This window comes from Frigidibacter sp. RF13, from assembly GCF_026626305.1.
Classification (GTDB): Bacteria; Pseudomonadota; Alphaproteobacteria; order Rhodobacterales; family Rhodobacteraceae; genus TMP-24.
This window is the reverse complement of record NZ_JAPNUE010000007.1, coordinates 111419-168387: the sequence shown is the minus strand read 5'-3', so window position 1 is coordinate 168387 and position 56969 is coordinate 111419. Positions and strand designations below refer to the sequence as shown.

The following is a 56969-nucleotide window of genomic DNA, read 5'->3' as shown; positions in this document are numbered from 1 at the left end:
TGCGGCGCCGCCCGCCCGACGGGGCGCGACAAGGCGCCGATCGCCCCGGTGGCGCTTATTGGCACCGGCAGTGACACAGGATAGGCTTCGGCAGCGCTGGTTTGGCAGGTAGGGCGGATGCGGATTGTCGCACTGATTTTTTTCGTCGCGGTTTCCCTTGGCGGCATTGCGACCCGGCCCGCGCTGGCCGAAGCGGCGCGGGTCTCGGATGTCGGTGCCGCTGCGAGTGCGCTTGAAGAGGCGATGCTCATGCCCGAGCTTCTCGACGTGATGGCGCGCGAGGGCGCGGCCTATGGGGGTGATCTGGACCGGCGGTTCCTGCAGGGCGGTGGCGGGTCGTCCTGGCAAGCGGAGGTCGAGCGGATCTATGCGCCGGAGCGTCTCGGCCCGCTCTTCCATGCGGCTTTCGCGGCGGAACTTGACCAAATTGGCGTCGATACAGCGCCCATCCTTGCCTTCCTTGGCTCCGATCTCGGACAGAAGATCATGCGGCTTGAAGTATCGGCCCGCGATGCGCTTAACGATGATGGCGTCGAGGAGAGTGCGCGCGCCATGGCCGGGCGGCTCGAGGTTGAGGGGGACGGCCGGTACAAGACGCTGCGCCGGTTCGTCGACGCCAACCATCTGGTCGACATGAATGTCTCGAGCGCGCTCAATGCCAATGTCGCTTTCCTGAAGGCGCTGTCGGCATCGGCAGGCGCGAAGACGGCGCTGCCCGATGACGAGATCCTCGCCCAGGTCTGGGCGCAGGAGGGAGAGGTACGCGGCGAGACCGACAGCTGGCTGATGGCCTTCGGCACGCTGGCCTACGGCCCGCTGTCGGATGCGGAACTCGAGCTCTATCTGGCATTCTCCGAAACCGCCGAAGGTGTGGCGCTGAACCGGGCGCTCTTTGCAGCCTACGATCGGCTGTTTGTCACCCTCTCGGGCGAACTGGGAGGCGCGGTCGGCCGCTGGATGGTCGGGACCAACCTGTGACAGCGTCTCGATATGCCGCGGAAACCGGTCCGGTCCGGCGCCGGAAACTGTTCTATGTTCCGGGCTACGACCCTTTTCCGCCGCGCCGCTATCGGGAGCTCTACCGCAGCGAGTCAGCGCTGCAGGCGGAACTCTCTGGCCATGATATCGCGCTCACTCCGAAGGCGGGCGGTGGTTATGGCTGGCTGATCGAGGCCGAGGTCGAGGGCCGCGACGTATCGGCCGAAGTCGAGGTTCTGGTCTGGTCTGATCTTGTGAAAGCCTCGATGGGGCAGGGGATCGTCGAGACCTACCGCCAGTTGGCGCGAACCTCCTGGCTTTATCTCCGCTCCGGCGCGCTGAGGCGCCTGATGCGGTTGCGGAAAGGGCCGATGATCGCGGCGCTTTATCCGATCGCGGCGCTGATCTTGCAGCTTCTGATGGCCATCGGCGTCGGTCTTGTGGCGGCGCGCTTTCTGCCGGTCGGCGGGCTTCCGGGCGACCTTCTCGGACTGATCCTTGTGGCGGGCAGCGTCTGGGGCGGGCTCTGGCTCTTCCGCCGCTATGACCGGCGCATCTTCGCCTGGTATCTGATGCATGACTATGCCTTCACCACGGTCGAGGACGGCGCCTATCCAGTGGCGCTCGAGGCGCGGATCGCCGAATTCCGCGCCCGGATTGCCGCCGATCTGGCAGGGGAATGGGACGAGCTTCTGGTGGTCGGCCATTCTTCGGGCGCGCATCTGGCCATCTCGATCCTCGCCGATCTGATCCGGCGCGAGCCGATTCTTCCCGACGGCCCGGCGCTCTCGCTGCTGACGCTCGGGCAGGTGGTGCCGATGGTCAGTTTCCTGCCCGGCGCGGCGCGGCTGCGCGAGGATCTGGCCTATCTCTCCGAGCGGCCCGAACTGGCCTGGGTTGATGTGACCGCTCCGGGCGATGGCTGCGCCTTTGCGCTTTGCGATCCTGTGGCGGTGTCGGGCATGGCGGGTCCGGCGCAGCGCTGGCCGCTTGTCCTCTCGGCCGCCTTCAGCCGAACCCTGTCGCCCGCGCGCTGGCAAAGACTCAGGCGGCGCTATTTCCGGCTGCATTTCCAGTATCTCTGCGCCTTCGACAATCTCAACGGCGCGCCGGACGAGTATGATTATTTCGCGGTGACGGCGGGGCCGAAGACGCTCTGGCAGCGCTTCGGCAGGCGGGCGCCCTCGAAGAGCCGGATCGTGGAGCCGCAAAATCCCTATGGTGCCTTCCGGTGAGCGGGCTCAATCCCGCGCCGAAGCCTGAACCGCGCGCCGATCGCGTCTCGCTCTGGCGCTACCTGCGGCTTTTCCGGCAGGACATACTCTCGGCTCAGCCCGCGCGGCTCTACCGCGCCTGGATGGCGGAATTCCGCACGCCCTTCTTCCGCTCCTACCTCTGCAATCACCCCGACCTGATCGACCTGGTGCTGAAGGAGCGTCCCGCCGAATTCCCGAAATCCGACCGGATCCGCGAAGGGCTGGCGCCGCTTCTCGGCCGGTCGGTCTTCGTCACCAATGGCGCCGAATGGCAGGCGCAACGCCGCATCATCGACCCGGCCTTCGAAGGCGGGCGGCTGCGCGAGATATTTCCGGCGATGCTGGCCGCCGCCGAGGCGGCCTCTGCGCGGCTCGCCGCCCATGAGGGCCGGGTGGTCGAGGTCGAGGAGGCGATGAGCCATGCCGCTGCCGACATCATCTTCCGCACGCTCTTTTCGATCCCGATCGAGGATGAGACGGCGGCGGCGGTCTTTGCCGCCTTCCGCCGCTATCAGCGCGCGCAACCGCTCCTGAACCTCGGCGCCTTCCTGCCCCTGTCGCGCTGGCTGCCGCGCTTTCACCGGAAAAGCGCCCGCCGTGCCGCCCGGGAGATCCGGGCGTTGATCACCCGGCTGACGGAACAGCGGATGGCCGCGATCCGCGCGGGCACCGCACCGGACGACCTCGCCACCAAGATCATGACCACTCCCGATCCTGAATCCGGGCGCTGTTTCACCACAGAGGAGATGGTCGATCAGGTGGCGATCTTCTTCCTTGCCGGGCACGAGACCTCGGCCTCGGCGCTCGCCTGGGCGCTTTATCTGATCGCCGCCCATCCCGAGGTGCAGGAACGCGCGGCGGAGGAAGCGGCGCGCCTGCCGGACCCGTCGGCATTATCGGATGTGGCGGGCCTTACCACCTTGCGCGACATCTTCCGCGAAACGCTCAGGCTCTATCCGCCGGTGCCGATGATGGTGCGGCAGAATAGCTGCCAGGTCGATCTCAGGGGCCGGGCGGTCCGGGCCGGCGCGCAGATCGTGCTCTCGCCCTGGCATGTGCACAGGCACGAACGGCTTTGGCACGATCCTGACATATTCGATCCGGATCGATGGCGGCGGGAGGATGGCCGAACTTCGGCGCGGCAAGCCTATTTCCCCTTCTCGGCCGGCCCGCGCGTCTGCCCGGGCGCGGGCTTTGCCATGATCGAGGGGCCGCTTGTTCTGGCGGTTCTCCTGAAATCCTGGCGATTCGCGGTCCGAAAAGCAGATATTCCCGCCCCGGTTGCATTTCTGACCGTTCGATCCCGATCCGGCATCAGACTGTTTCTGAGCGGTCGGCAATAACCAGCCACCCCTCTGAGGGACCCGACGTCGTATTCGCATGACTTGGGTTGACCCAGATTTTGCCGCAGTTTAGCCACAGCGCTCGCTCCTGATCCTCTCACTGGTCTGCTTGTTCTTGCTGGGGTGCAACACATGAAGCTGTCCATAGCCTCTCGCCATCAGGGCGAGAGCAATATGTCTGCGCTGGGTTGGCTACGTATTGCCGTCCCGACCTGGTCGCTGCGCAGCACAGCCTTCCGCCATCAGAATGCGGATGGCGGGTTGTCGCGCGAAGAACTGCAATCGCTGTTCCGCAAGGATTTGCGGGCACCTGTCTTGATGCCGCGCAAGGGAAAAGCCGACTAGACCGGTCGACCAACCCCAAGCCGAGACGACGCCGCTACCCTAACGGCTGGCGCAGACAGACTCTACGCAAGCCCTCCCCAACTTCCTTGACCTGAAGCCCTCAGCCGCGCCGACGGGCGCCGCGCTCGCGCCGCTCCGCGCCCGACGGTTCGCCCGTGCCGTCAGAGGCGGACGAGAAGGCGCCGAGCTTCGATGCGATTTCGTCGAGCGTCGGGCGGGGGCCGCGCGGGTGGCTTTCCAACGCGGCGCGCATCGAACGCAGGTGATCCGGCATCGTGCCGCAGCAGCCGCCGATGATCGTGGCACCCGCATCGCGCGCCAGAACCGCATATTCGCCCATCAGTTCAGGCGTGCCGTCATAATGGATATGGCCGTCGTGATATTTCGGTATGCCCGCATTGCCCTTCGCGATGACCGGCAGTTCCGGGCCAGCCGCCATGAAACCCATCACCGTGCGCATGAGGTCGGAGGCGCCCACCCCGCAATTGGCGCCGAAGGCAAGGGGCGGGTTCGGCAGCTTCGCGACCAGCGACACCATCTGCGCCGAGGTCACGCCCATCATCGTGCGGCCTGCCGTATCAAAGCTCATCGTGCCGCACCAGGGCATGCCCGCCAGCGCGCAGGCCTCGGCCGCGGCGCGAAATTCCTCGGGGGCCGAGATCGTCTCGACCCAAAGAACATCGGCGCCGCCTTCCTTCAGGCCCTCGGCCTGTTCGTGGAATACCTCGACGGCGATCGCATGGGTCAGGCTGCCCATCGGCTCCATGATCTCGCCCGTCGGGCCCATCGAGCCCGCGACGACGACCGGGCGGCCTGCGGCATCGGCGATCTCGCGGCCAAGGCTTGCGCCGATGCGGTTCAGTTCGCGCACGCGGCCTTGCGCATTGTGCAGCTTCAACCGCGCGGCATTGCCGCCGAACGTGTTGGTCAGGAAGAGGTCCGACCCGGCCTCGACCGCATTGCGGTAAAGTGCGCGGATATTGTCCGGCCGGTCGGTGTTCCACAGTTCCGGCGGCTCGCCCGCCTCAAGCCCCATGTTGAAGAGGTTGGTGCCGGTCGCGCCATCGGCCAGAAGCCAGTCGCGGTCAGCAAGAAGGCGGGAAAGGGCATTGGTCATCGCAGGTCCTGACAGGCAAGAATGGCTTTGGGGTCAAGCTGCCCCGCCCTCATCCTCTGCCATGCCGGTCAGGAAACATCAAACCCAAGTTTTTCAACATGACCATGAGCGCGCCGCATGCCGCCGTCCTGCCGGACCTGCGGCAAAGGCGCCGGGTGGCGCACGGCGCAGGCGATCTCGACGACGGCGAGCGGCAGCGAGGCGGGGCGCGGCGTCGCGAGATAAAGCCGCGTGCGGTGCGGGGCAAAGCCCGCCTTGAACTGCCTGAGGCCCCCAGCGCCCGCGCGCCGAAGAACCCGGTCCGCCAGCCAGCCTGCGAGCCCGGGCAGACCGCCGCGCGGCAGCGAACAGGCGGCGAGCGACAGGCGCGGCAGGCCAAGGGCGGCCGCTTCCTCCAGCGCGGCGACGATCAAGGTCTGCATCGTGCCGTCGGGCGTGTCAGCGCGCTGGCGCATGAGGTCGAGCGCCCATTCTGCCTGCCCGGCGTGGAAGCTCGCGAAGGCGACCAGCCTGCCGTCCTTCCAGCCAAGATAGAGCCGCTGGCCCGACAGATAGGAAGGCGCGAAGCGGCCCATGGAAAAACCGCGTTCTCCGCCGTGGCGCAGGCTCCAGTCCCGGTTCACCTCCTCCATCGCGGCGAAAGGCAGTCCTGCGGGGTCGGCCGGCCGGTGGCGGGTGACGGTGACACCTGCCTCCGCCGCATGGCGGAGCTTGCGACGGAGGGTGGCGCGCGCGCTGCCAGCTGTCGTGAACGTACGGGGGCGGAGCCAATGGTCCTCCGCCACCGGTACTATCGCCCAGCCTTCGGCGCGCGCTGCCGCCGCCGTGCGCGGCCCGATCTTGTAAAGGCAGGGGGTCAGCCCCGCCGCGCGGGCCTCGGCCGCAAGCGCGGGCAGGAGGCGTTGGCAGGCTCCGGCCCCGCCTGACGGGTCGAGCAGCGCAACAAGCCTCTGTCCGGCACGCGCGGTCAGCCAGAAATCGCGATGACGCGAACCCTGCACGATCCGGTGCGCGCCCTGGCGGAAAAGGCCGTATTCGGCACTGGGGGCGAGTGCGAGCGCCTCGGGCAGGATTGCCGCGCCCGGGTTGGGGTAAAAGGACGGCACCGCCCCGCCTGAAGACGGGGACGGGACGGTGCCTTCGGCTGCGCCGGAACGCGGGCGGTCCTGCGCGGCTAGGGCCACGGTCGCGGCGGCGACAGCGGCGGGAAGGGCGAAATAGATGGCGCGAAAGCAGATGAGTGCCGTCGCCAGCAGATCGAGCGGCAGGCCGGGCAGAAGCGTTGCCAGCACTACCTCGAACGGCCCGACACCGCCCGGCGTGCCGAACATCAGCCCGACGCCGAGCGCCAGAAGGAAGGCTGGCAGGAAATGCGCAAGATCGGGCGCAAGGTCCGGCGGCAGGAACACATAAAGCGCGGCGGCCGCACCGAGACAATCGATGAGCGCAAGCGCCAGGATACGCGCCATCATGCGCAGGGGCAGCAGGTCGAAGAAGCGCCGCCTCAGCCGGAGATGGGGCACGAAGCCGATGCGCAGGGCGACAAGCAGGACCAGCGCCACGTTGGCCAGCGCGACCATATGCAGCACCGCCGCCTGCGGGGCATCCGCAGGCCACAGAAACGCGAAGGCAAGCGCCGTCAGCACCGACCAGGCGGCGAGGAAACTCGCGGTGACGGCCACGGTCAGCCGGATCGATGCGGCCAGCGAGAGGCTCGGGACCATATGAAACCGCATCAGGCTGCCGGTCAGAAGGCCGAAGCCCGCAGTCTGGCTGATGGCAATCGCCGCCATGCCAGAGCGGACGGCCTCCCGGTCCGCCACGCCGGTCGAGAGCCAGCGGTGCAACTGCGCGTCATACTGGCCGATGGCACGGTAGCTGGCATAGCTCGCGGCCGCGGCGATCAGCCATTGCGGCAGCGATATCTCCCAGACCGCGGCACTGACCGAGCGCCAGTCGATGGCCGTCAGATGGTCGCGGAAGGCCAGCACGATCAGCGCCGCGAGCGCCAGCAGCGGCACCTGCCGGATCAGCGCTCGGCGCAAGAGCGACGGCGCCCCTATCGACGCCTCGGCAAGACGGCCGACCGCAATCGCCTTCCGAAAATCCCGCATCCCGACACCCTGCCTTCCACCGATCCCGGCGACCAGCTAACGCCGGGCAGGGTTGTCGGCGGCTTAACGCGAGCAGGGGGCGGGGCGGGAAAACGCCGGGCTTTTTAGCAATTGAAACGAAAACGCGCGGGCCTGAGGACCGCGCGTTGTAGTCTGTCGGCAGTTCGTGCCGGATCAGATCTCGGTCATGATCTGGCGCTTGGCCTCGACGTAGAATTCCGCCAGCTTGGCGCGGATCGCGGCCTCGTCGGCCTTGGCACCCAAATCGCCGGCAAGCTTGCGCACGACATCCTCGTCGCCCGCCTCTTCCATATCGGCGATCACCACCGACTTGGCATAGGCGTCCGCATCGGCGCCGCTCTTGCCCAGAAGACCTGCCGCCCAGAGACCGACAAGCTTGTTGCGCCGTGCGGCCACCTTGAACCTCAGTTCCTCGTCATGGGCGAACTTGTTTTCGAAAGCGTTCTCGCGTTCGTCGAAAGTGGTCATCGGCCGGGCCTCTCTATCAGAAATCCCTTCTGATATGCACGTCCGGGCCACCGCCCGCAAGAGGGAGCTGGGGTGCGGCGAAGCACTGCCCGGTCGCGCCTGCGCGCCTTTGACAACATGGCCGCGGCCGGGCGGGGCAGAAGTCTGCCGCGCCTCGGGCGGATATCTGCCCGGAGTTTTGCGCGCCGTGGGCGGCAAAGTTTGCGCCCGGTCGCGCCCGCCCGCTAGCAAGTCGCATCTGCCGCGCGGCTGTGCCGGTTCGGATCGAGCAGGGCCGCGCGGATCAACCAAGGGAGGACCGAATGATCAATCTCAAAGCCAGGATCGGTGCGCTGATCGCGGCGGCGACCCTCGCCGCTCCGGTGACGGCGCAAGCCGATGAATTCATCAATATCCTGACCGGCGGCACGTCGGGCGTCTATTATCCGCTCGGGGTCGGCCTGTCGAAGATCTATGCCGACAATATCCCCGGCGCGCGCACGCAGGTGCAATCGACCAAGGCCTCGGTCGAGAACCTGAACCTTCTGCAGCAGGGCAAGGGCGAACTCGCTCTGGCGCTCGGCGATAGTGTGAAGATGGCCTGGGAAGGCAATGCCGACGCGGGCTTCAAGGAACCTCTGTCGAAGCTGCGCGGCATAGCGGCGGTCTATCCGAACTACATCCAGATCGTGGCGACGAAGGAATCGGGCATCACCTCGCTCGATGGCCTAAAGGGCAAGAGCCTCTCGGTCGGCGCGGCGAAGTCCGGCACCGAGCTGAACGCCCGCGCGATCTTCGGCGCGGCGGGGATTAGCTATGACGATCTCGGCAAGACCGAATATCTGCCCTTCGCGGAATCGGTCGAACTGATCAAGAACCGCCAGCTTGACGCGACCTTGCAGTCGGCGGGCCTTGGTGTCGCCTCGATCAAGGATCTCTCGACCTCGCTCGATATCCAGATGGTGTCGGTCCCGGCCGAAGTGGTGGAAAAGCTCGGCGCACCCTATATCGCCGCGACCATCCCGGCGGGCACCTATCAGGGGCAGGATGCGGACGTGCCGACCGTGGCCGTGGTCAACTTCCTTGTCACGCATGAGGACGTGTCGGAGGAAACCGCCTACCAGATGACCAAGCTTCTCTTCGACAACCTCGGGGAACTGGAAGCCGCCCACAAGGCCGCCGCCCAGATCAAGCTGGAAAACGCACTGAGCGGCATGCCGATCCCGCTGCATCCGGGGGCCGAGCGCTTCTACAAGGAAGCGGGCCTGATGTAATCTCACGGCCCCGGGCGGTGCGTCCGCCCGGGGCTCACGTCTTTCCGGGGAGGGGAAGACCGCGATGGCTGAGCCACATCACGACATGCCCAAGGATGCGCCCGATCTGGGGTTGCACGATCCCTTGGCCGAAAGCTTTCCGGCGACGGTCGAGGGGCGCGCGCTCTTCTGGATCGCGATCCTCTTCTCGATCTTCCAGATCGCAACGGCGGCGCATCTGCTGGACCTCTCCAGCCAGATCGTCCGGGCCGTGCACGTCGGGTTCCTGACGCTTCTGGGCTTTCCGTTGCTGGCGGCGCTCAGGCGCAAGGGCGCGCCATTCAAGGCCGTCGCCTGGACGCTGGCGCTCGCCGGGGTCGTTGTCGCGCTTTACCAATGGTGGGAATTCACGCCGCTGATCCTGCGCGCGGGCGATCCGCTGCCCCGCGACATCGGTCTTGGCATCGTGGCGCTGGTCACGGTCTTCGCCGCCGCCTGGCTTCTGATGGGGCCCGCTCTGCCGATCATCGCGGGAAGCTTCCTGGCCTATTGCCTTTGGGGGGAGTACCTGCCCGCACCCTTGAACCACCGGGGCTATGACTTCAGCCAGGTCATCGACCACATGGCCTATGGAACCGAAGGCATCTACGGCATCCCGACCTATGTCTCCTCGTCCTACATTTTCCTCTTCATCCTCTTTGGTTCGTTCCTCGAACGCGCCGGGATGATCCGTCTCTTTACCGATGTCTCGCTGGGCCTTGTCGGCCACAAACAGGGCGGCGCGGCCAAGGTCGCGGTCGTCTCCTCGGGCCTCATGGGCACGATCTCGGGCTCTGGCGTGGCGAATGTTGTCACCACCGGCCAGTTCACCATTCCGCTGATGAAAAGCTTCGGCTACCGCCCGGCCTTTGCGGGGGGCGTGGAATCCACCGCCTCGATGGGGGGCCAGCTCATGCCGCCGGTGATGGGGGCCGTCGCCTTCATCATGGCCGAGACCTTGGGCGTCGAATATGTCGAGGTGGTCAAGGCCGCCCTCATCCCCGCGATCCTCTATTTCGCCTCCGCCTTCTGGATGGTGCATCTGGAGGCCGGGCGCCACGGGCTGAGGGGGATGGCGAAGGCCGACCTGCCATCGCCCACGCGCGCGCTGAAGGAAAACTGGTATCTGATACTGCCGCTCGGCGTGCTGGTCTACCTCTTGTTTTCCGGCTTCACGCCGCTTTTCGCGGGCACCATCGGCCTTGCAATGACCGTCATGCTGATCCTCGGCGGTTCCATTGCCCTCGGCCTGCCGGACGGGGCGATCCGCATCCTCTTCTGGATCGGCCTCGGCGCCATCGCCGCCGCCTTCTTCGAGTTCGGCATCCTGCCGGTGGCCGCCGCCATCGCCGCGCTGATCGGATGGAACGCGCTGTCGAGGGGCGGACGCGAGACGCTGGCGCTCTGCCGCGACAGCCTTGCCGAAGGCGCGAAGACCGCGCTTCCGGTGGGCATCGCCTGCGCGCTCGTCGGCATCATCATCGGTACCATGACCCTGACCGGCGCGGCCAATACGTTCGGCCAGTTCATCGTCCATGTCGGCGAGGGGAGCCTCTTTCTGTCGCTGATCCTCACGATGATCACCTGTATCGTCCTCGGCATGGGTATCCCGACGATCCCGAACTATATCATCACCTCCTCAATCGCCGGGCCCGCCCTCCTGGCCTTGGGCGTGCCACTGATCGTTAGCCACATGTTCGTCTTCTACTTCGGCATCCTCGCCGACCTGACGCCGCCCGTGGCGCTTGCCTGTTTCGCTGCGGCACCGATAGCGAAGGAAAACGGTTTGAAGATCTCGATCGAGGCAATCAAGATCGCCGCCGCCGGTTTCGTCATCCCCTTCATGGCGGTCTATACGCCCGCGCTGATGCTGCAGGATGGCGGGCCGTTGGCCCTGTCCGTGGGCTACTGGCCCGCCGTCGCCTATATCGTGATCAAGACCGTCATTGCCATCGGCCTCTGGGGGGCAGCCGTCATCGGCTGGCTTGGGCGGCCGCTTGGCTGGCCCATGCGCGCGCTTGCCGCGCTTGCCGCCATTACGCTCATCGCGGCACTTCCACTGACGGATGAAACGGGCTTCGCCCTTGCCGCGATCTTCGCGGGTCTGGCCTGGCGCGCCACGTCCATGGCGCGGTCATGAGCACGGCCTGCCTCCTTGTCGGCACGGCGGTGCTGACCCTTGCCTCGCAAGACTTCGAGCTTCGCTGGCGCCATTCGGTCGAAAGGATCGAATGGCGCGAAAGCTGGGCCGTCGACGGCGGTAGGCTTCACTTGACAGAAGCCGCCGTGAAAGGCTCGGGCGCGGGGATGGAGCCGGGCGAGGGCGCGCGACTGATGAAAGGTTGGTGGGTCTGGCGCCCCGATCTGGCACCGGTGTCTGTGCTCACCCTCGCGGCGTCGGGCGCGACGGGGCAGGGTTGGCGCCTCTGCGATGCCGTCACCTGCCGGGAAATCGGCGCCGAACCCGGCGCACCCATCGCGCTCAGGCCCTGCGGCGGGGCCGATGTCGAGCCGTGACCTGCGCCCCTTGTTCCGCTACGCTGACCTACGGGACGAAACCGAGGGGAGGGCGGGCCGCCCGTGCGACGGACACGACAGGAGAGGCGGATGAGCGCGCGCCGCATGGCACTGCTGGTCGCGGCGGTCGCCGCCATCGCTGCCCTCTTCGCCTATCAGGCAGCCTACCGCCTCGCCGTCTCGGCGATTGACCGCGAGCTTGACCAGTCGCTGATCCTGACCCGCCGCGCCATCGAGACCGAGGTTGAGCGCTTCCGCGCGCTGCCGGATGTGGCGGGCGAGGATATCCGCGTCGGCCGCGCGCTCAGCGAGCCTCACGCGGCCGATGCGATCACCGAGGCCAACCGCTATCTGGCGACGATCAACAGGCGGGCGGGCGCGACCGAGCTTTACCTGCTCGATGCCCGAGGCACCGCCATTGCCGCCTCGAACTGGGCCACGGACGAAAGCTTCGTCGGCATCAATTATGCCTTTCGCCCCTATTTCGCCGACGCCATGGCGGACGGGCGCGGGCGGTTCTACGCAATCGGCGTGACCACCGGCAAGCCGGGCTATTTCCTCTCGACCCGTGTTGGCCCAGAGGAAAACCCTGGTGTGATGGTGGTGAAGGTCGACCTGCGCCCGCTTGAGGCGACCTGGAAAAGCGCGGGCGTCAGGACGGCCATCGCCGATCCCGACGGCATCATCTTTCTGTCCGGGGTCGAGGACTGGCTCTACCGGCCGCTGTCGCGCCTTTCCACGCGGACGCTCGACCGGGTCGCGACGCTTCGCACCTATGACGGGGTCGATCTCGCTGGCGTGGCGCCGCTTTTGACAGCCGCCACGACAGGCGAAGTTCTCGACCTGCCCGGCGTTGGCGGCGAGGCGCTGCGCGGCAGATCGACGACCATTGCCGCCGACGGATGGCAATTGATCTCCGCCGCGCCGATTGCGTCGGCGCGGGCCTCGGCCCTCGTCTGGTCGCTGGCGGCGGCGCTCGTTGCGACGGCGGCCACCGGGCTTGGCGTCGCCTTCCGCCAACGGCGCCAGCTCGTCCAGCTTCGGCTGCGTCAGGGGGCGCTTCTGGAAGCGCGCGTCGCCGAACGCACCCGTGAACTCGCACAGGAGATCGAGGCGCGGCGCAAGACCGAGGCCGATCTTCGGGCCGCGCAGGAAACGCTCGTTCACACGGAAAAGATGGCGGCGCTCGGGCGCATGTCGGCGGCAATCGTGCACGAGCTGAGCCAGCCGCTCGCCGCGATGGAGGCGACGCTCGCGGCGGCAGACCTGTCGGGCGACGGGACGAAGACCAAGACGCGTATCGGGACGGCGCGCAATCTGATCGCCCGGATGCAGCGCACCACGAAGCACTTGAAAAGCTTCAGCCGCAAAGAGCAGAACCTGCGCACCCTGACCGACCTAGACAAGGTCGCCGAGAATGCGCTTGAACTGGTGGCGCCGCGTGCGAAAGCGGTCGGGATTACACCCCTGTTCCAAAGGTCGGCCGAGGCGCCGCTCGCCATGGCCGGTCCGGTGCGGTTGGAACAGGTCTGCCTCAACCTTCTCCTCAACGCGCTCGATGCGGTCGAGGGCCAGCCCGCTGCCCGCATCACAGTCGAAACTGCGCGCGCGGGCGCCTCTGTCTCGCTCACCGTCTCTGACAACGGTCCGGGCATTGCGCCGGACATGCTCGCCCGCGTCACCGAACCCTTCTTCTCGACCAAGATCGGCGGCGAGGGGCTGGGACTTGGCCTGTCGATCAGTCAGGCAATCGTGACCGAGTTCGGCGGGCGTATCGACATCTCCTCCACTCCCGGAACCGGGACAAGGGTCACCGTGATACTTCCGGCCGCGCCCGCAATGCGCGAGGCGGCCGAATGACGGCGCTTGTGTTCGTTGTCGATGACGATGCCGATCACCGCGCCGCCGCGAGCGACCTGATAGAGGCGGCCGGTCACGAGGTGTGCGCCTTTCCCGACGCGGCGGCGGCGCTCGCCGCGCTCGATAGGTCCGATCCCGGAGTGATCGTCACCGACCTCAGGATGCCGGGGATGGACGGGATGGGGTTCATCGCCGCCCTTGCAGCGCGTGGCGGCGATCATCCGGTCGTCGTCATCACCGGCCATGGCGATGTGCCCCAGGCGGTTCAGGCGATCCGCGCCGGGGCCGAGGATTTTCTTGAGAAGCCTTACAGTGCCGATCACCTGCTTCTGGTCATCGCCCGCGCGCTGCGGGCGCGCGAAACGCGGGACGAACTTCGGCGCCTGAGATCCCGCCTGCCGGAGGAAGAGATCGTCGGCGACAGCCGGGCGATGGCGGGCCTGCGCGCGCAGGTGGCAGCGCTTGCGGGACTGGACGTCAATGTGCTGGTGACGGGCGAGACAGGGACCGGAAAGGAACTGGTCGCGCGCGCGCTCCATGCGGGCGGGCCGCGCGGCGCAAAGGGATTCGTGGCCCTGAATTGCGCCGCAGTGCCCGAGAGCCTGTTCGAGATCGAGATGTTCGGCGCAGCTGCCGGCGCCTTTCCGGGCGCAATGGTCGACAAGCCCGGCAAACTGGAACTGGCTGACGGTGGGACGCTCCTCCTCGACGAAATCGACAGCATGCCGCAGCCGATACAGGCCAAGATGCTGCGTGTCCTTGAAGATCGCACGATCACCCGGCTCGGGGAACACCGACCCCGGCCACTGGACATTCGCGTCGTTTCGACCTCCAAGGTCGAACTGAAAGCCATGGCCTTCGACGGTCGCTTCCGCGCCGATCTCTATTACCGCCTCGCCGGGGCAGAGATTGCGACGGCGCCCCTACGGGAAATGTCAGGCGACATCGCCCTTCTGTTTGCCCATTTCGCCTCCGAGGCAGCGCGGCGATATGGCCGGGCGCTCCCCGAGATTCCGATCAGCCTGCGCGCCCGTCTGGTTCGACAATCCTGGCCCGGAAATGCCCGGGAACTCCGCGCGGCTGCTGAACGGTTCGTCCTCGGCCTCGATCCGGGCGGGGAGGGGGCGCCCGCCACCAGCGAGGGATCGGGTGCGAGCTTGCCGGAAAGGATGGCGGCCTTCGAAGCGCGGGAAATCCACGCCGCACTGGTCAAATGCCGGGGCAATACCGAACGCGCGGCAACCCTTCTGGGGCTGCCGCGCCGGACGCTGAACGACAAGATCAAGCGGCTCGGCCTGACGACCTAAGGCGCCGGAGCGATCAGCTTAACCGTCGATGCGGATGCGTTCGTTCTTCGGATCGAACGGGCTGTCGACAGTCACTTCCGCATCCCACAGCTCGCGCAGCATGCGGACTTTGAGCTTCGTCCCGGGCTCAGACAGGTGGACCGGCACATAACCCATGCCGATCTGCTTGCCGAAGGCCACCGAATAGCCGCCCGAGGTCAGGCGGCCGACCTTCTTGCCGTCATGGATGAGGGCTTCCTTGCCCCACGGGTCGGCGTCGGCAGGGCCGTCGATCAGCACCGTCACGCACATGAAGCGCGTGCCCTTCTTTTCCATCTCGGCCTTGCCGCGGAACTCCTTCGACATGTCGACGAAGCGCGGCAGTCCGGCTTCGAGCGGCGTCGCGTCGCGGCCGAGTTCCGAGCCGAAGGCACGGTAGCTCTTTTCCTGCCGGAGCCAGTTCTGCGCCCGGGCGCCCACGCCCTTCAGCCCGTGCTTTGCGCCGACCGACCAGATCAGGTCCCACAGGTAGCGGCCGAACTCGATCGGGTAGTGCAGTTCCCAGCCCAGTTCCCCGGTATAGGCCACGCGCACCGCGCGGACCGGGCACATGCCGAGCTCGATGTCCCGGTAGGAAAGCCAGGGGAAGCGCTTGTTCGAAAGGACCGTATCGGGATCGGCGTCCTTCACGATGTCCTTCAAAAGCGCCCGCGCGTTCGGGCCAGCCAGCGCAAAGACGCCCCACTGGGTGGTGATGTCGTGGATGTCGAGATGACCGCCGCCCGCCGCCATGAAGTCTTCCGCCGCCTTCATCAGGAAGTCGGCGTCATATGCCGTCCAGGCGCCGGCGGAGATCAGGTAATACTCATTCTCCTTCAGCCGCACGATCGTATACTCGGTGCGCGTCGTGCCCGCCTCGGTCAGCGCATAGGTCAGGTTGATACGCCCGACATTCGGCAGCTTGTTGCAGGTGAGATGGTCCAGGAACGCCGTCGCGCCCGGGCCGCGCACCAGGTGCTTGGTGAAGGCCGACGCGTCGATGATGCCCACGGTGTTCCTGACCGCTTCCGCCTCGGCCTTGGCATGGGGCCACCAGGCCCCGCGTCGGAACGAGCGGCCGTCATGGTCGAAGGAGGCGGGCGCATCGACGGGACCGTAATAGTTCGGCCGTTCCCAGCCGTTCACCTGGCCCATCTGCGCGCCCATCGCCTTTTGCCGGTCATAGGCGGGCGCCGTGCGCAGGGGACGGCAGGCTTCGCGTTCCTCGTCCGGATGGTGCAGGATGAAGACGTGGTCGTAGCATTCCTCATTCTTGCGCGCCGCGTACTCGGTCGTCATCCAGTTGCCGTAGCGCTTGGGGTCAAGAGAGGCCATGTCGATCTCTGCCTCGCCCTCGGTCATCAGCTGGGCGAGGTAATGGCCCGTGCCGCCCGCCGCGGTGATCCCGAACGAGAAGCCTTCGGCCATCCACATGTTCCTCAGCCCCGGGTAGGGGCCGACGAGCGGGTTACCGTCAGGGGTGTAGCAGATCGGGCCGTTGAAATCGTCCTTGAGGCCCACGGTTTCCGAGGACGGAATGCGGTGGATAAAGGACATATATTCGCCCTCGATCCGTTCGAGGTCGAGCGGGAAGAGGTCGGCGCGGAAGCTGTCCGGAACGCAATATTCGAACCGCGCGGGCGCGCCCTTTTCATAGGGCCCGAGGATCCAGCCGCCGCGTTCCTCGCGCACATACCATTTGGCGTCGGCATCGCGCAGGACCGGGTGTTCGGGATTGTTCTTGCGGTATTCCTGCAGCATCGGGTCGGGTTCGGTGACGATATACTGATGCTCGACCGGAATGGCCGGAGTCTTGACGCCCAAAAGCCGCGCGGTGCGCTGGGCATGGTTGCCCGTCGCGGTGACGACATGTTCGGCGTGGATTTCGAACGTCTCCTCGCCCGTGACCAGCATGCCGCCCTTTTCGACCATGATATGGCCCGAGACGATCCATTCCGATCCGGTCCACTGATAGCTGTCGACCTGGGCCTTCTGCAGGATTTTCACGCCCCGCTGGCGGGCGCCCTTGGCCATCGCCTGGGTCACGTCGGCCGGGTTGATGTAGCCGTCCTGCGGGTGATAGAGCGCGCCCACTAGGTCTTCGGTGCGGACGAGCGGCCAGCGATCCTTGATCTCCTTGGGCGACAGGAATTCGTGATAGACGTCCGCCGTTTCGGCCACCGAGGAATAGAGCATGTACTCGTCCATCCGCTCCTGCCGCTGGGCCATGCGGAGGTTGCCCACGACATAGAAGCCGGCGTTCAGGCCGGTCTCGGCCTCGAGCGTCTTGTAGAAATCGACCGAGTACTTGTGGATGTGGGTTGTGGCGTAGGACATGTTGAACAAGGGCAGCAGGCCCGCCGCATGCCAGGTCGAGCCGGACGTCAGCGCATCCCGCTCCAGCAGCATAGTGTCCCAGCCTGCCTTAGCGAGGTGATAGGCGATGCCGGTCCCGACGGCACCGCCGCCGACGACAAGAGCTCTGACATGGGTTTTCATCGGCCGACTCCTTCGGGCATTCATTTGGGCCATATCTGACAGAGACAGATTTTGGCGGAAATGTCTGCCCGACATTCCGCGTCCGAAAACGACATTCGCTCATGTCGGTTCCGGCCGCTCGATCCCAAGCCCGCGAGGGGGCGCAGCGATGTACGGCCGCCGTTGGCCGAACGCCCTAGCCGCCCGAGGTGCTGCAGCGCTTGATCGCGCCCTGCATCGTGCAATTGCCGCTGCCGAAGCTGCCGACCGTGGGCTTCGCGGGCGCCGCCTGATCGGCCCCGGCGGTGTCGTCGGACGAGACCTTGGCGAAGAGCCCATTGACGATCGACAGGAAGCCGCCGCCTTGCTCCTGCTGATCCGAAGCTTCCTCGACCGGGGCTGTTGCCGGGGCTGCCGCCTCGCCGCCGATCTGGTTCATCTGCGTGACCTCGGCGGCATATTCCGCCTCGGTCGGCAGCTTGCCCTTGTGCCGTTCGGCGACCTCCTTCGCCCATTCCAGGAGCTTCTGGTTCTGGTCGATGGCGTCCTGCACCTGTGCGGCGCTGTCAGCGGCGACCCGGGCGTCAGCCTCGGCCTTCTGGCTCTCCCAGGGAATGGTGGGCGCGGCGGCGCCGATCCCCTCGACCGGTACGTCGAGAAGGAAATTCAGCTGGTCGAAGTCGATGACACTCAGTACCTCGAAGATCGCCTCGTCGCGGGCGCGCGCCGTCACCGCAACGCGGATCTGGTTGTTCAGATTGGCCGAGAAGGCGCGGGTGACCGTCGCCGGGTCGGCGTCTGTCGCCTCGTCCTGCCCGAAATTCATCACCCCGAAATCGCGACGGAAGGTGACGCCCTGCACCACCGCGAAACCGGTCTTGCCGGAAAAAGCCTCGATATTGCCGTTCACCAGAGACAGGAAGGGTCCGCCCAGCATCCCGCCCTTACCGGCGGTGCGGTCATAATGGATCAGGACGGCGACGCTTTCGCCTTCCTTTTCATAGACATAGCTCTGATCGGTGCGGAGCTTTTGCCCCATCTTCCGGTCCATTTCCATCAGCGCGGTCAACGTCGGCTCGTCCTTCAAATCGTCCGGCAGGGCGACCTTGCGGTCGGTGCCGAAAAGGCTTTCGTCCGCCTCGCCCCAGACATGGCGCGCCCAGCCCTCGGGTGCCTCGGGCAACAGTTCGCGCCGCTTCTGCTGCAAGAGCGCGCTGCGTTTCGCATCATCCTCGATCGTGCGGCGATAGTCGAAATAGCGCGCGCTGATGCTGGTCATGTAGGCATCGGCGCCGAAAGCGCCCGGCGAGGATCCCGCCCGTTTCGCCTGGTTGACATAATCGACGCTCACGGTGCCCGCACCGGCGAGGCAAACGAACGCGACAAGAAAGCCTTTAGACATAGTCGTACCCCAAGTTCGGCACGGATGTAGGCGCTGAAACGGGCGGAAATTTGACCGCCAGAGGACAATTCGGGGTTGATCCGATGCTTCACACATGCGCGGGCATGGTGGACCCTCATCAGATTGGACTGGTCGCCGCGATCAGTGTCGGTGGAACAGATAGCCTGCCGCGATCTCCCGCATCCGCACGCCGTCAAAGGGAGGCCCGTGACCACCAAGCGCAATCCGGCAATTCAAATCCGCCAGGCGCCGCATGCTGCCTAAATATGCAGGACGGTCTGCGCCTGGTATGTCATCGACCAGTTCGTCGTCATAGATTGCGTCGCCGGTCAGGAACAGCCCGTCCCGTTCATCGAACAGCCCGATCGAGCCCGGCGAATGGCCGGGCAGGTGCAGGATGGTGAAGCTGCGATCACCAAGGTCGATCCGGTCGCCCTCGGACAGCATCGCGGTCAGGGGCGCCGGGGCAAGCGTCCAGCCGGACAGCGCGAAACCGGGATGGGGCAGGGCGGTCAGGCTGGGCCCGGCGCGTTCTTCGCGGAACCAGTCCTGGAAGGTCAGGCCCGGCGCCATGGTCGCATAAGCCCCCGCCTCGGCCGCGTGCCCGCGCCGGTCGGTGAATTCGTGAAAGCCGCCGACATGATCGACATGCGCATGGGATGCGACCGCGATCACCGGTTTTCCGGGTGTCAGCGGCAGAGCGTGCCGCAGGGGTGCGACCCCGCAGCCAAAATCGACTTGCAGATCGACGTCACGGCCGATGATGGTGAAAAGGTTTGCCGCGAAGAACGGGTGAACCGCCGGTTCGGTCGTGACCCAAATGCCGGGCGCGAGTTCCTGCGTCGCGAACCAGCCCGCCATGGCTCAGAGCATGCCGGGCACGACCTGATCGGGCGGACGGTGGCCGTCGGCGAAGGTCTTGATGTTGATGATCACCTTCTCGCCCATCTCGATCCGCCCTTCCATCGTCGCCGATCCCATATGGGGCAAGAGGACGACATTGGGCAGCGCGCGAAGGCGCGGGTTCACGTCGGTGCCATGTTCGTAAACGTCGAGGCCAGCACCGGCGATCTCGCCCGCGCGCAACATCCGCGTCAGCGCATTCTCGTCGATCACCTCGCCGCGCGAAGTGTTCACGATCACCGCCGAGGACTTCAGGAGTTTCAGCCGCCGCGCATTCATCAGATGGAAGGTCGAGGGCGTGTGCGGACAGTTGATCGAGATCACATCCATCCGCGCCACCATCTGATCGAGGCTTTCCCAGAAGGTCGCCTGCAGTTCCGTTTCGGTCTCGGGGCGCAGGCGGCGGCGGTTGTGATAGTGGATCTGCATGCCGAAGGCCGAGGCGCGGCGCGCGACTGCCTGGCCGATCCGGCCCATGCCGAGGATACCCAGCCGCTTGGCCCCGAGCCGCCCGCCGAGAAACGCTGTGGGCGACCAGCCGCCCCAGCTTCCGCCCTGCATCGCGGCCATGCCTTCGGGCAGACGGCGGATCACGGCAAGCATCAGGGCCATCGTCATATCGGCCGTGTCCTCGGTCAGGACGCCGGGCGTGTTCGACACGAGGATGCCGCGCTGGCGCGCTGTCGAGACATCGATATTGTCGACTCCCGCGCCATAGTTGGCGATCAGCTTCAGCCGTTCGCCCGCCTGGGCAAGAAGCGTGGCATCGATCTGGTCGGTGATCGTCGGCACCAGCACATCGGCGCGGCGCATGGCGGCGGCAAGATCCTCGCGGCTCATTCTGTCGTCGCTGTCGCGCAACTCGACGTCGAAGAGCTCCTTCATCCGCGTCTCGACCGGCTCGGGCAGGCGCCGCGTGACCACCACTGTCAGCCGTTCGCTCCGCATGTCACGCTCCTTCGTCCTGCCATCCGGTCCGGGCTTTCACCCCGACGCCCCTGATGGCAAAGTGCAGCGCAATCGGGTAAGCCACAAGCCCGAAAGATTATTGCGAGGCGGTTGACGTGACGAGGATGACCCCAGGCCACCGGCATATCAGGGCGGGCGCCCCGGCACTCGCGCTCGCTCTGGCACTGATCGCAGGTCCGGGGCTCTTGCCGCTGCCGCTCTACGCGCAGGAAGAGGGCGAGGAGATGGCCGAGCCCGCCCCGGATGGCGTAGCTGAGCCCGGCAAGGGCCCGGTCACCAACCTGCCGCTGCCGCGCTATGTCTCTCTCAAGACCTCCGACGGCAACGTGCGGCGCGGCCCCTCGCTCGAACACCGCATCGACTGGGTTTTTCGCCACCGCGACATGCCCCTCAGGGTGACGGCGGAGTTCGAGCACTGGCGCCGGGTCGAGGATAACGAAGGGCAGGGCGGCTGGATCTATTACACGCTCCTCTCCGGCGTTCGCACCGTGTTGGTCACTGAACCGGACACCGCGCTGCATGCAGGCCCGGGAGAAAAGACTGCTGTGCTTGCGAAGGCGTCTGAAGGCGTGATCGGCAAGCTCGGCCCCTGCACGCTCGACTGGTGCGAGATCAGTGCTGGGGGTGAAACCGGCTGGGTCGCGAAAGCGCGGCTCTGGGGGGTAGAGGCCGACGAGGTCCGGGAATGAGCGGCGAACGGGCGGTACGCCTCAACCTGTCGGCGGGCGTGGCTTCGGTATCGGTGGCGCTTCTCCTTGTCGCACTGAAGCTCTGGGCGCTCGGCCATACCCAGGCGCTCTCGGTCGCGGCCTCGCTCACCGACAGCGCGCTTGATCTGATGATGTCTCTGGGCGGGCTGATGGCGATCCTCTATGCAGCGCGGCCGGCAGATGAGGATCATGCTTTCGGCCATACCTCGGTCGAGGATCTCGCGGCCCTCGGCCAGTCGGTCTTCATCCTGATCTCCGGCGGCGTGATCGGCTGGGCGGCGGTCAGCCGGCTTTTGTCCGACGCGCCGTCGCCCATTGCCGACGAAACACGCGGCATGGCGGTGATGGGGCTTTCGATCCTCGTCACTCTGGGGCTTGTCCTCTGGCAGCGTCGGGTGGCGCGGCGGACGGGCAGCCGCGTGGTGGCCGCCGACAGCCTGCATTACATGTCCGATCTCATCCCGAACCTCGGGGCACTCGCGGCCCTCTGGATGTCGCGGCATTTCGGGCTGGGGCAGGTCGATTCCGTTGTGGCGATGGGTGCTGCGCTGATGCTTGCCGTGGGGTCGCTCCGCATTGGCAAGGGCGCCTGGGACGCGTTGATGGACCGCCGCGCCGATCCGGCGGTGATCGAGGGGATCGCCGCCATCGCCCGTGACTGGCCCGGCGTCCGGGGCTTTCACGACCTCAAGACCCGCATGGCCGGCAGCCGGGTGTTCGTGAACATCCATATCGAGCTCGACGGCGACCAGAGCTTGCGCGACGCCCATGCAATCGGCGCGGGCCTCAGGCGCCGGATCATCGAGACCTATCCCGACTGCGACGTGATCGTGCACAAGGACGTGGCGGGCGAGACCTGAGCGAAGCCTCCTCGTGCGCCTGCGGCTACTCGTCGGCTCGTGCGAGGGGCGGCCCAAAGGCCGACGACGAGCATTGCCCGGGGAAACCCGCGCCGCGACCAGGCTTGGAACCGCGCTACTGAAGGACGACCGACTGGGAGGCCAGCCTTTTCCGTGTTCCGTCCGTCGGGCCCGCCGCCAACGTTGCCCGCAGCGGGATGGAGACCTCATAGCCCCGCTTCCGGGCCGCGAGTGCGGTCTTCAGGACGCAGTAGTTCAGATCGAGGCCGACAAGGCGCACTTGCCCGACCTCGAGCCGCGCAAGCAGCCGGTCAAGTTCGCCGCTCTGGAACCCATCCTGCACCGGCTTGACAAGGATGTGATCGGCGATCCCGGCGAAAGGTTCGGCGATCTCGGTTCCCGGCGTTCCGGCGATGGCCTGGCCCCTCATCGTCAGCCGCGCGAGGCATCGCGTCGAGAGGATCGACCATTCCTGACGCAGGGCGATGATCGGATGCCCCGCGGCCTTCGCTGCCGTGACCTCGCCAAGGATGGCTGATTGGGCCTCTTCCCTCGCCGCGCCCGAATAGGGACCGTTGTTCCAGAAGACCGTCTGCAGGTCGATCAGCACAAGCGCCGCGCCGGACCGCTGCCCGATCGGACGCCCGGAACTGACCGCCCCGATCCGCCCCACGCCGTCGCCGAGCCAAAGCGCCAGCCCAAGGCCCGTCGCGCCCAACAGATATCCGATCATCCCTTTTCCCCTTCGGCGTGATGCTTCAGCTTCCCGACAAGGGATAGGACGACCGACAGCGCGGTCCGGGCATCCTCCGCGTCGATATCGGCGCCGATCGCCTCAACCAGCGCCCGTTCGCGCGCGATCACCTCGCCGATCACCGCGCGCCCCTTTTCGGTCAGCGCCAGCAGGATCGACCGCCTGTGCCTCGGATTGGGCCGCTGAACCGTCAGCCCGGCACCAAGCGTTTCATTGACCATCAGCTGGACATATTGCCGGTTGATGTCGAGTTGCCGGGCGATATCGGGCACCGTTGCATCGCCATGGGCATGAAGGATTTCAAGAACCGCGCGCATCCTGACGGTCAGCCCGGTGCCCGCGAGGCCCTTTTCGACCGAGGCTTCGGCCGCCTGCATCAGCGGGCGCGACATCCAGATCAGACGGTAGAGGAGATCGGTTTTTTCCATGACACTATAAATGTCATGATGACATGTATAGTGTCAATATGAAATGCAGACCCCCCTGGGGGCACAGTCACCTGCCCGCCAAAGAAAAACCCCGCCGAAGCGGGGTTTTCCGTCAAACACTGGCAGGACCTTACTTCGGAATGTCGCCGGTGATGCCTTCGACATAGAAGTTCATGCCCAGAAGGTCGCCGTCCGGCGCGGTCTGGCCTTCGGCGAGCCAGGCCGAGCCGTCCTGCTTGTTGATCGGGCCGGTGAACGGGTGATAGGTCCCGGCGCCGATCGCGTCGCGCATGGCTTCGGCCTCGGCCTTCACCTCGGCCGGCACGGCCGCTGTGATCTCGCCGATGCCTACTTCGCCGCCCGCGATCCCTTCCCAGGCATCGGCCTGCGCATAGGAGCCATCCAGGAGCGCGCCGACGCGCTTCACGTAATAGGGCGCCCAGTTGTCGATGATCGACGACACGCGCGGCCCGTCCTTGTATTCGGCCATGTCGGAGGCCTGGCCGAAGCCGATGACGGCACCGTTGGTCTTGGCGGCTTCCGCAAGCGGCGCCGTCGAATCGGTGTGCGAGGCGATCACGTCGACGCCCTGATCGATCAGCGCCTTGGCAGCGTCGGCTTCCTTGGCCGGGTCGAACCAGGTGTAGGCCCAGACGACCGACAGTTCGACATCCGGGTTCACCTTCTTGGCGTGCAGGTAGTAGCTGTTGATGCCCATCACCACTTCGGGGATCGGGAACGACGCGATATAGCCGATCTTGTTCGTCTTGGTCATGCGGCCCGCGATCGTGCCCTGCACAGCGCGGCCTTCATAGAAGCGCGCGTTGTAGGTCGAGACATTCTCGCTGTTGCGCATGAAGCCGGTCGCATGTTCGAACTTCACGTCCGGGAATTTCGCGGCGACCGCGTTCGTCGGGTCCATATAGCCGAACGAGGTGGTGAAGATGATGTTGCAGCCGCCAAGCGCCATCTGGGTCAGCACGCGCTCGGCGTCGGCGCCTTCGGGCACGCTTTCCTGCCACTGGACCTCGACCTTGTCGCCATAGGCCTCTTGCACCGCAAGCGCCCCCTGATGGTGCTGGTAGGTCCAGCCGCCGTCGCCGATCGGGCCGACATAGACGAAGCAGGCCTTCACATGGTCCATGCCTGCTGCCATCGCAGCGCCGCCCGAAAGGGCGAGACCGAGGCCGAGCGCGGCGGTGGTCATAAGGGTTCTTCTCAGCATTCCTTTACTCTCCCGTTGGTGGGGCCTCGGTAGGCCCCGTTGGTTTTGCCTTTTGCCGTCGCTTCAGCGCGCGGCGTGGAAATTCTGGCCGAGGCTCGCGGGGGCATTCAGCGCCGCGCGACCCCTGCCAGAGGACATGATAACCAGCACCAGAATGGTTATCAGATAGGGTGACATAGACAAGTACTCGACCGGGATCGCCGATCCTGCGGCCTGCAGATTGAGCTGCAAAACCGTAATGCCGCCAAAGAGATAGGCGCCGATCAGCACCCGCCAGGGCCGCCAGGAGGCGAAGACCACGATGGCCAGCGCGATCCAGCCCGCGCCCGCGGTGATCCCGTCGACCCACTGGGGCACGCGGACGAGGCTGATATAGGCCCCGCCAAGCCCCGCCATCGCGCCGCCGAAGGCGATGCAGCCCAGACGGATGCGATTGACCTTGTAGCCGAGCGCATGGGCCGCATCATGGCTTTCACCCACCGCGCGGATGATCAGGCCAAGCCGCGTGGCCTTCAGCACCCACCAGACAAGGGCAACCAAGGCGATCGACATATAGACCATCCAGTCATGGTCGAAGAGGATCGGACCAAGGACCGGAATGTCTGCGAGCGGTCCCATCGGCACCGACAGGGTCGGCGGCGGCTTGATGCCGTTGTAGCCCTGACCCATCAGCGAAGCGAAGCCCAACCCGAAGAGCGTCAGCGCAAGACCCGTCGCCACCTGATTGGCCAAGAGCACCTGGGTCAGGAAGGCAAAGACGAGGCTCAGTGCCGCGCCGCCCACCGCGCCGCCGAGGAAGCCCATCACTGGGCTGCCGGTATGGACGGCGGTGATGAAGCCGCAGATGGCGCCCACGATCATCATCCCCTCGACCCCGAGGTTCAGGACGCCCGCCTTCTCGACCACCAGCTCGCCCAGAGCCGCCAGCATGATCGGCACTGCCGCGACCATAAGGGATGCGATCAGAATGACCGGATTGATACCGCCGAAATCCATCACCGTGCCCCCATGAATGCAGAGCGGATGCGATAGTTGGTCAGCACATCGACGCCCAGAAGGAAGAAAAGCAGCATGCCCTGAAAGACCTGGATCGCGGCCGAGGGCAGACCCATGTTGGTGGCCGCCATCTCGCCGCCGACATAGGTCAGCGCCATCAGGAAGCCCGCAAGCACGATTCCAAGGGGATTGAGACGCCCCAGGAAGGCCACGATGATCGCGGTGAAACCGTAGCCCACGTTGAAGTCGATCGAGATCTTGCCCGCCGGTCCTGTCACCTCGAAGAGGCCCGCAAGCCCGGCAAGCGCGCCGGAAAGCCCCATGCAGAGCAGCACGAGCTTTTCAGGGTTCACGCCATGGAAGCGCGCCGCGCGCGGCGCCTGACCGGCCAGCTTGATCTGGAAGCCGAGGATATGGCGGCTGAGAAGCACATAGGCCGCCACCCCGGTCGCCAGTGCCGCGACGCCGCCCCAATGCAGGCCCGATCCGGCAATGAGCTCGGGGTTGGAGGCCGCCTTGAAGGTCGAGAACGACCGGCTGCCCGGGAAACCCGCGCCCTCGGGGTTTCTCAGAAATCCGGTTGAGGCCTTGGCAAGGATCGTCTCGGCTACATAGACAAGCATCAGCGAGACGAGGATCTCATTGGTGTTGAACCGCGTCTTCAGGATCGCCGGGATCATCGCCCAGGCCCAGCCGCCAAGCGCACCCGCAAGGATCGCCAAGGGAAAGACCAGCCGGCTTTCGGTCGGGTACAGCGCCAGCGCCACGCCTGCGCCGCAGATTGCGCCCATGATATACTGACCCTCGGCCCCGATGTTCCATATCCCTGCCCGGAACCCGAGCGAGAGCCCGATGGCGATCAGGATCAGCGGCCCTGCCTTCACCAGAAGCTGGCCACGCAGGTAGAAGGCAAATTCTCCGAAAATTGGATCCCAGAAGATCGTCTTGATCACCGCGACCGGGTTCTTGCCCAGAAGCCCGAAGAGGATCCCGCCGGCGATCATCGTCAGAAGGACCGCGACCACCGGCGTCGCATAGAGCCAGAACTGCGAGGGGGTCGGTCTTTTCTCAAGCCTCAACATGATGGGCCACCTCCATACCGTGGGCGCCGCCCATCATCAGGCCGATCTCGTCGATCGTCAGGCCCTGCACGGGGCGGGGCTTCGTCAGCCGCCCCTCGTTCAGGACCGCGAACTGGTCGGCGATTTCCAGAAGTTCGTCGAGGTCCTGGCTGATCACCACCACGCCCGCGCCTTCGGCAGCGCGATTGAGGATCGCCTGGCGGATCGCGGCGGCAGCGGCCGCATCGACCCCCCAGGTCGGCTGGTTGATCACGATCACCTCGGGCGTCTGGTCGAGTTCGCGCCCGATCAGGAACTTCTGCAGATTGCCCCCAGACAGCGCCCGCGCCGCGACATGGCTGCCGGGTGTGCGCACGTCATAGGTGGCGATCACTTCCTCGGCGAAAGTCTTCGTCGCCGCCCAGTCGATGAACCCGTTCTTGGTCAGTCCGCGGCGCAGGGCGCCGGTCAGGAAAGCGTTTTCGATCAAGGACATGTCCGGCGCCGCCGCATGGCCGTAGCGGTCCTCCGGCGCGGCCACCAGCCCGGCCTTCCGCCGCTCTGCCGGACCGAGATCGCCCGCCGCATGGCCGCCGATCCTGACCTTGTCCGGACCGCTCCGCAATTCGCCCGAGAGCGCCAGCAACAGTTCGTCCTGCCCGTTCCCGGCCACGCCCGCGATGCCCAGAACTTCGCCCCGCGCCACGGTAAAGCTCACGCCCTTCAGCGAAGTGCCGAACGGAATGGGCGAGGGGGCGGAAAGGTCGGTCACCCCCAGCACGACCTCGCCCTTCTCGCCGGGATGGCGTTCGGGCGGCGACAGCGACGCGCCCACCATCATTTCTGCCAGCTCCCGCGCAGTTTTTTCGCGTGGCGTACAGGTGGCGACCACCTTGCCGCGTCTGAGGATCGTCGCCTCGTCGCAGAGCGCGCGGATTTCCTCAAGCTTGTGCGAGATGTAAAGGATCGCCGTGCCTTCCGCCGACAATTGCCGGAGCGTGCGGAAGAGGATCTCCACTTCCTGCGGCGTCAGGACCGAGGTCGGCTCATCCATTATAAGTAGCTTCGGGTCCTGAAGCAGGCAGCGGATGATCTCGACCCGCTGCCGCTCGCCCGCAGACAGGTCGCCCACCATGCGGGCGGGGTCCAGCGGCAGGCCATATTCCTCGCTCACCGCGCGGATGCGCGCCGCCAGTTCCCGCATCGGCGGCGGGTTTTCCATGCCGAGCGCCACGTTTTCCGCGACATTCAGCGCCTCGAAGAGCGAGAAATGCTGAAAGACCATGGCCACGCCCGAAGCTCGCGCCTCGCCGGGTTTGCCGGGCGTATAGGGCGCGCCGCGAAAGGTCATTTTCCCTTCGTCGGGGCGCACCAGCCCGTAGATCATCTTCACGAGCGTCGACTTGCCCGCGCCGTTTTCGCCCAGAAGCGCATGCACCTCGCCTTCGCCGACGGCGAAGGACACGTCATCATTGGCGCGCACGCCGGGATAAGACTTCGATATCCCCTCGATCTTCAGAAGCTCTGGCCGTGTCATGCCGTTCCGTCCCCCCTCAGACGCTCTGCGCCGTCCGTCGCACCGGATTCTCTCGCGCCGCCTTTTTCCAGAAATTCCGCCGCCACGCCAATGGCGATCGCCTGCGGATGCTTGCCGTACTCCACCCGTCCAATCGGGCATTGAATGCGCCCTATCCGCTCCGCCGGATGGCCAAGCGCGTGAAGTCGCGCGCGGAAGCGCGCCCATTTGGTTTCCGATCCGATCAGCCCGAGCCGGGCGAACCCACGGCCCAGCAGCCGGTGGCAAAGCTCTAGGTCCAGCGCATGGCTGAAGGTCAGGACCAGATGTTCGGCGTTCGCGGGCACCTCGGCCACCAGATCGGCCGGGTTCGCGGCGACCCTCTGCACCACCCCCTCGGGCAGGTCCGGGAACCTGTCGGCCGTCGTATCCACCCAGGTGATCCGCAGGTCCGGCAGCCCGGCCATGGTCGCGACGATGGCACGGCCCACATGACCCGCGCCCCAGACCCACAGGTCTCGCTTCGGGCGCGCGACCGGTTCGATGAACCAGCCCTGCACCAGGCGGGCCGCAGGAAGCGCCCCTTCGCCCCGCGCTTTCGCCATAAGGCGTTTTACCGTCAGCGGCATGTCGGGGCTCTGACCGGGAAGGGCGCGCGCGATCACCGGCCCGCACTCGGCGGCAAGCCGCACCCCGTCCCAAAGCTCGGACAGAAGGGCAACCGATCCCCCGCAGCACTGCCCGAGCGTGGGACCAAGCGGCATGCGATCCACCCGTGCCAGAGTACCCTCGGCAAGCATCTTCCGTGCGGCCAGCATCGCTTCATGTTCCAGTGTGCCGCCGCCGATCGTGCCCTCCTGGCTGTCCTTCCAGACCACCATCGCGGCGCCCACTTCGCGCGGGGTTGACCCGGCGATGTCGGCCACGACGACGCGCACCACCGGGCCTTTAAGCCCGATAAGCCGCACCATCTGATCGCGGTCAAAGCCCATCAGACAGTCCCCCGCGCGCGCTTTACGGCGGCCAGCACCGCCTCGGCGGTCGCCGGGGCCTGCAGGTCCGGCCAGTGCGGGCCGCAGGCGGCGCAAGCATCGGCCAAGGCCGAAAAGGCCGAGATTCCGTGCATGAAGGGGGGTTCCCCTACCGCTTTCGACCGGTAGATCGTCTCTTCCCGGTTCGGCCCGTCCCAAAGCGCCACGTTGAAGATGCGCGGCCGGTCCGAACAGGCGGGGATCTTGTAGGTCGACGGCGCATGCGTCTTCAACCGCCCCTTGTCGTCCCACACCAGTTCCTCGGTCGTCAGCCAGCCTGCGCCCTGCACATAGGCACCTTCCACCTGGCCGATATCCAGGGCCGGGTTCAGGCTGTTGCCCGCATCATGCAGGATGTCGGTGCGCAGGATGCGGTTCTCGCCGGTCAGAGTGTCGACCACGACCTCGGTCACCGAAGCGCCATAGGCGAAATAGTAGAACGGCCGCCCGCGCCCGGCCTTGCGGTCCCAGGTGATCTTCGGCGTCGCATAGAACCCGGTCGATGACAGGCTCACGCGGCCTTGGTAGCAGCGCTTCGCCGCCTCCTCGAACGCCATGTCCTCGCCGCCGATCTTGACCCGTCCGCCCTCGAACCGAACGGCGGCAGGCTCCGCCTGATGCTCGCGCGCCAGGAACTCCGCCATCCGCTCGCGGATCGTGTCGGTCGCGGCCTTCGCCGCCATGCCGTTCAGGTCGGCGCCAGACGAGGCCGCCGTGGCCGAGGTGTTCGGCACCTTGCCGGTATCGGTCGCGGTGATCTGCACCGCGCCGGGATCGACGCCAAAGCCCGCCGCCACCACCTGCGCCACCTTGCGGTTCAGGCCCTGACCCATCTCGGTCCCGCCATGGTTCAGGTGGATCGAGCCATCCTGATAGACATGCACCAAGGCGCCCGCCTGGTTGTAATGCGTCAGCGTGAAGGAGATGCCGAACTTCACCGGCGTCAGCGCAATGCCCTTTTTCAGGACATCGTTCTTCGCGTTCCAGTCGGCCACGGCCTTCTTCCGCGCCTGATAGTCTGCGCTCGCCTCCAGCCGTTCAGTCAGCGCCCCAAGGATGAAATCCTCGACCGGCATGTGATAGGGCGTCGTCTGCGACCCGTCGCCCATGTCATTGTAATAATTGGCCTTCCGCACCGCCACCGGATCGCGCCCCAGCACATGGGCGATATGGTCCATCGCCCGCTCGATCCCGATCATCCCCTGCGGGCCGCCAAAGCCCCGGTAGGCGGTCGCCGACTGGGTGTTGGTTTTCAGCCGGTGGCTCTCGATCCGGATGTTTTCCAGATTGTAGGCATTGTCGGAATGCAGCATCGCCCGGTCGGCGACCGGCAGGGACAGGTCCATCGACCAGCCGCAGCGGGCCAGTTGCAGGAACTCGATCCCGAGGATGCGGCCCTCGTCCGTGACGCCCGCGCGATAGTGAATGCGGAAATCATGGCGCTTGCCGGTGATCACCATGTCATCGTCGCGGTCATAGCGCATCTTGGCCGCACGTCCGGTCATCCGGGCGACAATGGCGGTCGAGCAGGCCAGCGCATTGCCCTGGCTTTCCTTGCCGCCGAAACCGCCACCCATGCGCCGCATCTCGACCCGGACCGCATTCATATGCGTCCCGATCGCCTCGGCCACCTTGTGCTGAATCTCTGTCGGATGCTGCGACGAGCAATGGACCGTCACCCCGCCCTCGTTCGGGACCGACAGGGCAATCTGGCCTTCCAGATAGAAATGCTCCTGCCCGCCCATGTCGAACGTGCCTTCGATCACCCGCGGCGCTTTCGCGATGGCCGCTGCCGCATCGCCCTTCGACCAGATGACAGGGCCATCCTCGAACCGGCTGTTCGCGGCCAAAGCCTGATCGACGGTCAGAAGGGCAGGGCGCTCCTTGTAGCTGATCTGCCCGAGCCGCGCGGCCTTGCGCGCCTGCAAGTGGCTTTCGGCGACGACCAGAAAGATCGGCTGGCCGACGAAATGCACGGTGCCCGTCGACAGCATCGGCTCGTCATGGGCCGAGGGCGAGACATCGTTGGCAAAGGGTAGGTCTTCGGCCGTCAGCACGGCGACCACGCCGGGTGCCGCGCGCACCGCCGAGAGGTCCATCGACGTGATCTCGCCGTGGGCAATGGTCGAGATACCAAAGGCCAGATGCAGCGTGTCCGCCGGCACCGGCAGGTCATCGACATAACGCGCGCGGCCCGTCACATGCAGCGCAGCGGAATCGTGAGGAAGCGAGGTTCCGACGCTCATGCCACCACCTCCAGAACCGAGGTTGCCGTACCGCTGCGTTCATGGAAATAGCGCAGAAGCATGTTTTGCGCGCTTTCCAGCCGGTAGTCGGCCGAGGCGCGCATATCGGTCATCGGCGTGAAATCCCTGGCAAAGGCGGGAAGTGCTGCGCGTACCGTCTCTTCCGTCCAGGGCTGGCCCGTCAGTGCCGCCTCGACATGGGCGGCCCGCTTCGGAATGCCCGCCATGCCGCCAAAGGCAATGCGAGCGCTTTCGACGCGACCCGACCGCAGCGTGACGTTGAAACAGCCGCAGACCGCCGAGATATCCTGATCGAACCGCTTCGACAGCTTGTAGCAGGCCAGGTCCGGCACTTTGGCCGGGATCGTCACCGCCTCGACGAATTCGCCCTTCGCGCGGTCCTGCTTGCGGTAATCAAGGAAGAAATCCTCGAGCGCGATCTCGCGCCGGGTGTCGCCCTTCCTCAGATGCAGCTTCGCCCCCATCGCGATCAGCGCGGGCGGCGCGTCGCCGATGGGCGAGCCGTTGGCAATATTGCCGCCGATCGTCGCAGCCCCCCGCACCTGTTCGGATGCGAAGCGGCGCAGAAGTTCGGCGAAGGATGGGTGGCTGGCGGCAAGCGCCGAGCGCAGCCGCTGGATCGTAACGCCCGCACCGATCCGGATCGTGGCGCCATTCTTTTCGATCCCCTGCAGATCCTTGCAGGCATGCAGGAACGCCACGTCCGGCAGATCCATCAGCATCTTCGTTACCCAAAGGCCGACATCGGTCGCGCCCGCGATCAGCGTCGCATCGGGATGGGCGAGGTACCAGGCCGCGAGTTCGTCCGACGTGGCAGGGGCAAAGGGCGCCTTGCCGCCCGCCACGGGGCGCAGGTCTTCCGTCATCCAGGCAGGCACCGGCGCGGGCTCGGCCGCCTCGGCCGCGCGGATGATCGGTGCATAGCCGGTGCAGCGGCAAAGATTGCCGGCCAGCCGGTCGTCATGGTCGGTGGCGCCTTCCTTGTGGGCAACCGCCATCGAAACGACGAAACCCGGCGTGCAGAAACCGCACTGGCTGCCGTGATGATCGACCATCGCCTCCTGCACCGGGTGCATGGCGCCGTCGGGGCCTGACATGCCTTCGACGGTGCGCACCGCCTTGCCGTGCAGCTGTGGCAGGAACAGGATGCAGGAGTTCAGCGCGCGACTGCCGCTTTCGTCGGTGACCATCACCGTGCAGGCGCCGCAATCGCCCTCGTTGCAGCCCTCCTTGGTGCCCTTGAGGCCCCTGACCTCGCGCAAATAGTCCAGCAATGTCCGGGTGGGGCTCTCGCCTGCAACCCGAACCGGCGTTCCGTTCAAGAGAAACGCTATGTCGCTCATTGCGTCTGTCCGCCGCCTTCTCCTCGTCCGGGGTTTCGTGCCCTCGCCCGATGCGGCGTAAAGCGAAGGACACCCCCGTCTCCCTGCCTTCATGAAGCGCCGAGGGGGGCGCGTTGGCAAGCATAACTTCAAGTGAATCCGATAAATCAGTTTCGTGATTTGCCGAAAGATCGGCGGGCGCCCGCCGCCTCAGGGAAAATCGGGAAATCGAGGGGTGACGGGCGGGAAAACCGCCGCTAGCGTAGCCGCCACCACTCAAGAGGGGCACAAAGCCCCCGAAAAACCGGAGACCCCCATGCAGACAACAGGTTTGATCCTGGTGCTCGCAATTCTCGTAATCGTCGTTCTTCTGTCTCTGTTTTCCATACTTTTTCGCCGCAAATGCCATGCTGCCTGGACCCGCGTCGCCCAAGGCCCCTCGGGGCTCGACCAGTCAGAGCGGCTGCCGCCCCTTGTCCGCGATTTCGCGATCAGGGGCGGGGCAGAGGTCGGCGCAGGCCATCTGGCGCTCGTTCTCACCCAAGCGGCGGAGCTAAGGCTCAAGCGCGGTGACCTCTTCGCCCGTTTCCGCGCCCGCCAGATCGTGGGTCTCGGGAAGCCCGGCTTCGTCTGGCAAGCCCGGCAGGGCTTCGGCCCCTTGACCCGGCTGCGCGTGGCCGATGTGTTCGTCGAAGGCGAGGGCTGGCTTGAGGCGCGGCTCTTCGGGGCGCTCACGGTCGCGCGGGCGAACGGGGTCGAGACGACGCTGGGCGAGGCCTACCGCTATCTCGCAGAATTGCCCTGGGCGCCCGATGCGATCCTCGGCAACCCCGATATTTCGTGGCGCATGACCGCCGAGGATCAGGCCGAGGCCAAGCTCGACACCCGCGTCGGCACCGCCCGCGTGACCTTCCGCTTCGACGCGGCAGGCGACATCGTGGCGATGGAGGCACGCGACCGCCCGGCGCGCGACGCCGCCGGAAAACCCGTCCGCTACGACTGGCGCGGCCAGTTCGGCGATTACCGCCAGATCGGCGCCCGCCGTGTGCCTGCCTATGGCGAAGTGGGCTATGACTATCCCGAAGGGTTTGAAATCTACTTCCGCAGCCGCATCACCGACTGCCAGCCTTCGCGCCAGTAGCTGCCCGCCCCGCCGACGGGCCTCTTCGCTATCTCAGCGCGGCGATCAACCGGTCGGATTGCGTGATCCAGCCCATCAGAAGCTCGATCGTCAGCAGGCTCGCCTCGTGATTGCCGCGCTCGTTTCCCGCGCCGATCGGCTCGCCCGTGCAGTCCTCCAGCAGCAGGCACCGGTAGTCACGGAACATCGCGTCCCGGATGGTTGAATCGACGCAGACGCTGGTCGTGCAGCCGGTGACGATCAGCGACCGGATTCCCTTGCCGCGCAGGATGCCGTCGAGCGGGGTTTCAAAAAAGCCGCTGTAGCGGTGCTTCGGCACCACCAGATCGCCCGGCTCGGGTGCCAGCGCATCGACAATCGCCGTGCCCCAGCCGCCTTCGACCAGAACGCGCCCGGCGCCGGGTTCCAGCGCCGGTGCGCCCACTTTGAGCGGCGCATGCTTGATCCGGTGCGGCGCCCCGGCATCGCCCATGTCGGCCAGATCGGCGCGGTGCTGCATCGCCAGATAGATCACCGGCATGCCCGCCCGCCGCGCTGCCGCCAGAACCTGCGCGGTCGGCGCGACCGCGGCGGTAATCGGCGCAATATCGATCCCGGCGCGGTGGAACATGCCGCCCTCCGACCCGAAATCGTTCTGCATGTCGATGACCAGAACCGCGGTTCTGCCCGTGTCGAGGCTGATCGCCTCCGGTCGCGCCTCGATCGTGACCTCACGTGAGCCCATCGCATCCTCCCCCAAGCCCGCGGGGCGAGATTAGCACGGATCGCGCCCGCCCGCAGCGGTTCTCTGTCGCTCGGGTCTTTCCCATCCGCAGGCCGTTGGCTAGGTTCCGGTCATGAGCGCGCCCCGATTCATCCACCTCCGCACCCACACCGAATATTCGCTTCTGGAAGGGGCCGTGCCGGTCAAGAAGCTGATCGGCCTGTGCGAGAAGGCGGGCATGCCCGCCGTCGCGGTGACGGATACCAACAACCTGTTTGCCGCGCTGGAATTTTCGGTCACCGCCAAGGGCGCGGGCCTGCAGCCGATCGTCGGCTGCCAGTTGTCCCTGGGCTACGACCCTGCCCAGCCCGGCGAGAGGCCCCGCGCGCCCGCGCCAATCGTCCTCCTTGCCCAGAACGAGGCGGGCTATCAGAACCTGATGAAGCTCAACTCCTGCCTCTATCTCGATGCGGGAGGCGAGCTGCCGCAGGTGACGCCCGACGAGCTCGCCACCCATTCCGAAGGTCTGATCTGCCTCACCGGCGGCCCCGACGGCCCGGTGGGGCGGTTCCTGCAGGCGGGGCAGGGGCCGAAGGCCGAAGCCCTGATGAAGCGCCTCGCCGCCATTTACCCCGACCGGCTTTATGTCGAACTGCAGCGCCATCCGGGCGAGGGCGGCCAGAAGCCCGAGGCCGAGCGGCTGTCAGAGCGTGGTTTCGTCGAGATGGCCTATGCGCTGAACCTGCCGCTCGTCGCCACCAACGATGTCTATTTCCCGAAACCCGACATGTACGAGGCGCATGATGCGCTGATCTGCATCGCCGAAGGCGCCTATGTCGACCAGCAGGACCCCCGCCGCCGCCTGACACCCCAGCATTATTTCAAGTCCGAAGCCGAAATGGCGACCCTCTTCGCCGATCTGCCGGAAGCGCTTGAAAATACGGTAGAAATCGCCCGCCGCTGCGCCTTCGGCGCGAAGAAACGCAATCCGATCCTGCCGCGTTTCGCCGATGACGAGGTCGAGGAACTGCGCCGTCAGGCCTGGGACGGGCTGAAGGCCCGCCTGGCCGTAATTCCCCATTCCGCCACCGTCGAGGAATATGAGGCGCGCCTGAAGTTCGAACTCGACATCATCGAGCAGATGGGCTTCCCCGGCTATTTCCTGATCGTGGCCGACTTCATCAAATGGGCGAAAGACCACCATATCCCCGTCGGCCCCGGCCGGGGCTCGGGCGCGGGTTCGCTCGTGGCCTATGCGCTCACCATCACCGACCTCGACCCCCTGCGCTATTCGCTCCTCTTCGAGCGGTTCCTGAACCCCGAACGGGTTTCGATGCCGGACTTCGACATCGACTTCTGCATGGATCGCCGGGAAGAGGTGATCCAGTATGTGCAGGGCAAGTACGGTCGCGACCGGGTGGGCCAGATCATCACCTTCGGTGCGCTTCTGTCGAAGGCAGCCGTCCGCGACGTGGGCCGCGTCCTGCAAATGCCCTATGGTCAGGTGGACCGGCTATCGAAACTGATCCCGGTCGAGGGCGTCAAACCCGTCTCGATCGAAAAGGCGCTCGCCGACGAGCCGCGCCTGCGCGAAGCGGCCCGTGCCGAGGAGGTGGTGAAACGCCTTCTCGACTACGGCCAGAAGATCGAAGGGCTTCTGAGGAACGCCTCAACCCATGCCGCAGGCGTCGTCATCGGCGACCGGCCCCTGGACGAACTGGTCCCGCTCTATCAGGACCCACGCTCAAACATGCCCGCCACCCAGTTCAACATGAAATGGGTGGAAGCGGCCGGGCTGGTGAAGTTCGACTTCCTCGGCCTCAAGACCCTCACCGTCATCCAGAACGCCGTGGACCTGATTCGCGAAAGTGGGCGGCACCTGCATATCGCCCCCGATGGCCATCAGCTCTACGCCCCGCCCGAAAGCGCGCTGGACGAGATCAACGCCATCCCGCTCGACGACAAGGCCTCCTACGAGCTTTATTCGGCTGCCAAGACCGTCGCCGTCTTCCAGGTGGAATCGACCGGCATGATGGACGCGCTCCGGCGCATGAAGCCCACCTGTATCGAGGATATCGTGGCGCTCGTGGCGCTCTATCGCCCCGGCCCGATGGAGAACATCCCGACCTATTGCGAGGTCAAGAACGGCCTCCGCCCTCTGGAATCCATCCACCCGACCATCGACCATATCCTCGAGGAAACCCAAGGCATCATCGTCTATCAGGAACAGGTGATGGAGATCGCCAAGGTCATGGCGGGCTATTCCTTGGGCGGCGCCGACCTCCTCCGCCGCGCCATGGGCAAGAAGATCAAGGAGGAGATGGACAAGGAACGTCCGAAGTTTATCGAAGGCGCCAAGGCCACCCACAATGTTTCCGCGAAGAAGGCCGGAGAGGTCTTTGATCTTCTTGAGAAATTCGCGAACTACGGGTTCAACAAGTCCCATGCCGCCGCCTATGCGGTCGTCAGCTACCAGACCGCCTGGCTGAAGGCCAATCACCCGGTCGAATTCATGGCCGCGGTGATGAACTGCGATATCCACCTGACCGATAAGCTCGCCGTCTACAAGCGCGAGGTCGACCAGATGGGGATCGAGACGGTGGCCCCCTGCGTCAACCGCTCGCGCGCCACCTTCACCGTGCGCGAGGGGCGGCTTGTCTATGCGCTCGGCGCCTTGAAGAACGTTGGCGTCGAGGCGATGAAGATGATCGTCGCGGCACGAGCGACGGAAAGAGGCGAGAAGCCCTTCGTCACGCTCTTCGATTTCGCTCGCCGGGTGGATCTGAAACGCCTCGGAAAACGGCCCCTCGAAATGCTCGCCCGTGCCGGCGCCTTCGACGTGCTCGACCCCAACCGCAAGCGCGTCTTTGAAAGCCTTGATGCGCTTGCCGCCTATTCGGCGGCGATCCACGAACAATCGGGCTCAGCCCAGGTCTCGCTGTTCGGCGAGGCGGGGGACGATCTGCCGGAACCGCGCCTTGCGATGACAAACGACTGGCTACCGGTCGAACGTCTCGCCGAGGAACATCAGGCGGTGGGCTTCTACCTCTCCGGCCACCCGCTCGACGATTACCTCCCCGCGCTGCGCCGCAAGCAGGTGATGACACTGGCTGAACTGACGGTCGCGGCGGAGCGCGGGCCGATGGTCGCCAAGATCGCAGGCACCGTTTCGGCCCGGCAGGAACGGAAATCGGCCAAGGGCAACCGCTTCGCCTTCGTCTCGCTTTCCGATCCGACCGGGCTATACGAGGTCACGGTCTTTTCCGACACGCTGGAAGCAGCGCGGCAGCATCTGGAGCCGGGTCTGGCCGTCGTGCTGACCGTGGAGGCCAACCTTGAAGGCGAGACGCTGAAGCTTCTCGCCCGCGCCGCGCAGCCGATCGATTCCGTCGCCGCCGACGCGGGCAGCGCTGGCCTGCGCATCCATGTCGACACCGCTGACGCAGTAGCCTCGGTCGCAGGGCTTCTTTCCCGCATGGCCGCCGAGATGAAGGGTCGCGCCAAACCCGGCGCCATCAGCTTCCTGATCGCCAACCGCGAGACAGGAGCCGAGGTCGAGGTCTCGGCAGGCCGCGAGTTTCCGGTCAATCCCCAGATCAAGGGCGCGATCAAGTCGATGGAAGGAGTAGCGCTGGTCGAGGAAGTCTGACGCGACCTCCCCGTCGAAAAATCTTCGCGAAGATTTTTCGACCCCGCGCGCGCCCTTGCCCGAAAAGACTTCGCGAAGATTTTTCGGCCCCGGCCGGTCGTCCGTCAGGCCGCCTTTTCAAACCGCGCAGGCAGGTCGCCCAGGCGTTTCGCCTCGTCGATCAGCGCGCCCACGTCGGCGTCGAGCGCGGCCGCGAGCTGTGCAAAGCTCTCGATCACGAAATAGACCGGCTGGACGATGTCGATCCTATAAGGTGTGCGGAATACCGTCATCAGATCAAAAGGCAGCATCTCGGCCTTGCCCGACAGCGCATGCGCCGTCTCGGATGGCGAGGAGGCGATGCCCGCGCCGTAGCCGCGCAGCCCGTCCTTGGTGGCGATCATCCCGAACTCGACCGTGAACCAGAAGAGCCGGAACATCCGCCAGCTGTAGGCCTTGCCAAGCGCCCGGGCCTCTGTGCCGAACCGTTCGATGAAGGCGGCATAGTCAGGGTCGGTCAGAAGCGGGCAGTGGCCGAAAACCTCATGGAAGATGTCCGGCTCTTCGATATAGTCCATCTCCTCGCGCCGCCGCAGGAAGGTCGCGACCGGGAATTTCTTCTGCGCCAGAAGATCGAAGAACTGCGAAGGCGGGATGATCGCGGGCACGCCCACCACGCCAGCGCCGGTCAGGGCGCCAAGCCGCGCATCCACGTCGCGCACTTGCGGCACACGATCGGCGGTCAGGTCAAGCTTGGTGACGCCCTCCAGATAGGCAGGCACCATCTTGTCCTGCAGAAAGGCGAACTGGCGGGTGAAAAGCTCGCCCCAGACCGCATCCTCCTCGGGAGAATAGGAAAAGATGCCATCCGGTCCGGCCAGTTTCGATGAATATCCCGCCACGTTCGCCTCCCGCCTTTGACGCGGGTTCATCCTGCCACGGGCGAGGGAGAAAATTCTTTCAATCCTGCCGGGTTTGTGGGATATTTTGGGAAAACTTGCCGACACAGAGGGAAATGTGGAAATTTCACCTCAAGAAATCCCGATATTGCGGGAAATACAGCGCGACGCCGCCCTGTCGCTCGCCGAGCTTTCGTCGCGCACCGGCATCGCCCAGTCAACCCTCTGGCGCAAGCTGAACGAGATGGAGGCGGCGGGCGTCATCCGTGCCCGTGTGGCGCTGCTCGATCCGGCCAAGGTGGGGGCAAAGCTCTGCGTCCTCGCCCAGATCAGCCTGATGGACCATTCCGAGGCCTGCGTCACCGGCTTCACCCAGCTTGTCCGCCGTCTGCCCGAAGTGCTCGAATGCCATTCGGTCTCAGGCCAGGCCGATTACATGCTGAAGGTCCGCTGCCGCGACGTTGAGGCCTATGAGGCCTTCATGTCGCACCACCTCCTGCGCTCGGGCTTCGTGCGCGCCGTCCAGTCGAGCTTCGTCCTGAAGGAGATCAAGGCGACGACCGCCCTGCCGCTTGGCTGAGGGAACCGGCTGGCGCTGCATGTCGTTTACCTGATGCTGAAGGGTCCTGCGGGGGAAATATGTGGTTCCTGTACTTGCCGCATCTCGTGCTATTAACGCTTGCCGGGTGGACGGCTGCCATCCTGCGCTCGGTCTTCCGGCTGCCGGGTCTTGACGGCCGGCGTCGCAGCACGGCACTGCCGCCTTTGACCGACGGTGATCTTGCGGCGAAAATCGCGGCTGCCGCTGCCGCGCACCCCGGCCTTTCGGGTATCCTGGCACTTCACTCCGGCGCCGAAGCCTTTGCCGCACGCATCCTCCTCGCCCGCGCCGCGACCCGCTCGATCGATGCACAATATTACATCTGGCAGAATGATGTGACCGGCATCCGTCTGTTGGAGGAGCTGAAAGCCGCGGCCGAACGCGGTGTTCGCGTCCGGCTTCTCGTCGACGACAACGGGACGCCAGCGCTCGATCCCGAGCTCGCGGCGCTGAATGCGCTCGCGTCCTTCGAGGTGCGGGTCTTCAACCCGCTGAACCTGCGCCGGTCGCGCCTCCTGTCCTATCTGATCGATTTCCTGCGGCTCAATCGTCGGATGCACAACAAATCCTTCACCGTAGATGGCATCGCCTCGATCATCGGCGGGCGAAATATCGGCGACATCTATTTCGCCCGCGGCGCGGGGTCGCAATATTCCGACCTCGACCTGCTGGCGGTCGGCAGCGTGGTGCCCGACGTGAGCCGCGAGTTCGACGCCTACTGGAACAGCCAGTCGTCCTATCCGCACGAGCTTTTGGTGACGCCGCCGGTCGAGGGACTGGCAGGGTTCGCGGCCCGCATGGAAGAGGTGCGCGCCGATCCCGACAATGCGGAATATTCCACCGCGGTGGCGGCGACGCCTCTGGTGCAGGCCATGTTGACCGGTCGTCTTGCCTTCGACTGGGCCGAAACCGTGCTTTACGCCGATCATCCTGCGAAGGGGCTTGGTGACGTGCCGCTCTCGCAATTGCTCGCCGGTCGGCTCACCCGGCTGGTGCGGCGCGCCGAAACCAGCATCGACCTCATGTCGGCCTATTTCGTGCCCGGCCTGCGCGGCTCGCGCCTTCTCACCAAGGCGGCCGGGCGCGGGGTGCGGGTGCGCACGCTTACGAACTCGCTCGAGGCGACCGACGTGATCCCCGTTCATGCGTCTTACACCAAATATCGCCACAGGCTGCTTCGGGGCGGGGTGCAGCTTTACGAGCTGAAGGCCGATCCCGGCTCGCACGACGTGGCGCTGCGGCTCGGACTTCTTGGCAGCAAGGCGGCGAGCCTGCATGCCAAGACCTTCGCCATTGACGGCAAGGAAGTGTTCGTGGGCTCGTTCAATTTCGACCCACGCTCGCTGCTGCTGAATTGCGAGATGGGATTTCTGGTCAAGAGCCCGCGTCTCGCCGCCGAGATGAAGGAGCGTTTCGAGCAGTCGCTGGCCAATGCTGCCTGGCGCGTGACCTGGCAGGAGGGCGAGGGGCTGAAATGGGCGGCGCGCGGCCCCGATGGCCGCCGCCGCACCCGCGCGCGCGAACCGGGCGGCACGCTGCTCAGCCGCGCCGCGCTCGCGGTGATCGGTCTCCTGCCGCTCGAATGGCTCATGTGAAGGCCCGGCCAGTCGCCGCGATCTACCAGTGCGGCGGCTTCTGGTCGGCGAGCGGGATCGTGCCGCCGCCCATTGCCTCGGCCTCAGCCGCGCGTTCCATCAGCAGCGCCGCCTGACGTTTCAGCCGCTCGATCTCCTGCGTCTGGCGGGCGACGACATCCGACAGATCCTCGACCGTGCGGGTCAGATGGGCGATGGCCTCTTCGGCCTTGTCGAGCCGTTCGCTACTCATGGGGCGGGCCTTTCTGTCAGGACGGATGGCGGCGCGGGTCAGACGGCTTGTCGCGCCCTATCCCATCCGTTACACCCGCGCGCGACGGATTGTGAAGGGCGTCTCGATGGCCAAGGACAGCAAGGAACGCCGCCCGCGCGCGGAGACGCCGAAAGGCTTCCGCGATTATTTCGGCGCGGAGGTGAGCGAACGCAAGGCGATGCTCGACAAGATCGCGGAGGTCTATCACCTTTATGGCTTCGATCCTTTGGAAACGTCGGCGGTGGAAACCGTCGAGGCTTTGGGCAAATTCCTGCCCGATGTCGACCGCCCGAATGAGGGGGTCTTCGCCTGGCAGGATGAGGACAAGGACTGGCTGGCGCTGCGCTACGACCTGACGGCGCCTCTGGCGCGGGTCGCCGCGCAGTATCGCAACGACCTGCCCACGCCTTACCGCCGCTATGCGATGGGCCCGGTCTGGCGCAACGAAAAGCCGGGGCCGGGGCGGTTTCGCCAGTTCTATCAATGCGATGCCGATACGGTCGGCACCGGATCGGTCGCGGCGGATGCCGAGATCTGCGCGATGCTCGCCGACGCGCTGGAAGCCGTCGGCATCCCCCGCGGCGACTATGTGGTGAAGGTCAACAACCGCAAGGTCCTGAACGGGGTGATGGAGGTCGCGGGCGTGCTTGACCCGTCGGACCCCGAGAAGTTCGCCCACGAGCGCGGCATCGTTCTGCGCGCCATCGACAAGATCGACCGGCTGGGGCCGGATGGCGTGCGCGCCCTTCTGGGCGAGGGCCGCAAGGATGAGAGCGGTGATTTCACCAAGGGCGCGGGGCTGTCAGTGAAACAGGCCGAGGTGGTGATGGGCTTCACCTCCGCCAAGCGCGACAGTGGCGACGCAACGGTCGCGCGCTTGCGGGAGTTGATCGGAGGTTCGGTCCTGGGAGCGGAAGGCGTCACCGAACTCGAACAGATTGCCGCTCTCCTCGCCGCCCAAGGCTACGGTCCCGACCGTATCGTCATCGATCCCGGCGTCGTGCGGGGCCTCGGCTATTACACCGGCCCGGTGTTCGAGGCAGAACTGACCTTTGAAATCCTTGACGAAAAGGGCCGCAAGCGGCAGTTCGGCTCGGTCGCGGGCGGCGGGCGCTATGATGACCTCGTGAAGCGTTTCACGGGCCAAGCGGTGCCCGCGACCGGCGTGTCGATCGGGGTGGACCGGCTTCTGGCGGCGCTCCGCGCCAAGGGGCGGACGGGTGGCGACACGACAGGGCCGGTGATCGTGACCGTGATGGACCGCGACCGGATGGCCGATTATCAGGCGATGGCGACCGAACTGCGCCGCGCAGGCATTCGCGCCGAGGTCTATCTGGGCAACCCGAAGAACTTCGGCAACCAGCTCAAGTACGCCGACAAGCGCCAAAGCCCGGTCGCGGTCATTCAGGGCACCGACGAGGCCGCGCGCGGCGTGGTGCAGGTCAAGGACCTGGTGCTTGGCGCGAAGATCGCCGCAGAAGCCTCTCACGAGGAATGGAAATCCCAGCCCGCTCAGGTCGAGGTGGCGCGGGCCGATCTCGTCGCCACCGTGCGGCAGATGCTCGGTCGCGGCTGATGGCAGAAAAGGCCGCAGCGCGGGCCGAGGCGGACCGGCTTTATGCCGCTTTCCTTGCTGCAGGCGCGATGCCGGTGGAGGCCGACATCTTGCAACCCGCCGAGGTGCTTCTGGACCTTTATGGCGAGGATATCCGGGCGCGGGCCTATGTGACGCAAGACCCGCTCCGCGGCGAGATGATGCTGCGCCCCGATTTCACCGTTCCGGTCGTGCAGATGCACATGACCCATGGCGCCGAACCCGCGCGCTATGCCTATCGGGGCGAGGTGTTCCGCAAGCAGGAACATATCAGCGAACGGAAATCGGAATATTTCCAGGTCGGGTTCGAGGTCTTCGACCGCGAGAATCCCTCGGCCGCCGATGCCGAGGTCTTTGCCCTCTTCGCGGATTTGCTGGCACCCGCCGGGCTGCGTGCCGCGACCGGAGACATGGCGATTCTGATGGCGGCGGTCCGGGGCCTGAAGACGCTCGACAGCCGCAAGGCGGCGCTCTTGCGCCATGTCTGGCGGCCCGCGCGCTTCACCCGGCTTCTGGAGCGGTTCGGCGGGCTGGTGCCGCAACCCGAAAGCCGCCAGCGCCTCCTCGAAGGCACGGGCATACTGCCCGCGCCACTCGTCGGGCTTCGCAGCGAGGCCGAGATTGCGGCGCGCATTGCCGTCATCCGCGCCGATGCTGCCGCGCCGCCGATTTCGGCTGAAGAGGTTGGGATGATCGAGGATCTGCTCAACCTGTCCGGCCCCTCGCCTGAGGCGCTGACGCGCCTGCGCGCACTCGAAACCGGCCTGCCCGCCATCGGCCCGGCCGTCGACCGGATGGAAACGCGTCTTGACGCACTCGCGAGGCGCGGGATTGCGGTCGGGGCGCTGGAATTCGAAGCCTCGCACGGGCGCACGACGCTGGAATATTATGACGGGTTCGTCTTTTCCTTCCATGCCGCCGACCCGGCGCTGCCGCCCGTCGCCTCGGGCGGGCGCTATGATGCCTTGACCGCCGTCCTCGGGCAGGGCCGTTCGATCCCCGCCGTGGGCGGCGTGATCCGGCCCGGTCTGCTGGCCGACCTCTTGGGGGCTCCGTGATGCTGAAACTCGGGGTGCCCTCCAAGGGTCGGCTGATGGAACAATGCTTCGACTGGTTCGCCACGCGCGGCGTCCGTCTCGCCCGCAGCGGGTCGGACCGGGAATATGCCGGTGCGGTGGACGGGGTTGAGGGGGTCGAACTCGTTCTTCTGTCGGCGGGCGAGATCCCGCGCGAACTGTCCGCCGGTCGGATCCATCTCGGTGTGACCGGGTCGGACCTGATCCGCGACAAGCTGGCCGACTGGTCCAGTCAGGTGGCAGAACTGGCGCCGATGGGCTTCGGCCACGCCGATCTGGTGATCGCCGTCCCCGCCGCCTGGATCGATGTCTCGACGCTTGACGATCTCGACGCGGTCGCCGCCGCCTTCCGGCAGGCGCATGGCCAGCGCCTGAGGATCGCCACCAAATATCACCGGCTGGTCAGGGACTTCCTGACCCGGCACGAGATCGCCGATTATCAGCTGGTCGACAGCCAGGGCGCGACCGAGGGCACGGTGAAGAACCTGACCGCTGAGGCGATCGCCGACATCACCTCTTCGGGCGAGACGCTCCGGGCGAACCATCTGAAGATCCTCGACGACGGCCTTGTCCATCAAAGCCAGGCGACGCTCTTCGCCGCGCGGGCGGCGGATTGGTCGGGTGTGGCCGGTCGTGCCTATCAGGCGCTCGCCGCGCGGCTTGGCACAGCGCCCCGGCCCGTCTAGCGCCGGGCCAGCGCCACGCCCGTGGCCGCAAGCGCCATGCCGAGCCATCCGGCCAAAGGCAGCGCCTCGCCTAAGAGTGGCCAGGCGAAAAGCGCCGACAGCGGCGGCACGAGGTAGAAAAGCGAGGAGACCCGCGCCACCTCGCCCGCCCGGATCATGGCGAGGAGTAGCGTCATCGAGACGAGCGAATTGCCGATCACCAGATAGAAGAGAACCGCCGCAAGCTCGCCCGTCCAGTCGGCGTGCAACCCCTCAGCAAGCACCGCGACCGGCAGGGTGAAGAGCGCGCCCACGCCATATTGGATCAGGTTCGCCGGGATCGGATGCTGCGGCGCGCCGAAGCGCTTTTCGTAAAGCGTGCCGCCGGTGATGCCGAGAAGCCCGCCGACCGCCGCGAGAAGTCCGAGCGGCGGTTCGGCGCTGATGCCCGATCGCGCGATGATCACGGTCAGCGCTCCCGCAAGGCCAAGCCCGAGGCCGAGCCAGCGCATAAGGCTCACCCTTTCGCCCACGAAACTCGGCGCTATCAGGCCTACGAGGATCGGCTGCAGGCAGACGATGATCGCCACGCCGCCCGCCGACACGCCGGACCGGAAGGCGATGTAGCACAGGCCGAAATAGGCGACCTGGATGAGAAAGCCGGTCACCGCGATATCAAGGGCGGCGCGACCGCGCGGCAGGGGCGGGCGGACGAGGGGCAGAAGCGGCAGAAGGATCGCCACGGCAAGAAGATAGCGCAGGGCGAGAAGGGTGAAGGGGCCGGAATGCCTGAGGCCGATCTTGGCCACGGAAAAGCCCGCCGACCACAGAATCAGGAAGATGACCGGCGCGGCGAGCAGCCAGACGGGCCTGCGGCTCATCTCAGCCCGATCCGCGCCAGTTCAAGCGCCAGCGGCTCGGGCAGGCTGTCGTCGCCCGTCCGTGCCGTCGGCAGATCGCGCGGGCTGTCGCCCGGCTCAAGGTAGCGCCAGCCCTGAAAGGCGCGGCGCGGCATCGGCTCGGTGCGGATCACCTCTGGGTCCATGATGATGCCGCAGCGCAGGATGCCGTCGGCGCCCTGCACCTCGTCCAGCCGCACGATCCGCTGGCGGCAGAGGACAAGTCCCTTGACCACCCAGTAGAGCGATCCGCCCGCGAGGATCTCGACATCGCGTTTCGGCCACATACGGGTCACATGGCGCCGCTCGCCGGTCGGGAAGGGCGAGGGATGGGTGCGGTGCCAGTCAAGGAGGTCCTCGACCGAGTCCGCGCCCACGCACAATTTCAGAATATTGACGAATCCAGCAGACATCATTCACCCCGTGCCGTTCTATCAGGCCCGGCCACGGGGCAAAAGTGAAACCGGCCGGGCCGCCGCCCGGCCGGTTTCTACGCGAGGGACAGGAGGTCAGAGACTCGGACCGTCCACGCGGATACTCTGCTCCATCGCCATGCACTGGTCATAGATGAAGACATCGAAACCCGACAGCTTGTCGCGCCAGGTGGGGGCAAGCTCGGCCACGCACTGCACCGTCACCCGGTCGATGAAATTGTCGAAGACCGCCCAGGGATTGGTCGTATCCTCGGCCCGCATGCCTTCGGCGATGGCGGTCGAGCCGAGCGCCTTCATCGCCGCCCCGTGCAGGTCGGTCATGAAGGCCCATTGCGCCTCGACGTCGGCCTTGGTGCCGGTGCGGCCGACATGGCCCGAGACCAGCGTCTTGAAATCGTACTTGGCGTTGATCGACCCCACGAGGTCGAAGACGCCCGGAATGTCATGGGCGATTGCCATCCGCCGCCACATCATCCAGCCGGGGAAGACCACGTCGATCAGCATCAGAGTCTGGCTGTCTGCATGCCAGATTTCGATATTGCCGGGTTCATGGTTCGGGCCGGAATAGTTCAGCTCCAACGACTGGCCGCCCGCCGTCAGGGTGAAGGGCTGGTCGATCCCGTCGAAGGTCACGGTCGGCATCGGGCGATTGGCGTCACCCGCACGGGCGAGGATGTCGGCGGTCTCCTGATGGGCGACAATTTCCATCCCCGGGTTGGTGGCGACGATCTGGGCAGCAAAGCCGATATGGTCGACATGGGCGTGGCTGTAGACCAGATGGGTGATCTTCGCGCCCGGCGCGATTTCCTCGGCGGCCTTCAGGATCTTGTCGCCGATCGGCGGCGGGGCGTCGACGACGATCAGGCCCTCGTCGGTCTTCACGATCATCATTTGATAGATGCCTTCGGTCACCATGAAGGCTCCCGCACCCAGATCGTCGATCCGGTAGCCCTTGGCAGGGTCGATATCTGCGCCTTTTCCGGCCTCAAGCACCAGGTCGTAATGGTCATTATGGACCATCGGCGGCGCGATATCCGAGGCGCCGGGGTAGGGGGTGAGTTCCTGCGTGAGGGCAGGGGAAGCGGCCAGCGATGCAGACAGCATCAGCCAGCCCGCGAAAGTGCGGGTGCGCATGGGAAGGTCCTTTCAGAGGGGGCGCCGAATCCGGTGGCGGCTGGCGCGGATTTAGTGTAGTGGTCGATACAGAATTCGGATTCGGCCCGCAAGAGGTTTTTTTAGTGACCGATACAGAAAAGGTGAAACGCTCCGGCCGCCCGCGCGCCTTCGACCCGGAGGCGGGCGTGGCCGCCGCCACGCGGCTCTTCTGGGAAAAGGGTTATGACGCGGTGGGCGTGGCCGAGCTTGCCCAGACCATCGGGATCAATCCGCCCAGCCTCTATGCCGCCTACGGCAGCAAGCGAGAGCTCTTCGCCCGCGCCGTCGCGCATTACGCGGGGACGCAGGGGCGGTTCTTCGCGCGGCTGGACGCGGATGGGCCCGCCTACGAGACGCTGATCTCCGTTCTTGAGGACGCCGCGCGCGCGGGCACCGGCGACGCGACGGCGCGGGGCTGTCTGGTGCTGGACGGCACGCGCAACTGCACCGATTCCGGCGCGCGGGCGCTGACCGCCGAGGTGCGCGCCGGTCTGAGGGAGAAGGCCCATGCCCTCATCGCCCGCGACCGGCCGGAGGTCGCCGATAGCGCTGCGGATTATTTCATGTTCGTGCTGACGGCCATTTCCGGTTCGGCCATCGACGGCGTGCCGCTCGACCGGCTGATGCAGGATATCGCGCTTGCCGGTCAGGGGTTGGGCGCGATGCTCGGGCGGGGCTGAGACCTACCACATCTCGCGTGACGGAGACGCCGGGCCGCATTCGGCTGTTGATTGACCCGGCCGTCGGGCGTAGGGTGGTTGTCCTTCCCGAAACACCTGACAAAGCCTGCCGAGGACCTTCCATGACCGCTTTTTCCGCCCCGATCGCCGAAGCCATCTGGGACATGAAATACCGGCTTAAAGAGGCTGACGGCACGCCCATCGACGGCACCGTCGAGGACAGCTGGCGGCGGATCGCGCGCGCGCTCGCCTCGGTCGAGAAAGAGCCTGCGAAGTGGGAGGACCGGTTCTACCACGCGCTGGAAGGCTTCAAATACCTGCCCGCCGGCCGGATCACCGCAGGCGCGGGCACCGGGCGCAATGTCACGCTCTTCAACTGTTTCGTCATGGGCACGATCCCCGACAGCATGGGCGGCATCTTCGACGGGCTGAAGGAAGCGGCGCTGACCATGCAGCAGGGCGGCGGCATCGGCTACGATTTCTCGACCATCCGCCCGCGCGGGGCGGAAGTGAAGGGCGTCGCCGCCGACGCCTCGGGCCCCTTGAGCTTCATGGATGTCTGGGACGCGATGTGCCGTACCATCATGTCGGCCGGTTCGCGCCGGGGCGCGATGATGGCCACCATGCGCTGCGACCATCCCGATATCGAGGCCTTCATCGAGGCCAAGCAGGATGCGGCGCGTCTGCGGATGTTCAACCTTTCCGTCCTCGTCACCGACCCGTTCATGGCCGCGGTCAAGGCGGGCGGCACCTGGGACCTGACCTTCGAGGGCCGCACCTACAAGACGGTCGAGGCGCCGGCGCTCTGGGACAAGATCATGCGGGCGACCTATGACTATGCCGAACCGGGCGTGATCTTCATCGACCGCATCAACCGGATGAACAACCTTTCCTATGCCGAGGAAATCGCAGCGACAAATCCCTGCGGCGAACAACCGTTGCCGCCGTACGGCGCCTGCCTCCTCGGCTCCATCAACCTCGCCCGGCTGGTCAAGGACCCGTTCGGCAAGAAGGCCGCGCTCGACCTCTCGGCGCTTGACGATCTCGTCCGGGTCGCAGTCCGGATGATGGACAATACCGTCGATGCCTCGCGCTTCCCGCTGCCCCAGCAGGAGGCCGAAGCCCGCGCCAAGCGGCGGATCGGGCTGGGTGTCACGGGGCTGGCGGATGCCCTGCTGATGGTCGGGCTGCGCTATGGATCGGAAGAGGCGGCACAGGCCTGCGAGGACTGGATGCATGCGATTGCGCGGGCCTCCTACCTCGCCTCGGTCGATCTCGCGAAGGAAAAGGGCGCCTTCCCGCTGTTCGACGCCGAGAAATACCTTGCCACCGGCAACATGCAGCAGATGGACAACGACGTAAGGGACGCAATCCGCGTCCACGGCATCCGCAACGCACTTCTCACCTCGATCGCGCCGACCGGCACGATCAGCCTTTACGCGGGCAATGTCTCGTCGGGGATCGAACCGGTCTTCGCCTATGCCTACAAGCGCAAGGTCCTGCAGAAGGACGGCAGCCGCACCGAGGAAGAGGTGGTCGATTACGCCGTCCATCTCTGGCGCGAGAAGTTCGGCGACAAGGCTCTGCCCGACCATTTCGTCAATGCCCAGACCCTGCCGCCGCTCGACCATGTCCGCATGCAGGCGGCGGCGCAGAAATGGATCGATTCGTCGATCTCGAAGACCATCAACTGCCCCGAGGACATCTCCTTCGACGCTTTCAAGGATGTCTATATGGCCGCCTGGGATCAGGGCTGCAAAGGCTGCACCACCTACCGCCCGAATGCGGTGACAGGCTCGGTCCTGACGGTTTCGGAAAGTTCCGAGAAGGCGCCCGAGGCCGACATGGGCGCCGCGATGGGCGGCGAGGTCGTCTATCTTTCCGAACCCTTGGACCGGCCGCAGGCGCTGGAAGGCGCGACCTACAAGCTGAAATGGCCCGACAGCGAGCACGCGATATACATCACCATCAACGACATCATCCAGTCCGGCCACCGCCGTCCGTTCGAAGTGTTCATCAACTCGAAGAACATGGAACATTACGCCTGGACGGTGGCGCTGACCCGGATGATCTCGGCGGTCTTCCGGCGCGGCGGCGATGTGTCTTTCGTGGTCGAGGAGCTGAAGGCGGTCTTCGACCCGCGCGGCGGCGCCTGGATGGAAGGGCGCTACATCCCCTCGATCCTCGCTGCCATCGGGGGCGTGATCGAACGCCACATGATCGCGATCGGCTTCCTGAAGGGCGAGGGGATGGGCCTGAAGACCGATCCCAAAGCGCAAGTCGTGGCGGTGGGCGAAGGCCCACGCGGGCCTGCCTGCCCGTCGTGCGGCCAGTTCGGCATGATCAAGTCCGAAGGCTGCATGACCTGCCCGTCCTGCGGCCATTCTAAATGCGGCTAGGCCCGAGACCGCAAGAGTCACGTTAATGTGCATCACGGGGCCGCCGAAAGGCGGCCTCTCTTTTATGTTCCTCATGAATTTCAGTGCCTTGCGAGGCGGCATGTGCGCAGCGGCACAGCGGCCCGCCTTTCACCGCACCAAGCTCACGTCAACTCACACGGCCTCACCGCGACCTGATTTCCGGAAGGCGCGGGCCGGCTGCTAAGTCCCCAGTCATTCGAAGCAGTCTTGAAAGGAGTTCACATGTCCCCGTTCATTCGCAAGCTGGCGCTCGCCCCGGCGCTGGCGCTTACATTGGCCACCGCGGCCCTTGCCGGTGAGTATGATATCAACGTCACCTCGACCGGCCTCGCGCTGCGCGGCTATGATCCGGTCAGCTATTTCACCGACGGCGCGCCGCAGCCCGGCGCCTATGATCTGACCGCCGACTACGAAGGCGCGACCTACCGGTTCGCGAGCCAGGAACATCTTGAGATGTTCAAGGCCGATCCGGCGAAATACGCCCCGCAGTTCGGCGGCTATTGCGCCTTCGGCACCGCCTTCGGCAAGAAATTCGACGGCGACCCCGAGGTCTGGAAGATCGTCGATGGCAAGCTCTACCTGAACCTCGCGCGGCCGGTGGCCGAGAAATGGGTGGCCGATCAGGCCTATTTCATCACCGAGGCAAACGGCCAGTGGAGCACGATCAAGGACAAGCCCGCGGCTGAAATCAATAACTGACGAAGGACCGGCGGCGGCCTTAGGGTCGCCGCCGCACCAACGGACGCTGGAATCCGCCCGGGCCTTGCGCTAAGGGCCGCCCATGACCCAGCGATTTTCTTTCACCCTGACTGCCACTGACGGCAAGGCCCGGACCGGCGTGATCTCCACCCCCCGGGGCGACATCCGCACTCCGGCGTTCATGCCGGTGGGCACCGCCGCGACCGTGAAGGCGATGCTGCCCGAAAGCGTGCGGGCGACGGGGGCCGACATCCTTCTTGGCAATACCTACCATCTGATGCTGCGCCCGACGGCCGAACGGATCGCGCGGCTGGGCGGCCTTCACCGGTTCATGAACTGGGCTAGGCCGATCCTGACGGACTCGGGCGGCTTTCAGGTGATGAGCCTTGCCGATCTCAGAAAGCTGACCGAAGAGGGCGTGCGGTTCAAAAGCCATATCGACGGCTCCGACCATATGCTGACGCCCGAGCGCAGCATGGAAATCCAGAAGCTTCTCGGCTCCGACATCGTGATGTGTTTCGACGAATGCCCGGCGCTGCCCGCGACGGACGAGGCGGTCGCGAAGAGCATGCGCCTTTCGATGCGCTGGGCCGAGCGCTCGCGCGACGCCTTCGGCGACCGGCCGGGGCATGCGCTCTTCGGCATCCAGCAGGGTGGCGTCACGCAGGACCTGCGCGCGGAAAGCGCCGAGGCTCTGAAGGCCATCGGCTTCGACGGCTATGCCGTCGGCGGCCTCGCGGTGGGCGAGGGGCAGGAGGCGATGTTCGGCGTCCTTGACTACGCGCCCGACATGCTGCCTGCCGACAAGCCGCGCTACCTGATGGGCGTCGGCAAGCCCGACGATATCGTCGGCGCGGTCGAACGCGGCATTGACATGATGGATTGCGTTCTGCCCTCGCGGTCCGGCCGCACCGGACAGGCCTGGACGCGCCGCGGTCAGGTCAACATCAAGAACGCCCGCCATGCCGACGATCCCCGCCCGCTGGACGAAGACTGCACCTGCCCTGCCTGTCGCAGCTATTCCCGCGCCTATCTGCACCATGTCTTCCGGTCGGGAGAGATCATCTCCTCGATGCTGCTCACCTGGCACAACCTGCATTACTTCCAGGAACTGATGGCGGGCCTGCGTGGGGCGATTGCCGAAGGACGGCTGGGCCAGTTCACCGCCGCCTTCCATGCCGCGCGCGCCGAGGGCGATATCGAACCTCTCTGACCCTAGCCGTGGGTCAGATAGATCGACATCTGCCTGAGTGTTTCGTGAATGTCGGGGCTGAGGACCAGCATGCCCAGCGTCTCGTCATGCAAGGCCTTGAAATCCTTCTGAAGCGACGCGATCTCGATATCCGACATCTCGCGGTCCGGTCGCGCGAATCCGGCGATCGAGCGTGAATTCCCGCGCACCACGGAAATCGCCACCCCGTAGCGCATGCCGTAGTCGGCAGCCTGGGTCAAAACCCCCATATCGTCCATCTCGGCAAGCGCGCTCCAGCGAATCGTGCCTTCGCTCGAAAAGCCCCAGCGCACGATCGGATCGTGAAGAAGCAGCCCGCGGGCCGAATAGATCTCGAACCATTCGCGGTCGTAGGACTGAAAGAAATAGCGTGGCGTCGTGTACTGGATATGCAGGCCGATCGCAAAGCCGCCCAAACTTTTCGCGTGCAGCCGCTTCAACAGCTCGTTCGCCTGCGTCATCGCCCCACCCACCCACGAACAATGTTTTCTTTCTTTGCCAAAATTTGCATGGCATAAGTTCATCGTACAACGCTGTTGCGGAATGCAAAAGACTTGACGAAGGAATTCATCCGGGCCGAGCGGGTCGAGGGGGGCGCGCAAGGCACAGAATTCGCGAGCCTCGCGCCGGGCGGATATTACATCGCGCTCAGGATCGGCTTCGCCTTTCCGCTGGCCGAGCATAACGCGCTGCCGACCGCCTGGATCGATCGCTATACCCAGCAAAGCTACATGGTCTTCGATCCGGTGATGCAATGGGTCTACCGCAACGCGGGCGCCGCACGGTGGAGCGAGATCGCCGTGACCGATCCGCGCGGCGTTCTGGCCGATGCCGCGCAGCACGGGCTGCGCTTCGGCGTGGCGATCAGCCTTGACGACCCCGGCCCCAAAGGCCAGCGCTCCTTCGGCAGCTTCGCGCGCGGCGATCGCGAGTTCGACGATGCCGAGATCGCAGCCCTCGCACAGAAGCTCGAATGGCTGCATGTGGCGATGGCGCCGCCGACCAACCTGACCCAGGCCGAGCTAGAGGCGCTGAGCCTCGTGAAACAGGGTTATCTGGTCAAGGAAATCGCCAACATGCTTGGCGTGTCCGAAGGGGCAGTGAAGCAGCGGCTGAAGAACGCCAAGACCAAGCTTGGGGCCAAGACTGGCAGTCAGGCGGTCTCGGCGGCCACCGGTTACGGCCTCATCTAGCCAGTTCGCGCAGGATCCGGGCCGCCTGCGCCGCCATCGGCGCTTCTGTCGGACCGAGCAGCTTCAACCGGTCGAATTCACCCGGTTGATCGTGCAGGGCCTTGCGCAGGGCGGCCCCGAAAGTCTGGCGCAGTTCGGTGCCGATGTTGAGCTTGCAGATAGGCGTCGCGCGGGCGAGGCGGGCGCGCTGATCAGGCGGCACACCGGACCCGCCGTGAATGACAAGCGGCACCGCCCCACGCGTCGCCGCCGCAATGGCACGGACCGCCGCTTCGTCGATATGGCCCCCTGGCGCCTCTTGCAGATGCACATTCCCGACCGCCACCGCCATCGCATCGACGCCGGTCTCGCGGGCAAAACGCGCGGCTTCCTCCGGATCGGTCCGGGCCGAGGCCGCACCACCCGCATAGCCGACGAACCCCACCTCGCCCTCGCAGGAGGCGCCCGCCGCATGGGCCAGCCGTGCCACCTCAGTGGTCTGGCGGATATTTTCCTCAAGCGGCAGGGTCGATCCGTCGAACATCACCGAGGTGAACCCTTCACCGATCGCTTCGCGTGCCTCCTCGACCGAACGGCCATGGTCGAGATGCAGCACCACCGGCACCGAAACGCTGTCGGCCAGATGCCGGAACATCGCCGCGATCACCGGCAGCGGCGTATGGGCCCGGCATCCGGGCCCCGCCTGCAGGATCACTGCCAGCCCCGTCTCCTCCGCCGCCATGGTGAAGGCGCGCGCATCCTCCCACCCGAGACAGACGAAGCCCGGCACCGCATGGCCGCGCTGCAATGCAGGCTGAAGGACCTCGGACAGGGTGGCACGGGTCATTTGAACTTCGCGACCATGTCCATGATGCCCGGAATGGTCTTCAGCTGGTCGGCGTGGGTCGGCTGGAAATATTGCTTCAGGCTGCGCTGGCTGAGGCCGCCGAGGATGGTGAAATAATACATCTCATATCCCGGCAGTACGCAGCAGGGGTGATAGCCCCTGTCGATAAGCACCGTCGAGCCATCCATCACGTGATAGGCGTCGCCCGGCGCATTGTCCTCGCGCTGCAGCATCTGCAGGCCAGAGCCGTGTGCCGGACGGAAACGGAAATTGTAGGTCTCGTCATGACGCGTCTCGTCTGGCAGGCGGTCGGTATCGTGCTTGTGGCTCGGAAATCCCGACCAGCCGCCGGCACCCACGGTGAAAAGCTCCGACACCAGAAGCCGCCCGACCCGGTCGTGATAGGCCGTGCCGAGGATATGCTTGATCTTGCGATGGGTCTTGGTCTCGTCCGAGCCATACTGGACACGGTCGATCTCGTCCGCCCGCACTGCGAACGGTTCCAGCACGCGGTCGTATTTCGCGCCCGCCACGAACACCTCGGCCGCGTCCGAACGGCAGACCATCTGCGCCTCCATCCCGCTCGGCACATAGACGCCCTCGGGCTCGCCGTCCCAGACATCGCGGGTCCGCTGGCCCAGATCTTCATGGCGCTGGCCGCCGACCTCGACCCGCAGGGTTCCGGTCGCAGGCACGATGCAGGTCTCATAGCCCGGCACCGCATAGGTGAAACTCTCGCCGCGTTTCAGCCGGACGATGTTGAAATAGTTCAGCGGCACCAGAGGATGATCCACATCGACGATGGGGCGGTTCTGGTTGTCATGGGGCGCGATATGCATTTTTGGGCCTCACACAGGTTCGGGCTGGCTGGCGATGAAAGCGTCGAGTTCCGTGCCGGTAGGCATGGCGGGGGCACAGCCCACCCGCGATACCACGATGGCCGCAGCGGCGGAGCCGCGCAGGACCGCGCCGCGGAGCGGCTGCCCGGCGGCAAGCGCCGCGAGAAAGCCACCCATGAAGGCATCGCCCGCACCGGTGGGCTTAAGCGCCTCTGTCCGGTAAATGCCGGTCGCAATCTCTTCGCCCCGGGCGAAGGTGACCGCGCCATGCTCGCCCCTCTTGTAGACCACGATCGCCGCGCCCTCGGCGACGAGGCCTTGCGCTTTCGCCAGCCCGTCCTCGACGCGACCGGCCAGAAGGCCGAACTCCAGATCATTGCCGACGATGATGTCGCTCAGCCGCGCGGCTTCCAGATTGACGCGGCCCGCGACCTCCCACGACCGCCAGGAATAGGGCCGGTAATCCACATCCATCACCGTGGCGATTCCCACCGCCCGTGCCCGGCGCAGCGCAGTGAGTGTGGCGGCGCGGGAACCTTCTTCGGCCAGTGCGGTCCCGGTGACGACCAGCGCGCCATAGTCCCTGAAGTCAATCGAATCGATGTCCGCCACCTCCAGCGCCAGATCGGCCGCATGATTGCGGTAGATCACCGACTGGCAGTCCTCGGCCCGCGTCTCGACCACGGCGAGCGAGGCGCGCCGCTCGCCGCCGGTCAGCCGGACATGGGCGCGGCCGATGCCGTATCGGTCAAGCTCCGCCTGACAGAAGCGGCCGACCGCATCGTCGGAAAGCCGTGTCGCCAGATCGGCTTCCGCACCCTGACGCACGAGCGCCACCGCGATATTCGCCGCCGATCCGCCGAGATGGGCGGCGAAACTGCGGGCCTCTTCGATCCGCGTGCCGGGCGGGTCGGCGTAAAGGTCCAGTCCCGCGCGGCCGAGGATCAGGAAGCGGTTGCGCGACAGGTTCTGCAGGACCGACCCTCCTGCCGCTTGCGCCTGCCCGGCCTTGAAGGATGCTGCCTGCTGCGCCACGATCCGCTGATCCTCTCTGCCCACGGGCCGCAGAATTGCGGTTGCGGGTCTCTGCGGGGGAGTATAGAAATTTTGCAACCGGTTGCAAACGCAAATCGGAACGGGAGGGCGGCAATGCCGGAGATTGGGATCGGGCTGATCGGCGGCGGCTATATGGGCAAGTCCCATGCGGTGGCCTATGCCGCGGTGGGCGCGGTCTTCGACACGCCCCTTCGGCCGAGGCTCGAAATGATCGCGGCCGGATCGCCCGCCTCGGCCGAACGCTACCGCGCCGCCTTCGGCTTCCATCGCGCCGCGCGCGACTGGCACGAGCTTGTCGCCGACCCGCGCGTTGAAGCAGTCGTCATCGCCACCCCGCAGGCGCTCCACCGCGAGATCGCCGAAGCGGCCCTTGCGCTTGGCAAGCCGGTCTTCTGCGAAAAGCCGCTCGGCGCCGCGCTCGCCGATGCCCGCGCGATGGTCGCGGCGGCAGAGGCCGCGGGCGTCGCCAACATGACCGGCTTCAATTACGTCCGCACGCCCGCCACGCAATTCGCCCGCCAACTGATTGCCGACGGCGCCATCGGTCAGGTCACCTGGTTTCGCGGCGAACATACCGAGGATTTCCTCGCCGATCCTTCGCTCCCCTCCAACTGGCGGACCAAGGGCATGGCCAACGGCACATTGGGCGACCTCGCCCCCCATATGATCAACTGCGCGCTGGCGCTGATGGGTCCGGTCGCCAGCCTCTCGGCGATGGTCGAGACGGTCCATGCGACCCGGCAGGGGGAACAGGGGCCGGAAGCGGTGACGAACGACGACCATACCCAGTTCATGTGCCGCTTCTCTGGCGGCGCAATCGGGCATCTCTATTTCAGCCGCATCGC

50 protein-coding genes (1 of these 50 cut by a window edge) are annotated in these 56969 nt (G+C 65.9%); 24 read left to right on the top strand and 26 right to left on the bottom strand.

The annotated features are described in order from the left end of the window. Positions 1–117 precede the first annotated feature (117 nt). From OU426_RS14220 to OU426_RS14205, 4 genes are all read left to right on the top strand, one after another. Entirely contained in the window at positions 118–978 is an 861-nt protein-coding gene (locus OU426_RS14220; RefSeq protein ID WP_267634692.1) for a DUF2059 domain-containing protein, read from the top strand. Next, positions 975–2213 carry a hypothetical protein gene (locus OU426_RS14215; protein WP_267634691.1) on the top strand — a complete coding sequence of 413 codons (1239 nt, stop codon included), beginning with the start codon at positions 975–977 and terminating at the stop codon, positions 2211–2213. Before OU426_RS14220 ends, OU426_RS14215 begins: the two co-directional genes overlap by 4 nt. Continuing rightward, complete coding sequence (locus tag OU426_RS14210; RefSeq protein ID WP_267634690.1) at positions 2210–3577, top strand: cytochrome P450; 1368 nt, start codon at positions 2210–2212, stop codon at positions 3575–3577. The genes OU426_RS14215 and OU426_RS14210 overlap by 4 nt, the downstream gene beginning before the upstream one ends. 174 nt (positions 3578–3751) lie before the next feature. Next, positions 3752–3922, top strand: a complete 171-nt coding sequence (locus tag OU426_RS14205) for a hypothetical protein (RefSeq protein ID WP_267634689.1) — start codon at positions 3752–3754, stop codon at positions 3920–3922. Between the two features lie 100 nt (positions 3923–4022). Here OU426_RS14205 and bmt read toward each other — a convergent pair whose 3' ends face one another. The 3 genes from bmt to OU426_RS14190 all read right to left on the bottom strand — a co-directional run bounded on the left by bmt (position 4023) and on the right by OU426_RS14190 (position 7642). Further along, positions 4023–5039, bottom strand: a complete 1017-nt coding sequence (bmt, locus tag OU426_RS14200; protein ID WP_267634688.1) for a betaine--homocysteine S-methyltransferase — start codon at positions 5037–5039, stop codon at positions 4023–4025. Positions 5040–5107: 68 nt separating this feature from the next. Next, positions 5108–7153: a phosphatidylglycerol lysyltransferase domain-containing protein gene (locus OU426_RS14195; RefSeq protein WP_267634687.1), complete on the bottom strand. Its 2046-nt coding sequence runs from the start codon at positions 7151–7153 to the stop codon at positions 5108–5110. 174 nt (positions 7154–7327) lie between these two features. After that, positions 7328–7642 (bottom strand): DUF1476 domain-containing protein, encoded by a 315-nt coding sequence (locus OU426_RS14190; protein ID WP_267634686.1) that lies wholly within the window; start codon positions 7640–7642, stop codon positions 7328–7330. 302 nt (positions 7643–7944) lie between these two features. Between OU426_RS14190 and OU426_RS14185 the strand changes: the two genes are divergently transcribed. From OU426_RS14185 to OU426_RS14165, 5 genes are all read left to right on the top strand, one after another. Continuing rightward, positions 7945–8895, top strand: a complete 951-nt coding sequence (locus OU426_RS14185; protein WP_267634685.1) for a TAXI family TRAP transporter solute-binding subunit — start codon at positions 7945–7947, stop codon at positions 8893–8895. Positions 8896–8959: 64 nt separating this feature from the next. Then, positions 8960–11053 carry a TRAP transporter permease gene (locus tag OU426_RS14180; protein ID WP_267634684.1) on the top strand — a complete coding sequence of 698 codons (2094 nt, stop codon included), beginning with the start codon at positions 8960–8962 and terminating at the stop codon, positions 11051–11053. Further along, positions 11050–11430 carry a DUF1850 domain-containing protein gene (locus OU426_RS14175; RefSeq protein WP_267634683.1) on the top strand — a complete coding sequence of 127 codons (381 nt, stop codon included), beginning with the start codon at positions 11050–11052 and terminating at the stop codon, positions 11428–11430. The genes OU426_RS14180 and OU426_RS14175 overlap by 4 nt, the downstream gene beginning before the upstream one ends. A 90-nt stretch (positions 11431–11520) precedes the next feature. After that, positions 11521–13290: a sensor histidine kinase gene (locus tag OU426_RS14170; protein WP_267634682.1), complete on the top strand. Its 1770-nt coding sequence runs from the start codon at positions 11521–11523 to the stop codon at positions 13288–13290. Further along, a complete protein-coding gene (locus tag OU426_RS14165; RefSeq protein WP_267634681.1) occupies positions 13287–14597 on the top strand; it encodes a sigma-54-dependent transcriptional regulator in 1311 nt (436 codons plus the stop codon). Before OU426_RS14170 ends, OU426_RS14165 begins: the two co-directional genes overlap by 4 nt. Positions 14598–14615: 18 nt before the next feature. Here the strand turns inward: OU426_RS14165 and OU426_RS14160 are convergent, their stop codons facing one another. The 4 genes from OU426_RS14160 to OU426_RS14145 form a co-directional block, all read right to left on the bottom strand. Further along, positions 14616–17114, bottom strand: a complete 2499-nt coding sequence (locus OU426_RS14160) for a GcvT family protein (protein ID WP_267634680.1) — start codon at positions 17112–17114, stop codon at positions 14616–14618. A 175-nt stretch (positions 17115–17289) separates the two neighbouring features. After that, positions 17290–18495: a hypothetical protein gene (locus OU426_RS14155; protein ID WP_267634679.1), complete on the bottom strand. Its 1206-nt coding sequence runs from the start codon at positions 18493–18495 to the stop codon at positions 17290–17292. A 141-nt stretch (positions 18496–18636) separates the two neighbouring features. Next, positions 18637–19356, bottom strand: coding sequence for an MBL fold metallo-hydrolase (locus tag OU426_RS14150; protein ID WP_267634678.1), 720 nt, complete (start codon positions 19354–19356; stop codon positions 18637–18639). A gap of 3 nt (positions 19357–19359) precedes the next feature. Continuing rightward, on the bottom strand, positions 19360–20346 hold the full coding sequence (locus OU426_RS14145; RefSeq protein ID WP_267634677.1) for a 2-hydroxyacid dehydrogenase: 987 nt from the start codon (positions 20344–20346) through the stop codon (positions 19360–19362). Between the two features lie 125 nt (positions 20347–20471). Between OU426_RS14145 and OU426_RS14140 the strand changes: the two genes are divergently transcribed. Both OU426_RS14140 and OU426_RS14135 read left to right on the top strand, forming a co-directional pair. Next, complete coding sequence (locus OU426_RS14140; protein WP_420712604.1) at positions 20472–21056, top strand: SH3 domain-containing protein; 585 nt, start codon at positions 20472–20474, stop codon at positions 21054–21056. Continuing rightward, positions 21053–21937, top strand: a complete 885-nt coding sequence (locus tag OU426_RS14135) for a cation diffusion facilitator family transporter (RefSeq protein ID WP_267634676.1) — start codon at positions 21053–21055, stop codon at positions 21935–21937. Before OU426_RS14140 ends, OU426_RS14135 begins: the two co-directional genes overlap by 4 nt. Positions 21938–22052: 115 nt before the next feature. Here OU426_RS14135 and OU426_RS14130 read toward each other — a convergent pair whose 3' ends face one another. The 9 genes from OU426_RS14130 to xdhA form a co-directional block, all read right to left on the bottom strand. Then, complete coding sequence (locus OU426_RS14130) at positions 22053–22670, bottom strand: cysteine hydrolase family protein (RefSeq protein ID WP_267634675.1); 618 nt, start codon at positions 22668–22670, stop codon at positions 22053–22055. Beyond that, positions 22667–23119 carry a MarR family winged helix-turn-helix transcriptional regulator gene (locus OU426_RS14125; protein ID WP_267634674.1) on the bottom strand — a complete coding sequence of 151 codons (453 nt, stop codon included), beginning with the start codon at positions 23117–23119 and terminating at the stop codon, positions 22667–22669. The genes OU426_RS14130 and OU426_RS14125 overlap by 4 nt, the downstream gene beginning before the upstream one ends. Before the next feature lie 130 nt (positions 23120–23249). Beyond that, positions 23250–24344, bottom strand: a complete 1095-nt coding sequence (locus OU426_RS14120; protein WP_267634673.1) for a BMP family ABC transporter substrate-binding protein — start codon at positions 24342–24344, stop codon at positions 23250–23252. 63 nt (positions 24345–24407) lie between these two features. Further along, positions 24408–25340 (bottom strand): ABC transporter permease, encoded by a 933-nt coding sequence (locus tag OU426_RS14115; RefSeq protein ID WP_267634672.1) that lies wholly within the window; start codon positions 25338–25340, stop codon positions 24408–24410. Then, positions 25340–26422, bottom strand: a complete 1083-nt coding sequence (locus OU426_RS14110; protein WP_267634671.1) for an ABC transporter permease — start codon at positions 26420–26422, stop codon at positions 25340–25342. Before OU426_RS14110 ends, OU426_RS14115 begins: the two co-directional genes overlap by 1 nt. Beyond that, the gene (locus OU426_RS14105; protein WP_267634670.1) at positions 26409–27938 is read right to left on the bottom strand and encodes an ABC transporter ATP-binding protein; all 1530 of its coding nucleotides are present in this window, start codon (positions 27936–27938) and stop codon (positions 26409–26411) included. The genes OU426_RS14110 and OU426_RS14105 overlap by 14 nt, the downstream gene beginning before the upstream one ends. Then, a complete protein-coding gene (gene xdhC / locus OU426_RS14100; protein ID WP_267634669.1) occupies positions 27935–28909 on the bottom strand; it encodes a xanthine dehydrogenase accessory protein XdhC in 975 nt (324 codons plus the stop codon). The genes OU426_RS14105 and xdhC overlap by 4 nt, the downstream gene beginning before the upstream one ends. Then, on the bottom strand, positions 28909–31194 hold the full coding sequence (gene xdhB, locus OU426_RS14095; protein WP_267634668.1) for a xanthine dehydrogenase molybdopterin binding subunit: 2286 nt from the start codon (positions 31192–31194) through the stop codon (positions 28909–28911). Before xdhB ends, xdhC begins: the two co-directional genes overlap by 1 nt. Beyond that, positions 31191–32558 (bottom strand): xanthine dehydrogenase small subunit, encoded by a 1368-nt coding sequence (xdhA, locus tag OU426_RS14090; RefSeq protein WP_267634667.1) that lies wholly within the window; start codon positions 32556–32558, stop codon positions 31191–31193. Before xdhA ends, xdhB begins: the two co-directional genes overlap by 4 nt. Before the next feature lie 295 nt (positions 32559–32853). Between xdhA and OU426_RS14085 the strand changes: the two genes are divergently transcribed. After that, complete coding sequence (locus tag OU426_RS14085) at positions 32854–33678, top strand: DUF6544 family protein (RefSeq protein ID WP_267634666.1); 825 nt, start codon at positions 32854–32856, stop codon at positions 33676–33678. 28 nt (positions 33679–33706) lie between these two features. Here OU426_RS14085 and OU426_RS14080 read toward each other — a convergent pair whose 3' ends face one another. Then, complete coding sequence (locus OU426_RS14080; RefSeq protein WP_267634665.1) at positions 33707–34402, bottom strand: cysteine hydrolase family protein; 696 nt, start codon at positions 34400–34402, stop codon at positions 33707–33709. A gap of 112 nt (positions 34403–34514) precedes the next feature. On the opposite strand from OU426_RS14080, the gene dnaE reads away from it, so the two are divergent. Beyond that, positions 34515–38030 (top strand): DNA polymerase III subunit alpha, encoded by a 3516-nt coding sequence (dnaE, locus tag OU426_RS14075; protein ID WP_267634664.1) that lies wholly within the window; start codon positions 34515–34517, stop codon positions 38028–38030. A gap of 104 nt (positions 38031–38134) precedes the next feature. On the opposite strand, the gene OU426_RS14070 is transcribed toward dnaE, so the two are convergent. After that, a complete protein-coding gene (locus OU426_RS14070) occupies positions 38135–38911 on the bottom strand; it encodes a phenylalanine 4-monooxygenase (RefSeq protein WP_267634663.1) in 777 nt (258 codons plus the stop codon). 115 nt (positions 38912–39026) lie between these two features. Between OU426_RS14070 and OU426_RS14065 the strand changes: the two genes are divergently transcribed. Together OU426_RS14065 and OU426_RS14060 are read left to right on the top strand one after the other, a co-directional pair. Further along, on the top strand, positions 39027–39488 hold the full coding sequence (locus OU426_RS14065; RefSeq protein WP_267634662.1) for an Lrp/AsnC family transcriptional regulator: 462 nt from the start codon (positions 39027–39029) through the stop codon (positions 39486–39488). Between the two features lie 59 nt (positions 39489–39547). Next, complete coding sequence (locus tag OU426_RS14060) at positions 39548–41104, top strand: phospholipase D-like domain-containing protein (RefSeq protein ID WP_267634661.1); 1557 nt, start codon at positions 39548–39550, stop codon at positions 41102–41104. 22 nt (positions 41105–41126) lie between these two features. Here OU426_RS14060 and OU426_RS14055 read toward each other — a convergent pair whose 3' ends face one another. After that, positions 41127–41336, bottom strand: coding sequence for a SlyX family protein (locus tag OU426_RS14055; protein ID WP_267634660.1), 210 nt, complete (start codon positions 41334–41336; stop codon positions 41127–41129). Between the two features lie 106 nt (positions 41337–41442). On the opposite strand from OU426_RS14055, the gene hisS reads away from it, so the two are divergent. From hisS to hisG, 3 genes are read left to right on the top strand one after another with little or no spacing between them, the layout of a single operon-like run. Then, on the top strand, positions 41443–42933 hold the full coding sequence (hisS, locus tag OU426_RS14050; protein ID WP_267634659.1) for a histidine--tRNA ligase: 1491 nt from the start codon (positions 41443–41445) through the stop codon (positions 42931–42933). Then, entirely contained in the window at positions 42933–44009 is a 1077-nt protein-coding gene (locus OU426_RS14045) for an ATP phosphoribosyltransferase regulatory subunit (protein ID WP_267634658.1), read from the top strand. The genes hisS and OU426_RS14045 overlap by 1 nt, the downstream gene beginning before the upstream one ends. Then, positions 44006–44713, top strand: coding sequence for an ATP phosphoribosyltransferase (gene hisG / locus OU426_RS14040; protein ID WP_267634657.1), 708 nt, complete (start codon positions 44006–44008; stop codon positions 44711–44713). Before OU426_RS14045 ends, hisG begins: the two co-directional genes overlap by 4 nt. On the opposite strand, the gene OU426_RS14035 is transcribed toward hisG, so the two are convergent. From OU426_RS14035 to OU426_RS14025, 3 genes are all read right to left on the bottom strand, one after another. After that, positions 44710–45573 carry a DMT family transporter gene (locus tag OU426_RS14035; protein WP_267634656.1) on the bottom strand — a complete coding sequence of 288 codons (864 nt, stop codon included), beginning with the start codon at positions 45571–45573 and terminating at the stop codon, positions 44710–44712. The genes hisG and OU426_RS14035 overlap by 4 nt on opposite strands. Then, positions 45570–46007: a DUF1489 family protein gene (locus tag OU426_RS14030; RefSeq protein ID WP_267634655.1), complete on the bottom strand. Its 438-nt coding sequence runs from the start codon at positions 46005–46007 to the stop codon at positions 45570–45572. Before OU426_RS14030 ends, OU426_RS14035 begins: the two co-directional genes overlap by 4 nt. Before the next feature lie 93 nt (positions 46008–46100). Further along, positions 46101–47159 (bottom strand): MBL fold metallo-hydrolase, encoded by a 1059-nt coding sequence (locus tag OU426_RS14025; protein ID WP_267634654.1) that lies wholly within the window; start codon positions 47157–47159, stop codon positions 46101–46103. 104 nt (positions 47160–47263) lie between these two features. Between OU426_RS14025 and OU426_RS14020 the strand changes: the two genes are divergently transcribed. The 4 genes from OU426_RS14020 (at position 47264) to tgt (ending at position 52192) form a co-directional block, all read left to right on the top strand. After that, complete coding sequence (locus tag OU426_RS14020; protein WP_267634653.1) at positions 47264–47860, top strand: TetR/AcrR family transcriptional regulator; 597 nt, start codon at positions 47264–47266, stop codon at positions 47858–47860. A gap of 122 nt (positions 47861–47982) precedes the next feature. After that, positions 47983–50259 (top strand): adenosylcobalamin-dependent ribonucleoside-diphosphate reductase, encoded by a 2277-nt coding sequence (locus tag OU426_RS14015; protein WP_267634652.1) that lies wholly within the window; start codon positions 47983–47985, stop codon positions 50257–50259. Positions 50260–50502: 243 nt separating this feature from the next. After that, on the top strand, positions 50503–50979 hold the full coding sequence (locus tag OU426_RS14010; RefSeq protein WP_267634651.1) for a YHS domain-containing (seleno)protein: 477 nt from the start codon (positions 50503–50505) through the stop codon (positions 50977–50979). Positions 50980–51061: 82 nt separating this feature from the next. After that, positions 51062–52192 (top strand): tRNA guanosine(34) transglycosylase Tgt, encoded by a 1131-nt coding sequence (gene tgt / locus OU426_RS14005; RefSeq protein WP_267634650.1) that lies wholly within the window; start codon positions 51062–51064, stop codon positions 52190–52192. Between the two features lie 2 nt (positions 52193–52194). On the opposite strand, the gene OU426_RS14000 is transcribed toward tgt, so the two are convergent. Continuing rightward, on the bottom strand, positions 52195–52671 hold the full coding sequence (locus OU426_RS14000) for an autoinducer binding domain-containing protein (protein WP_267634649.1): 477 nt from the start codon (positions 52669–52671) through the stop codon (positions 52195–52197). A 93-nt stretch (positions 52672–52764) separates the two neighbouring features. Between OU426_RS14000 and OU426_RS13995 the strand changes: the two genes are divergently transcribed. After that, positions 52765–53403, top strand: coding sequence for a helix-turn-helix transcriptional regulator (locus OU426_RS13995; protein WP_267634648.1), 639 nt, complete (start codon positions 52765–52767; stop codon positions 53401–53403). Here OU426_RS13995 and OU426_RS13990 read toward each other — a convergent pair. The 3 genes from OU426_RS13990 to iolC are packed head-to-tail and all read right to left on the bottom strand — an operon-like array spanning position 53396 to position 56103. Beyond that, the gene (locus tag OU426_RS13990) at positions 53396–54229 is read right to left on the bottom strand and encodes a class II fructose-bisphosphate aldolase (protein WP_267634647.1); all 834 of its coding nucleotides are present in this window, start codon (positions 54227–54229) and stop codon (positions 53396–53398) included. The two genes, OU426_RS13995 and OU426_RS13990, sit on opposite strands and share 8 nt — an antisense overlap. Further along, entirely contained in the window at positions 54226–55068 is an 843-nt protein-coding gene (locus OU426_RS13985; RefSeq protein WP_267634646.1) for a 5-deoxy-glucuronate isomerase, read from the bottom strand. Before OU426_RS13985 ends, OU426_RS13990 begins: the two co-directional genes overlap by 4 nt. Positions 55069–55077: 9 nt before the next feature. Next, a complete protein-coding gene (gene iolC, locus OU426_RS13980; RefSeq protein ID WP_267634645.1) occupies positions 55078–56103 on the bottom strand; it encodes a 5-dehydro-2-deoxygluconokinase in 1026 nt (341 codons plus the stop codon). Positions 56104–56217: 114 nt separating this feature from the next. On the opposite strand from iolC, the gene OU426_RS13975 reads away from it, so the two are divergent. Continuing rightward, positions 56218–56969, top strand: partial view of a Gfo/Idh/MocA family protein gene (locus OU426_RS13975; protein WP_267634644.1) — the 5' portion only. 364 nt of this gene lie beyond the right edge of the window; only the first 752 of its 1116 coding nucleotides appear in the window; the start codon lies at positions 56218–56220; its stop codon lies beyond the right edge, outside the window.

Coding starts and splice junctions, on each gene's coding strand:
- dnaE (WP_267634664.1), top strand. CDS start 34,515: ATGAGCGCGCCCCGATTCATCCACCTCCGCACCCACACCGAATATTCG.
- OU426_RS14185 (WP_267634685.1), top strand. CDS start 7,945: ATGATCAATCTCAAAGCCAGGATCGGTGCGCTGATCGCGGCGGCGACC.
- OU426_RS14220 (WP_267634692.1), top strand. CDS start 118: ATGCGGATTGTCGCACTGATTTTTTTCGTCGCGGTTTCCCTTGGCGGC.
- OU426_RS14145 (WP_267634677.1), bottom strand. CDS start 20,346: ATGCGGAGCGAACGGCTGACAGTGGTGGTCACGCGGCGCCTGCCCGAG.
- xdhA (WP_267634667.1), bottom strand. CDS start 32,558: ATGAGCGACATAGCGTTTCTCTTGAACGGAACGCCGGTTCGGGTTGCA.
- OU426_RS14015 (WP_267634652.1), top strand. CDS start 47,983: ATGACCGCTTTTTCCGCCCCGATCGCCGAAGCCATCTGGGACATGAAA.
- OU426_RS14035 (WP_267634656.1), bottom strand. CDS start 45,573: ATGAGCCGCAGGCCCGTCTGGCTGCTCGCCGCGCCGGTCATCTTCCTG.
- OU426_RS14155 (WP_267634679.1), bottom strand. CDS start 18,495: ATGTCTAAAGGCTTTCTTGTCGCGTTCGTTTGCCTCGCCGGTGCGGGC.
- OU426_RS14205 (WP_267634689.1), top strand. CDS start 3,752: ATGTCTGCGCTGGGTTGGCTACGTATTGCCGTCCCGACCTGGTCGCTG.
- OU426_RS14055 (WP_267634660.1), bottom strand. CDS start 41,336: ATGAGTAGCGAACGGCTCGACAAGGCCGAAGAGGCCATCGCCCATCTG.
- tgt (WP_267634650.1), top strand. CDS start 51,062: ATGACCCAGCGATTTTCTTTCACCCTGACTGCCACTGACGGCAAGGCC.
- OU426_RS14165 (WP_267634681.1), top strand. CDS start 13,287: ATGACGGCGCTTGTGTTCGTTGTCGATGACGATGCCGATCACCGCGCC.
- xdhC (WP_267634669.1), bottom strand. CDS start 28,909: ATGGGCTTTGACCGCGATCAGATGGTGCGGCTTATCGGGCTTAAAGGC.
- OU426_RS14195 (WP_267634687.1), bottom strand. CDS start 7,153: ATGCGGGATTTTCGGAAGGCGATTGCGGTCGGCCGTCTTGCCGAGGCG.
- OU426_RS14120 (WP_267634673.1), bottom strand. CDS start 24,344: ATGCTGAGAAGAACCCTTATGACCACCGCCGCGCTCGGCCTCGGTCTC.
- OU426_RS14135 (WP_267634676.1), top strand. CDS start 21,053: ATGAGCGGCGAACGGGCGGTACGCCTCAACCTGTCGGCGGGCGTGGCT.
- OU426_RS13985 (WP_267634646.1), bottom strand. CDS start 55,068: ATGCATATCGCGCCCCATGACAACCAGAACCGCCCCATCGTCGATGTG.
- OU426_RS14045 (WP_267634658.1), top strand. CDS start 42,933: ATGGCAGAAAAGGCCGCAGCGCGGGCCGAGGCGGACCGGCTTTATGCC.
- hisS (WP_267634659.1), top strand. CDS start 41,443: ATGGCCAAGGACAGCAAGGAACGCCGCCCGCGCGCGGAGACGCCGAAA.
- OU426_RS14170 (WP_267634682.1), top strand. CDS start 11,521: ATGAGCGCGCGCCGCATGGCACTGCTGGTCGCGGCGGTCGCCGCCATC.
- OU426_RS14105 (WP_267634670.1), bottom strand. CDS start 27,938: ATGACACGGCCAGAGCTTCTGAAGATCGAGGGGATATCGAAGTCTTAT.
- OU426_RS14175 (WP_267634683.1), top strand. CDS start 11,050: ATGAGCACGGCCTGCCTCCTTGTCGGCACGGCGGTGCTGACCCTTGCC.
- OU426_RS14150 (WP_267634678.1), bottom strand. CDS start 19,356: ATGGCGGGCTGGTTCGCGACGCAGGAACTCGCGCCCGGCATTTGGGTC.
- OU426_RS14080 (WP_267634665.1), bottom strand. CDS start 34,402: ATGGGCTCACGTGAGGTCACGATCGAGGCGCGACCGGAGGCGATCAGC.
- OU426_RS14000 (WP_267634649.1), bottom strand. CDS start 52,671: ATGACGCAGGCGAACGAGCTGTTGAAGCGGCTGCACGCGAAAAGTTTG.
- OU426_RS14160 (WP_267634680.1), bottom strand. CDS start 17,114: ATGAAAACCCATGTCAGAGCTCTTGTCGTCGGCGGCGGTGCCGTCGGG.
- OU426_RS13990 (WP_267634647.1), bottom strand. CDS start 54,229: ATGACCCGTGCCACCCTGTCCGAGGTCCTTCAGCCTGCATTGCAGCGC.
- OU426_RS14115 (WP_267634672.1), bottom strand. CDS start 25,340: ATGGATTTCGGCGGTATCAATCCGGTCATTCTGATCGCATCCCTTATG.
- OU426_RS14025 (WP_267634654.1), bottom strand. CDS start 47,159: ATGCGCACCCGCACTTTCGCGGGCTGGCTGATGCTGTCTGCATCGCTG.
- OU426_RS14085 (WP_267634666.1), top strand. CDS start 32,854: ATGCAGACAACAGGTTTGATCCTGGTGCTCGCAATTCTCGTAATCGTC.
- OU426_RS14190 (WP_267634686.1), bottom strand. CDS start 7,642: ATGACCACTTTCGACGAACGCGAGAACGCTTTCGAAAACAAGTTCGCC.
- OU426_RS14030 (WP_267634655.1), bottom strand. CDS start 46,007: ATGATGTCTGCTGGATTCGTCAATATTCTGAAATTGTGCGTGGGCGCG.
- OU426_RS14010 (WP_267634651.1), top strand. CDS start 50,503: ATGTCCCCGTTCATTCGCAAGCTGGCGCTCGCCCCGGCGCTGGCGCTT.
- OU426_RS14180 (WP_267634684.1), top strand. CDS start 8,960: ATGGCTGAGCCACATCACGACATGCCCAAGGATGCGCCCGATCTGGGG.
- OU426_RS14110 (WP_267634671.1), bottom strand. CDS start 26,422: ATGTTGAGGCTTGAGAAAAGACCGACCCCCTCGCAGTTCTGGCTCTAT.
- OU426_RS14140 (WP_420712604.1), top strand. CDS start 20,472: ATGACCCCAGGCCACCGGCATATCAGGGCGGGCGCCCCGGCACTCGCG.
- OU426_RS14060 (WP_267634661.1), top strand. CDS start 39,548: ATGTGGTTCCTGTACTTGCCGCATCTCGTGCTATTAACGCTTGCCGGG.
- OU426_RS14125 (WP_267634674.1), bottom strand. CDS start 23,119: ATGGAAAAAACCGATCTCCTCTACCGTCTGATCTGGATGTCGCGCCCG.
- OU426_RS14130 (WP_267634675.1), bottom strand. CDS start 22,670: ATGATCGGATATCTGTTGGGCGCGACGGGCCTTGGGCTGGCGCTTTGG.
- xdhB (WP_267634668.1), bottom strand. CDS start 31,194: ATGAGCGTCGGAACCTCGCTTCCTCACGATTCCGCTGCGCTGCATGTG.
- bmt (WP_267634688.1), bottom strand. CDS start 5,039: ATGACCAATGCCCTTTCCCGCCTTCTTGCTGACCGCGACTGGCTTCTG.